Source organism: Kingella bonacorsii, from assembly GCF_016623605.1.
Classification (GTDB): Bacteria; Pseudomonadota; Gammaproteobacteria; order Burkholderiales; family Neisseriaceae; genus Kingella_B; species Kingella_B oralis.
Map to the genome: position 1 here is coordinate 55,738 of NZ_JAEHNZ010000002.1, position 57,233 is coordinate 112,970.

Sequence of the window (57,233 nt, forward strand, 5' to 3'; positions counted from 1 at the left end):
GATAACAAACACATTAGGCAGCCTGAAAACGCTTTTTCCCGTTTCAGGCTGCCTCAACAAGGTTTTCTTATGAACAACAATCGTCCGCCCTATTCTCTTTGGCTTGCGCAAGCCGCTTGGTGTGCGCTGATTGCGCTCACGCTGCTGTGGGATTGGGCGTTTGCGCCGCTGCATACGGGGCGTGCGTTGCTGCTGATTAAGCTGCTGCCCTTGCTGCTGCCATTGCGCGGGATTTTGCGCGGGCGGGTGTACACCTATCAATATTGCTCTATGCTGGTTTTGGCGTATTTTTGCGAAAGCGTGATGCGCTGGTTTGACCCCACGCCGTTAAGCCGCGCGCTGGCGGGCGTGGAAACGGTGCTTTCGGCGGCGTTTTTTGTGTGTTGCCTGTTGTATTTGAAACAGTTTAAAAAGAAAGATTAAACGCATGGATTTGTCTCAACGCGATACTTTGTTTACCCGAGAAACGCTGCCGCTTTGGCTGGGCTTGTTTCTGATTGCGGTTGCCGTGCCGTTTTCCATTATGCGCGTGGGGCCGTTGCCCAGCTTCTTTTTGGAAGCGGGCTCGCTGCTGGGCGGTTTGATTTTGGTGGCGCTGACCTTGTTTTCAGGCTGCCTGAAAACGCGCCCGCCCGCCGCATCGTATTATTTTGTGGCGCTGGCGGTTTTTTGGGCGGCGCAGGCGCGTGTTATGCAGCTTGTTTATACGGGCATGAGCGACATGGTGGCGTGGACGTTTGCGATATTGGCGTTGCTGTGCTGGGCGTGCCGTGGTTGGATGGCGCGGTTGGGCGCGGAGCGGGCGTTGTCGGTGTTGGCGGGCACGCTGCTGCTGGGCGCGGTGTTGCAAGCGATGGTGGGCTGGCTGCAATATACTGATTTGGCAGGAAAATTCCACGGCGTGTTGATGTATCGCAAAGGCATTGTGGAGGGGCAGCTTGCCCAGCGCAACCATTTTGCCCATTATTTGATGTGGGGCATGCTGGCGGCGGGTTGGCTTTGGGCGCAACGGCGTTTGGCGTGGTTTGTTGCCGTGCCGTTGATACTGTTGATTGCGGCGACTATGGGCTTAACGGGTTCGCGCACGATTTTTGGCTATGTGTTGGCGATGGCGGTGCTGCTGCCGTTGTATCGCCTGTTTTCAGGCTGCCTCAGCACGCGCACGGTGTGGGGCTTGGGCTTGGCGGCGGCATTGGTGCTGCTGGGGCAATTTGCCGTTGAGCCTGTGTTGGATTTGTTCCGCGAAGGCACAATCACCAGCGCGGCAGACCGCATCAGCAGCGGCTCGCAAATCGCCGGCTCGGGGCGTGGCTACGAATGGCAAAAAGCGTGGCAAATTTTCCTATCCGCGCCGTGGTTTGGGCATGGCTGGGGCAGCTATCCGCTGTATGGTTTTTTAACCAATGTTTACCCCACCACCTTCCGCCCGTATGAAACTGATGTGTTGTTTACCCACAGCCACAATTCCTTTCTCAACCTGCTCGCTGAAATGGGCATTGTAGGCACCGCCTTGGTTTTATTGGGCATGCTTTGGGCGATTCGCGGCTGCTTTCAACGCGCCAACGCGCCCGCGGGCGTGTTCATCCTCGCGCTGATGGGCGTTTCACTGGTGCACAGCGCGCTGGAATATCCGCTGTGGTACATCTATTTTTTAAGCATCTTCGCCCTGTTTATTGGCTTTGCGCCCGCATCGGCAAAAGCATCCGCCCAACCGCCAGTAGGCAGCCTGAAAACGGTTTACGCCGCTACCGCGTTGGCAATCGCGCTATTGAGCGCAGGCATTGTGTACACCGCAACCGTGTATCAAGACTTGCGCCAATTTTCCGCCGGCGGCGGCAACACCGCGCAACAAGCCAAAAACATCGCCGGCTTGCAACGCATCGCCCGCCACAACGCCATGCTCCGCTACTACGCCCATTTCCAGCTAATCAGCCATTTTGACCCCAGCAGCGCAACGGTGCCGCCATGGGCAGAAGAAGCCGCCGAGTCGCTGCGCTACCGCCCCTATGCCAACGCCCAACGCTACGCCTTTGCCGCCTACCGCGCAGGCAAAATTCAGGCTGCCCGCGATTGGATGATGCTGATGTATCACTATTACCCCAGCAAATTCTCCGCCTATTCCGACCCGATTATGGACAGCCCCTACTACCCACAGCTGCAAGCCGACTTCACCGCCCAATGCCGCGCTTATTACACCAGCGTAGAACAAATCCCCATTTGCGCCCAAGCTGCGCCAGCCAAGCCCGCGATTGAAGATGTGTTGAAGAATTTGCGTGCGATGCGAGGGAGCGGGGCGAGCAATATAAAAAAATAAAACAGCAAGCAATCCTTTATCCATCGCTAATAAATTTGAGATAATTTCCTTTTCTCGCAATCATTTAAGGAAGCGTCATGGCAAAAAGAACGCCTGCAACATTAGTCTATCAACTGCATATCCGCTTAATAGATTCCAAGCCCGATATTTGGCGCAGAATATTGGTGCCCGTGCATTTTGATTTACACAATTTGCATTATGTTATCCAAAACGCTTTTGAATGGAATCACGAGCACTTATTCCAATTCTGCCAAGGCGACCCTTGGGGAGAAGTCTTGTATCCCCCATCGGACGAAGATGGAAGCATGGTTGAGCCCGATGACAACGGCAAATATCCGCCCGCGCCACCATTACACAAAGTATTAAAAGTTGGCGAAAGCCTGTTTTATGTGTACGACTTTGGCGACAGCTGGGAGCATGAAATCTACTGCGAAGCCTTGATGGTTAAACCACCCAAAATTCGCCTGCCGCACTGCGTAGATGGCGCAAACCATGCTGCATTTGAAAATTGCGGCGGCGTGTATGGTTATGCTCACATCCTAACAATCCTATCCAACCGCGATAACCCCGCCTATCAAGAAGAACTAGCCGAGCTAACCGATTATTACACCAAGCGAATTTTAAAATACGACCCCACCGCCTTTGATCCGAAAAAATTAAAATTGTAGCCCCCGCCAAATTATGCAAAGAAAGGAACCCCCATGCCCCTCACCCCCGAACAAGCGCAGCAGCGCATTGACGAAATCCAAGCCCTATACCGCCGCTGGCTGCAACTCTTGCCCCAGCTTGAAGCCGCGCAGCAGCAATGGCGGCAGGCGGCGCAAATCATGACGGAGCTGGACAAGTTTTACGCCGCCGAATATATGGCATACGCGAATGCCGTGGCAGACGGGCTGCCCGTGTCGCTGCGCACCGAAGGCGAATACAGCGTGTTGAGCGAAGACACGCTGTTTGACGCGTTCGACGACCACTACCGCCTTGCATGGCAATGGCTGCGCGAAGCCACCGCCGCGCTTGACCCCGAAAACCGCGCGTAAGGCAGCCTGAAAACCATGCACGCTCCAGTAGCGCATGGAACGGCAACGGTTTATCACCACATAACGTTAAACAAGGCTCAGCCTGTGTAGAAAATAAAACAGCAAAGCGAAAGCAGCATCCCCGCACAATCCCATTTCAGGCAGCCTGAAAACTATGCGATAATCCGCCCCCGTCAAAACCCTATGCAACAAGAGAATCCAATCATGGCAGAAAAGAAATCCGACAAAAACACCGATAAACCAACCGACAAAGCCGCCGCGCTCAAAGCCGCCCTCGCCCAAATTGAAAAAAGCTTCGGCAAAGGTGCGATTATGAAAATGGACGGCAGCACGCCGCAAGAAGAGCTGCAAGTCATCTCCACAGGCTCGCTCGGGCTGGACCTCGCCCTTGGCGTAGGCGGCTTGCCGCGCGGGCGCATCGTGGAAATTTTCGGGCCGGAATCATCAGGCAAAACCACGCTTTGCCTGGAAACCATCGCCCAATGCCAAAAAATGGGCGGCGTGTGCGCGTTTATTGATGCCGAAAACGCCTTTGACCCCGTTTACGCCCGCAAACTCGGCGTAAAAGTGGAAGATTTGATGGTGTCGCAACCCGACACGGGCGAACAGGCGCTGGAAATCTGCGATATGCTGGTGCGCTCGGGCGGCGTGGACATGGTGGTGGTGGATTCTGTTGCCGCGCTGGTGCCCAAAGCCGAGATTGAAGGCGACATGGGCGACAGCCACGTCGGCTTGCAAGCCCGTTTGATGAGCCAAGCTTTGCGCAAGCTCACGGGGCACATCAAAAAAACCAACACGCTGGTGGTGTTCATCAACCAGCTGCGCATGAAAATCGGCGTGATGTTCGGCAACCCCGAAACCACCACCGGCGGCAACGCGCTGAAATTCTATTCGTCCGTGCGCATAGACATTCGCGGCACAACGCAAATCAAACCCACAGGCAAAGACGAAACACCAATCGGCAAAGAAACCAAAGTGAAAGTGGTGAAAAACAAAGTGGCGCCGCCTTTCCGCTCCGCTGCGTTTGACATCCTGTACGGCGAAGGCATCAGCTGGGAGGGCGAGTTGATTGATTTGGGCGACAAATACGGCATCATCCAAAAATCGGGCGCGTGGTACAGCTACGATGGCAACAAAATCGGGCAAGGCAAAGAAAACGTGCGCATTTGGTTGAAAGAAAACCCGGAAATCGCCAACGAAATCGCCGAGAAAATCCGCGCCGAAGGCTTGGTAAACCCCATCATCACCGAAGGCGTGTTGGATGAAACCGATGGCGAAATGCCCGAAGAAATGTCCGACGAAGCATAATCGTTCAACAGAGAATAAAGGCAGCCTGAAAACGTAGTCTGGTGCATTTTCAGGCTGCCTTTATTGCTGCCCTTGCCATTACCCCAAACTATCATTGCGATTTTTCAGCAATGTATTGAGCAGGTAAACGGATGCGTCATGGCGCAAAACAAGGGATAATGCGCGCAATTTTATTTTCAGGCTGCCTCTGCGGGTAAACCATGCAGGTAAACCAGTAAGCAACAGGCGGCGAAAGGAACAACACACGATGAAAAAATATATTTACGCGCTGTTGGCGTGTTTGAGCTTGGCGCAGTTTGCGGGCGCGGCGGTGAACGCGGATGATTTGTTGCCGCCCGAGCAGGCGTTTGTGCCCACGGTAACCGCGTCGGACAAGGGTGTGGACGTACAGTTTAAAATCGCCGATGGCTATTATATGTATCAAAGCAAAATCACCGCTGATACGCAGCCTGAAAAGCTGTTGCGCGACAAGGCAACGTTTAGCCAAGGCGAGCCAAAGGAAGACGAATTTTTCGGCAAGCAAATTGTGTATCACCACGCGGCGAATGTGAAATGGGATTACGCCAAGCCTGCGCCTGCGGCTTACAAAATCACGCTGCATTATCAGGGCTGCGCGGAAGCGGGCGTGTGCTATCCGCCTGTGGACACGGAATTAAACATCAACGGCTCAGGCGTGTATGCGCCTGAAAACATGGCGGCGGATAACGCTAAGGATATGTTTGTAAAGCCGCAGGGGGACATTCAGGCAGCCGCCGCGTCAATGCCAGCAATGGCGCAGAATGCTCCCCTTTCGTCCGCCCATGCTGACAGCCGTTTCGCCCTGTCGCGCGACACCATCGGCAGCAATTTGCTGTGGTTTTTCGTGTTCGGTTTGGGGCTGAGTTTCACGGCGTGCATGTATCCGCTGCTGCCGATTGTGTCCAGCATTATTGTGGGCGATAAATCGGGCAGCAAGCGGCGGGCGTTTGCGCTGTCGTTTGTGTATGTGCAGGGCTTGGCTTTGACTTATACGCTGGTGGGCGTGTTGGCGGGGCTAACGGGTGCGCTGCTTACGGTGTGGCTGCAACAGGCTTGGGTGGTGCTGGCAGCGGCGGGGTTGATGGTGCTGCTGGCGCTGTCGATGTTCGGCTTGTTTAACATCCAACTACCCAGCGCGTTGCAAAGTTATTTTCAAACCCAGAGCAACAAATTGTCGGGCGGCAAGGTGGCGAGCGTGTTTGTGATGGGGATGCTGTCGGCGTTGATTGTGGGCCCTTGCGTTGCGCCGCCGTTGGCGTTTGCGCTGGGCTACATCGGCAAAACAGGCGACGCGCTGTTGGGCGGGGCGGCGTTATACGCGATGGCGTTGGGCACGGGCGTGCCGCTGATGCTGATTGGCACGTTTGGCGGACATATTTTGCCGCGCGCGGGCGATTGGATGAACGGCATTAAATATGCGTTTGGCGTGATTTTGCTGGCGGTGGCGGTGTATTTGGCGACGCCGTTTTTGCCGTATGGCGTGGTGGTGGGGCTTTATACTGCGCTGCTGGTTGCGCCTGCGCTGTATTTGTTTTACTGCGCCCGTGCGTTTTCAGGCAGCCTGAAAACGGTTGCGCTGGGCTTGGGCGCGGTGTTGCTGGCGATGGGCGCGTGGTTCGGCGTGCAAAGCGCGCGCGGGCAAGCTACGCCGATGCACGAATTTTTAACCTTGCATCAGCCATCGTCCCATGCGGTGCACGGCATCAAAACCGCCAGCGTTGCCGAGCTGGAACAGGCGATTCAGGCTGCCTTTGCCGCCGACCCAAGCCAGCCTGTGCTACTGGATTTTTATGCCGATTGGTGCGTGTCGTGCAAGGAGATGGAGGCGAAAACCTTTGGTGCGGCGCAAGTGCAGGCGGCGGTGCCGATGGCGCGGCTGATGCAAATCGACGTTACCGCCAACACGCCCGAGCAGCAGGCGTTGTTGAAAAAATATGGGCTGTTTGGCCCGCCCGGTTTGTTTGTGCTCAAAGCCGATGGCAGCCACGGCGCGGGCTTGCTGGGCTTTGCGCCTGCCGATGAGTTTGTGGCTTGGTATCGGGCGCAAGCGAAGTAGGCAGCCTGAAAACGGTTATCCCCATCTGGAAAGGTGAAACGGCTTTTTGGGATGGGGATGATTTTTATTGGGATGGTTTTCAGGCTGCCTTTGTGTGCTTGATAAAGGCAGCCTGAAATGGAATAAATGCCGTTTTCAGGCTGCCTTTTCCCTACACAAAGGCAGCCTGAAAACCAATCCCCCGCTATAATCCCCACCTTTTCCACCCTCCCCACCACCATGTTCCCCAAACTTGACCGCATCTGGCAAATCCCCGCCGTCTATTGCATCCTGCTCACCGCCCTCGCCCTCGCCACCCCGCTTACCTTCGCCCCCTATTACCAATTCTGGCTGATGCCACTGCTGTTTGGCGGCTTGGTGCGCCTGATTGAGCTAAAACCCGAGTGCAGCGTACGCTCTGCTTACTGGTTCGGCTTGATTGGCTACACCGCCCAATTTTGGTGGATACACACCGCGCTGCACGGCATCGCCAAGCTGCCCGAATATTTCGCCATCCCGCTCACCCTGCTGTTGCCCGCCTTTTTGGGGCTCTACCCCGCGCTCGCCTTTTGGCTCTACCGCCATTTCAAGCTGCCGCGCCCTATTGGGCTCGGCATCGGCTTGCCTATGCTGTGGACGCTCACCGAGTTCGCGCGCGAACGCTTGCTTACAGGCTTTGGCTGGGGCGCGCTGGGCTACTCGCAAATCGCCGATAACAGCCCGCTGGCCGGCTTCGCCCCGCTGGGCGGCATCCACTTGGTTACCTTTGCCACCGCGCTGATGGGCACATGGCTGGTGTTGCTGGTGAACAGCCAAACCACCAAGCCCCGCATCGCCGCCGCCATCGGCATCGTTGCCATCCTGCTTTCAGGCAGCCTCTTGCGCACCATCGCGTTCACCCAACCCACAGGCAGCCCCACCACCGTTGCCCTCGCGCAAGGCAACATTGAACAACGGCTCAAATTCGCCCAAAACCAACTCCTCCCCACCTACCAACGCTACCTTGACCAAGTTGCCAGCACCCGCGCCCAAATCGTTATCCTGCCCGAAACCGCATTCCCTGTGTTTTTGCAAAACACCCCCAGCGAAATCATCCAAGAATTCGCCCAAACCGCCCGCCGCAACGGCAGCAGCCTTGCCGTGGGCGTGCCGCTGTTTACCTCCGATGGCGAAAACTACCTCAACGCCATCGTCAACCTCACCGACTACACCCCGCAAACGCAGCCTGAAAAGCTGCCCATCTACGCCAAAAACCACCTCGTGCCCTTTGGCGAATACAAACCGCTCAAACCGCTCACCCAGTTCCTCTACAACGCCATGAACATGCCCTTGGGCGACTTCCAACGCGGCGGCGCAGCGCAAGCCCCGTTTAGCATGGCAAACCAAAAAGTCGCGTTCAACATCTGCTACGAAGACGGCTTCGGCGACGAACTCATCGCCTCCGCCCGCCAAGCCACCCTACTCGCCAACGCCAGCAACATGGCGTGGTACGGCGATTCCAACGCCATGTGGCAACAGCTGCAACAATCGCAAACCCGCGCCCTAGAACTCGGACGCTACATGATTCGCGCCACCAACACAGGCGCAACCGCCATCGTTTCGCCGCAAGGCAGCATCGTGCAACAAGCTGTTCCCAACACCGCCACCGTGCTGGAAGGCAGCGTGCAAGGCATGACAGGCGAAACGCCGTTTATGCGGCTCGGCGGCTCGCTGCCGTTTATCGGCTTGCTGGCTGCGATAGCCGTGTGGCTGAAATGGCGGTTTAGGCAGCCTGAAAATACAAAATAAGGGTGAAATACACCAACCCCATTTTAGCTTCGCAACTCCGCTACGCTAGGCAGGCAGCCTCCCCCGCAAAGGCAGCCTGAAATCCATTAACCGCGTATAATCCGCGCCTTTCAAATTTTGAGTACACATCATGTTTAGAACCCTGCTCGGCGGCAAAATCCACCGCGCCACCGTAACCCAAGCCGACTTGAACTACGTCGGCAGCATCACCATCGACCAAGACCTGCTCGACGCGGCAGACATCTGCGTGAACGAAAAAGTGCAAATCGTGAACAACAACAACGGCGCGCGTTTTGAAACCTACACCATCGCAGGCGAGCGCGGCAGCGGCATCGTGTGCCTGAACGGCGCGGCGGCGCGGCTGGTGCAGGCGGGCGACATTGTGATTATCATGTCGTATGTGCTGCTGTCTGAACCCGAAATTGCCGCGCATCAGCCCAAAGTGGTGCTGGTGGACGGGGCGAACAAAATCCGCGAAATCATCCGTTACGAGCCTGCCAACACCGTTTTGTAACGCAAAGGCAGCCTGAAAACCCCATCCGCAAACAAAAACACGTTTAGCCGCGAAGCCAAACGTGTTTCCCGTTTTCAGGCTGCCTGTCAGCGCACGGCCAGCCGGTACACCCACACCGCGGCAGGCGGCGAATTGTGCCACACCATCGCATGGCGGAAGCTCTCAACCGACGCGTCCGCCGCCAACAACGGAATCGGGTTTTTCAGCCCGTAGGTAAACTGCACCAACACCGAGCGCAGATTTTTGTGCAACTCGCTTTGCAAAAACGCGCCGATATCCCGCGCCTCATCCTTCGCCAAACTGCGAAACGGCAGCGACGACACAATCGTTTTATTGCCCGCCTCCTGCCAATGCGGCAAATCCTGCACCCGACAACACGCCACCTCAATTTCAGGCAGCCTGCGCTGCAATTCCTGCGCAAACGACGGCAAAAATTCGCACGCCACCAAACGGTTTCTCCCCGCCAGCGATTGCGCCAGCACCCGCGTAATCGCGCCGTTGCCCGCGCCCGCCTCGATAAACAGCGCATCGCGCGCGCCATAGCGCAACGCTGCCGCCGTCATCGCCCGCCCCAGCATTTTGGAAGACGGCAAGATGCTGCCCACATTGCGCGGATTGCGGGCATAGCGTTTCAGCCAAGCCCTTGCCTCGTGGCTTTGCTGCGAAACATGGCTGAACAAACGGGAAACAAAACTGGGCTTCATAAACATCGCCGTATTCAATAAAAGATTTGAGATTATAACTAGTTATGGCGCAGCATGGCTGAACCAGCTTTCAGGCTGCCTAAAATAAAATAAATATTCCAATAGCATCCGCAAAGCAAATTGAAGACCAAACATCAAACCCTGCCGCACTTTTTGATATAGTAGGCAGCCTGAAAACCAATCCCCCCATTACCGGAAAGCCCGTTATGATTACCAAAGCCCAATACCAAGCCCAAGCCGCGCAAGGCTACAACCGCATCCCCCTCGTGCAAGAGCTGCTCGCCGATTTGGACACCCCGCTCTCGCTGTATCTCAAACTCGCCAACCGCCCGTTCAGCTATCTGCTGGAATCGGTGGTGGGCGGCGAACGCTTCGGGCGCTATTCGTTTATCGGGCTGCCCTGCCGCGACTACATCAAAGTATCGGGCAGCCGCACCGAAATCTATCAAGACCACCGGCTCGTGCAAACGCACCACGGCAACCCGCTGCACATCATCGAACAATACCACGCCCAATTCAAAACCCCCGACATCCCCGGCCTGCCCCGTTTTACCGGCGGGCTGGTGGGCTACTTCGGCTACGAAAGCATCTACCATTTCGAACACATTGCCCACCGTCTGCGGCAGCCTGAAAAACACAACCCGCTGAACACGCCCGACATACTGCTGATGCTGTCGCAAGAGCTCGCCGTGGTAGACAATTTAAGCGGCAAAATCCACCTGATTGTGTATGCCGACCCCAGCCATCCGCAAGGCTACGAAACCGCCCGCGCCAAGCTGGAAAGCCTGCGCGAAAAACTGCGCCAAAGCGTGGCCATCCCGCTCTCGCTCGGCAGCCGGCGCACCGTGCCGCAGCATCTCACCGGCGAAGAAACCTTCAAAAGCTATGTGCGCCGCGTGCGCGAATACATCCTCAACGGCGACTGCATGCAAGTCGTTCCCGCGCAAAGCATGAAACTGCCGTTTACCGACCACCCCCTGCACCTTTACCGCGCCCTGCGCACGCTCAACCCCTCGCCGTATTTGTTTTACTACGATTTTGGTGATTTCCACATCGTCGGCTCGTCGCCCGAAATTCTGGTGCGCCGCGAGCGCGACAAAGTGGTGGTGCGCCCCATCGCCGGCACACGGCTGCGCGGCGCAACACCCGAGCAAGACCTTGCCAACGAGCGGGATTTGCTCAACGACCCCAAAGAAATCGCCGAACACACCATGCTCATCGATTTGGGGCGCAACGACGTGGGGCGCATCAGCCAAATCGGCAAAGTCGCCGTAACCGACAAAATGGTGGTGGAAAAATATTCGCATGTGATGCACATCGTTTCCAACGTGGAAGGCAGCCTGAAACCCGACACCAGCAACATGGACATCCTCGCCGCTACCTTCCCCGCCGGCACGCTCTCGGGCGCGCCCAAAGTGCGCGCGCTGGAAATCATCGAAGAGCTGGAAACCACCAAGCGCAACATTTTCGGCGGCGCAGTGGGCGTATGGGGCTTTAACAACGACATGGACTTGGCGATTGCCATCCGCACCGCGATTGTGCAAAACGGCGAATTGTTCGTGAGCAGCGGCGCGGGCATCGTGGCAGACAGCGTGGAAGAAAGCGAATGGCAGGAAACGCAAAACAAGGCGCGGGCGGTGTTGCGCGCGGCGGAGATGGTGCAGGACGGGCTGGACAAATGATTTCAGGCTGCCTTGGAGCCATCCGAACCCTCCCATAGGCAGCCTGAAAACGCGCGGATGCGCCTCGCGCCAAGCAAAACCAAATAAACAGATAAAGCCCGACCGTTTTTCAGGCTGCCGATTGGCATCGTTGCTTAAAAATAAAACGGCAACGCGAAAGCATCGCGCGTTTCCCCCCCTTTTTTCAGGCTGCCTTATCCCCATAGGCAGCCTGAAAAGCGAAAACCGTGCAACTCTGCTAAAATCGCCCCCCTTTTTTTGCACACACAGCCCAATCCCAACCATGCCCCCCGTCTTTATCGCCGTACTCATCGCCCTGCAATTTTTAATCTACTGCGCCGCCCGCGCCCTGCTGTGGCAATTCCGCATCCAAGCCCCCGCCCAACGCAAAACCCTCTATGTTCTCGCCTATGCGCTGTGCAACGGCTTCACCCTCGCCGCGCTCATCCTGCGCCAAAGCCTGCTGTTCCGGCTCAACGCCGCCCTGCTGGTTGCCCTGCTCTATATCGCGCTTACCGGCCTTGCCGTGCTGGTTATCGGGCGCATTGCCCGCCGCCTCAGGCAGCCTGAAAAGCTCGGGCGCGACCTGCGCCACATCGCCCCCGCCCTGCTCATCGCCCTGTTTGCCCTATCCGTTTACAACGCCTACACCCCTGTGGTGCGCCGCGTCAGCATCCGAATCAACAAACCGCTCGCCCAGCCTATCCGCATCGGCATGGCAGCCGACACCCACCTCGGCACGCTCGTAGGCGCGCGCCAGCTGGACAAACTCGCCCAAATCATGCAGCAGGAAAAAGCAGACATCATCCTGCTGCCAGGCGACATCATGGACGACGACATCGCCGCCTACACCGCCGAAAACATGAAGCCCCACCTCGCCAAACTGCGCGCCCCGCTGGGCGTGTACGCCACGCTGGGCAACCACGACTACTTTATCAACCCCCAAGCCATCACCCGCGCCATTGAAGACGCAGGCATCCAAGTGCTGCACGACCAAGCCATCCCAATCAACCAGCAATTTTGGCTCATCGGGCGACCCGACAACCTAGACACCCACCGCCTGCCCACTGCCGACCTTGTGCGAAAAACCAACCCCGCGCAACCCGTCATCCTGATGGACCACCGCCCCGACCACATCGCCGAACACGCGCGCCTGCCGATTGATTTGCAAGTGTCGGGACACGTGCACAACGGGCAAATCTTCCCCGCCAACTTTATCGCCCAAACCATTTACCGCCCGCTATCCTACGGCTACCAAGCCATCGGCAACGGACACTTTGTCGTAACCTCGGGCTACGGCTTCTGGGGCATCCCCTTTCGCCTCGGCTCGCAAAGCGAAGTGTGGATAATTGAAGTGCGGGGCAAATGAGCCTGAGCCGCCGATGCCATAGCCGCACGCAATCAAAGCTTTCAGGCTGCCTCATGCACTCTTGATTACACCGTAACACCCCCCACCTAACGGCAGCCTGAAACCAAACGGAGCCCCGTCATGAACACCATCCGAGACTACCTGCAAACCCAAGCCCTCGCCCTCAACCCCGACAGCATCGCCATCGCCCGCGCCGCCACCCAAGCCGTCATCGCCCACGGGCAAGCCCACATCGAGCGCAGCATTTTGCAACCCAAACACCTGCCCGAAGACATCAGGCAGCCTGAAAACGAAGCCCTGCTCAAACAACTCTACATGGCGCTGGACTCCGCCCACAGCCAACACCCCGCCCAAACCACCAGCCTCTACGGCAACCACGCCCCCAGCCAAAGCCTTATCCGCCTCATCCAACACGGCGCGCCCGTTGAAGAGCGCATCCCGCTCAACGAAGAGCACTACTGGCAACACCTCGCCGCCCGCACCGCCCAATCAGGCTGGGCGCAAATCGCCCCCAGCACCGAGCAATGGCTTGCCGACGGCGAACTCACCGGCGCGCACAACCGGCGCAGCGCCAGCCAAACCAGCCTGCCCGTCAGCAGCGAAGACGGCATCGTGTACGGCGTGCTCCATCTGGAAACCCCCGCCCCGCTCAGCGACGAGCAACTCGCCCACTGGATAGGCGTCGCCCTCGGCATCCACCCCGTTCTCAGCCAACTGCTGCCCCAAGCCCCAAGCGAAGAACAATAGGCAGCCTGAAAACCCAATCGAACCAAGCCGCAAACCCCTTTTCAGGCTGCCGCAAACGCCTGATGCAGCCTGAAAACAAGTCTTAGCAAAGTTAAATCCCATCAAGAACGTTTACCACAAAGCACCTTTCCTGCTGGCGCAGCCGAGTGGAACGCGATTTTTCGGAAAAAAAGGACAAAACTGTTTGAGCAGCGAAGCGGCGAGTTTTTTGTCCGCCCGAAAAATCGTGTCAAGCGAGGGAAGTTTGGCGCAGCCAAACCTGCAACCGCAGTCGCCTTTCTTTTGCTTCCTTTTCTTTGGCGAAACAAAGAAAAGGAAGTGCCCCGTCGGCACGAGACGCATGGTTAAACCCAATCGGATGCCGACCACAAAGCAGAAAACACTTTACTTTTTCCAATGGCAGCCTGAAAACCCTTTTCAGGCTGCCCCCCCAACACACACAAGAAAGACCACAACCATGCCCCTACAACACATCACCTCCTGCCGCCTGCCCACCGAACACGGCACCTATCAAATGCACGGCTACCAAGACAGCCAAACAGGGCAAGAACACATCGCCCTCGTGATGGGCGACATCACCACCCCCGAGCCCGTTCTCTCCCGCGTCCACTCCGAATGCCTCACCGGCGACGCCCTCTTCTCGCAAAAATGCGACTGCGGCCCCCAGCTCAAAGCCGCCATGCAAGCCGTTGCCGCCGAAGGGCGCGGCGTGATTGTGTACCTGCGCCAAGAAGGGCGCGGCATCGGGCTCATCAACAAAATCCGCGCCTACGCCCTGCAAGACAAAGGCATGGACACCGTGGAAGCCAACCTCGCCCTCGGCCTGCCCGTCGACGCGCGCGACTTCACCCTCGCCAAAGAAATCTACGACCACCTCGGCATCCGCAGCATCCGCCTGCTCACTAACAACCCCGAAAAAGTCCACACCCTGCAACAAGCCGGCATCCACATCACCGAACGCCTCCCGCTACACGTCGGCATCCACCCCGAAAACCAAAACTACCTCAACACCAAAGCCCAAAAACTCAACCACATGATGAAAGACTGACATGCTCGCCCTCGCCCTCCTCTGCGCCGCCCTCACCGCCGCCACCCATTTCTACATCTTCTATCTGGAACTGCTTGCCTACGGCGCGAGCAACTTCCGCCGCGTGTTCCAAATCCCGCCCGAACACCTCCCCATCGTGCGCGCCCCCTTTAACAGCCTTGCCGTCTACAACATCGCCCTTGCCTTATCCGCCAGCCTCGGCATCCTGCTGCACGCCTTTGCCGACAGCAACTACCTTTACGGCATGGCAAACGGCTTAATCTTCGCCGCCCTCGGCACCGCCACCGCCGCAGGCGCATACCTGTGGTACAGCCAGCCTACCCGGCAACGCCCTGCGCTCATCCAAGCCGCCCCCGCCCTGCTCGGGCTGATTTGCCTTGCGCTGAGCAGATAGGCAGCCTGAAAACGCCATCGCGCGGCAAAACGGCTTGCGCCCCGTTCAACACCATTCAGCAAGGCGGATTGCCCATCCGCCTTTTTATATGCGCAACGGTTTCAGGCTGCCGCCGCCATCCAACGGCAGCCTGAAACCCGCCCGCTCAGCCCGCCAACCCAAATACGCTATAATCCCCCATCCGCAAAATCTCCACCCGTCCCATGCTCACCTACACCCCCACGCCCAAACGCCCCGTCCAACCCACCCGCGAATACCCGTGGCTGCTGCTCCTGCTCGCCTTCGCATGGCTGTGGCCGGGCGTGTTTTCGCACGATTTGTGGAAGCCCGGCGAACCCGAGCTCTACACCACCATCAGCGAAACCCCGTTCGGCGCATGGCTGCCGATGCTGTTTGGCGAGCCCAATTTTCAGGCTGCCCCGTTATACGTGCAAACCGCCCAGCTGTTCCAACGCCTGCTCACGCCGTGGGCAGCCGATGCCTATTCCGCCGCGCGCTTCGCCAGCGTGTTCTACACCAGCCTCGGGCTCTTGGGCAGCGGCATGGCGGGCTACCGCTTTTTGGGGCGGCATTATGGGCGCAGCGTGGTGCTCATTCTCATCGGCTCGGCAGGCTTGCTGCCCGTCGCCCACTTTATGGACAGCCAATCGCTGCTGTTTGCAGGCATCGGGCTGGCGATGTGGGGCTACGCCGTCGCCCACCGCCAAGCCATTCTCGCCGCCTTGCTCATCGCCCTTGCCAGCGTATTTCTGATGCAAAGCGCGGGCATCCTTATCGCCGCCACGCCCCTGCTCACAGGCTGGCTGCTCTGGCTCACCAGCGCGCAATGGCGCAGCAACCGCATTCTCATCACCCTCGTCTGCGCCACGCTCACCGCCCTGCCGCTCGCCAGCATCCACCCCGTCGCCCTCGCCGTCACCCATCCTGCCGCGTTCGCCCAATATGTTCACCAACACCTGTTCGGCGGCTACGGCGGTACACAGCATTTTCAGGCTGCCTTCCGGCTCCCCTATTACCTGCAACACATCCTGTGGTTCGCCTTTCCCGCCCTGCCGCTTGCCGTTTGGACAGCCAGCCGCCGCAAAACCCTGCCCGCCAACGCAGGCAGCTACGCCAGCTACACCCTCGCCCTGCTCACCCTGCTCATCGCCTTCAACCCGCAGCGCAACCAAGACAACCTCGCGCTCATCCTCCCGCCGCTCGCCCTGCTCGGCGCCGCCCAGCTAGACAACCTACGCCGCGGCGCAGTCGCCTTTCTTAACTGGTTTGGCGCGATGACCTTCGGCGCAGCCGCCCTATTCTTATGGATAGGCTTTATCGCTATGAACTACGGCATCCCCGCCAAACTCGCCGAACGCGCCGCCTATTTCAGCCCTTACTACACCCGCGACATTGACCCCATGCCCATCATCGTCGCCCTGCTGTTCACCCCCATGTGGCTCATCGCCATCACCCGCAAAAACATACGCGGGCGGCAAGCCGTAACCAACTGGGCGGCAGGCATCACCCTCGTATGGGCACTGCTGATGACCCTGTTTCTGCCGTGGATAGATGCCGCCAAAAGCCACCGCCCCATCGTGCAGCAAATGCAAAACAGCCTAAGCGACGACATCCTCGTTTCCCTGCACAGCCACACCAGCTGCCTCTACATCCCCCCCCACCAAACAGAAACCCGCATCGCATGGCAGCAATACAGTACCCTGCCCACCACCAGCAGCACCCGCAACTGCCGCTATATGCTCCTGCAATACAACCCCCAAGCCCAAAGGCGGCCTGAAATCCACGGCAAAACCCTGTGGACAGGACGACGACCCCGCAGCAAGCACGAACAATTCGTGTTGATTGATACACAGCCGTAAACCAGCAGCGAAACAACAAAGGCAGCCTGAAAATAGAAAATCCCCTTTTTCAGGCTGCCTCAATCCCCCCAGCAACCGCCCACACAAGGAAATCCACCATGTCCCAATACTTCCAACTCTTCAACCTCCCCGAGCAATACCCCCTAGACACCGCCGCGCTGGAACAACGCTACCGCGCCCTCGCCGCCCAATTCCACCCCGACAAACACACCACCGCCAACCCCTTCGAGCAAAAGCAAGCCCTGATGATGAGCGCCACCCTCAACCAAGCCTACGCCACGCTCAAATCCCCCATCGACCGCGCCGCCTACCTTCTGCAACAACACAACATCAACCCCGACGACCCCCACAACACCCAAATCGACCCCGAATTTCTGATGCAGCAAATGCAATGGCGCGAAACCCTCGCCCAAGCCCAAGCCGAACAAGACCGCACCGCCCTGCAAGATTTGCAAAACGAAATCACCCAAGCCCAAACCGCGCTTTACCAACAGCTGGAACACGCCTTCGCCCAGCAAGATTACCCCGCCGCCGGCGACCTCGTGCGCCAAGGGCGGTTTTTAAACAAACTGCACAGCGAAATCCAAAACGCGCCGGATTGATTGCCGCCGCAAAGGTTTTCATGTTTTCAGGCTGCCCTAAGCACAAAAGGCAACCTGAAAAAGTTTCACTTCAATCAACCAAGGCACAAGAAACCAACAGTTTGAACAGCCCGCCGACGAATTGGGGCCGGAACAATAACTGGAACAATAAAAGGCAGCCTGAAAACAAGAAATTCCGTTTTCAGGCTGCCTCTTCATGCGTTTTATGCTTTTTTTCTTCGCGCGCCAAACGCACTAAGCAGTAAAACAAATAAGCCAACGGCAACAACACCAATTCAACAAGGGCTTAGCGAGCCGCCTTCTCGCGCAGGGCAAAATAGTATGCGCGGCTATCGGCAAAGCGGATGATTTCCTTGCCGTTCACCGACAAGCTATACAACCTATTGAAGCCCCTATGGTTGGGCATATATAAGGCAACGGCTTGTTCACCTGCAAAGCGGTATACGCCCTCATCGCGGCAGGAGCTATCCCTAGGGCAGCCCATGCGCACACCGCTCAGCACAAAATAATCGCTGCGGTACACGCGCTTAGGATAAGCAGGTACCACGCCCTCGGCACGCAACATCATGGCAGGCGGCGTGTTGATGCTGTTATCGCGCACCACTTGCATTTTGTCCCAAATCAACCCTACCGCAATCAACCAAACCCCCAACACAAGCAAGGCTGCTGTCATGAGCGCAACCTGCACGCTTGGGTATTCCGCATGCCGATCGTATTCCGGTTTAAGCAACTGCCCGAGGTAAAACAAGACGATTGGCATAAGCAGCGTAATAAAAAACAACGGCTCGCCACTCACCCAATAAAACCCCAGCCAAGGCAAAGCCATGCAACACCAGCTCAGTATCAGCACACGGCGCAAGGCTTTGGGATGTGCAAGATCGTAATCGGTCATGCTGTTCTCCAAAATGGTTTTATTGAAGGTTGATTGAGGCAGCCTGAAAACGCAAATCCGATTTTCAGGCTGCCTTATTTCAGCCATACTGCTTATTCAATATCCCTGCGATATCCCGCTGCCAAACCCGCGCACGCAGGCTGCTTCTCTTCTCCAACCACGTTATATAGAGCGAAAGAACACCAAATAAACCGAAAAACAGCCCCTGATACACCCAATCATCAACCATCGGCTTAATATAAAACACCACACCAAACACGATAAAAACACCAATCGTCTCTAATTATTAAAAGAAAGGCCGTCTGAAACGTATTTGTTGTTTCAGACGGCCTCTTAGCTCAAACCTTGAGAACCGCACGCGTGCGTTCCGCACACATCCTACTTACAGGCTACGCCTGTTATACTTACTCATCAGCTATTTTGGAATACATATACTCCACGGCTTTAGGTGATAGTGGTGCTTTACACTCGGTGCAATAATCTTTATTAAATGGAGAAATTCCTCTTGAATAAGTTAAATTATTAGCATCAATCTCAAATGATTTGCCATTAAATTTTTGAAAAGAATGGCAATATGGACATATGCTGGCAATCGGAATATAAATAATACAAAAAAGTAATCCAACAACCCAATATATAGTATATATAATAAAAAAAATATCTTTCTCTAAGAAATTATTATTTATAACAATTTCTTGGAGGGTTGCCGCACCAGATATACAGGCTACGGAAATAAAAAAAATCTTAGGAATTAACATTCTTTTTTGAAATTTTTTCGCAATATACATTGCTTGTTCTTTGTCATCTAATTTTTTCATATCTTTTACTTCTTCCGTTCCAAATATCCCATTTCAACATACCACCTATTCCCAATTGAGGTTTAACAACAGATTTAACTTCCCCTCCTCTATACAATGAAGATGCTTGACCCTTAAACCAAGTTGGGTAGTAGTTAAAAAAATCTTGCCACGCATCAGCAACCCAATAAAATTTATTCAGCATGGCACTGAAAAAGCCCACCGTTATCCCGTTTTCATCGCCCGCGCGGGTAAGCCAAATCTTCGCCACATCATGCCCCACCCAATCCAGCACGCGGGAATCTACTCGCTCGGTAACGTTTTGCTTGCCCTCGCTGTCTTGCAAATACAGCTTGCCGTGGGTTGCGGATACGCTGGCAGCATTGTTAGGCAGCACTTTGCCGCGAAAAATATGGACGGCGTAATGTGTGCCGTTGATGTTGATGGTGTCGTTCATGTTTTTCCTTTTCTTGTGGGATTATTGAGGCAGCCTGAAAATCCAAATCCATTTTCAGGCTGCCGTTGCCAACAGTTTTATTTTAATGATTTTCAGGCTGCCTTTGGCGCATCAAGCAAATTCCAACCACAGCCCCACGCCCAGCAGCACCGCCAACGCCAGCAAAAGCAACGCCACCACCACCGACCCTTCCGACCATTTCCCCCGCCGCCAGTCATCTTTAAACTGCTGCGCTGCCCACATCACCAACATCACCAATTCGCCAGTCGCTAAAAGCAAACAAAGTAATTTAAACATCACAACCCCAACTCCCCCCAAATCTCATCAATCCGCCGCACCACCGCCGCATCGCGGGTAATCGGCACGCCCCATTCGCGGCTGGTTTCGCCCGGCCATTTGTTGGTGGCGTCCAAGCCCATTTTGCCGCCGAGTCCGCTCACGGGGCTGGCGAAGTCCAAATAGTCAATCGGCGTGTTTTCCATCAGTACGGTATCGCGAACGGGGTCCATGCGCGTGGTAATTGCCCAGATGACTTCTTTCCAGTCGCGCACGTTCACATCGTCGTCCACCACGATGATGAATTTGGTGTACATAAACTGGCGCAAAAACGACCAACAGCCCATCATCACGCGCTTGGCGTGGCCGGCGTATTGTTTTTTCATGCTCACGACTGCCATGCGGTAGGAGCAGCCTTCGGGCGGCAGGTAGAAATCGGTGATTTCGGGGAACTGTTTTTGCAACAGCGGCACGAACACTTCGTTTAACGCCACGCCCAAGACGGCGGGTTCGTCGGGCGGTTTGCCGGTGTAGGTGCTGTGGTAAATCGGGTTTTCGCGCATGGTGATGCGCTCGACGGTGAACACGGGGAAGTAGTCCTGCTCGTTGTAATAGCCGGTGTGGTCGCCGTAGGGGCCTTCGAGTGCGGTTTCGTCGGGATGAATCACGCCTTCGAGCACGATTTCGGCGCGAGCGGGCACTTGCAAATCGCTGCCGATGCATTTGACCAATTCGGTGCGCGAGCCGCGCAGCAAGCCGGCGAACTGATATTCGCTCAAAGTGTCGGGTACGGGCGTTACCGCGCCGAGAATGGTGGCGGGGTCGCAGCCGAGTACCACGGCAACGGGGTAGGGCGCACTGGGGTTTTCTTTGCGGAACGCCTGATAATCCAGCGCGCCGCCGCGATGGGCGAGCCAGCGCATGATGAGCTTGTTTTTGCCGAGCAGCTGCTGGCGGTAGATGCCGAGATTTTGCCGTTTTTTGTGCGGCCCGCGCGTTACGGTTAAGCCCCAGGTTACCAGCGGGGCAACGTCTTCAGGCCAGCAATGCTGAATCGGCAGGCGCGTCAAATCCACCTCGCCGCCCTCCCACACGATTTCTTGGCACGGCGCTTTTTTCACCACGTTCGGTGCCATGCTCCAAATGTCTTTTAACAGCGGCAGCTTGGAGAATGCGTCTTTGATGCCCTTGGGCGGCTCGGGTTCTTTCAAATATGCCAGCGTCTGCCCGATTTCGCGCAGCTTGGCAACGCTGTCTGCGCCCATGCCCATCGCCACGCGTTCGGGTGTACCGAACAGGTTGGCGAGCACGGGAAAATCGTAGCGGCTGCCATCGGGGCGCACGGCGTTTTCAAACAATAAGGCCGGCCCTTCGGCGCGCAGCACGCGGTCGGCGATTTCGGTCATTTCCAAATGCGGCGAAACGGGCGCGGCGATGCGTTTCAGGCTGCCTTTGGCTTCGAGCATTTGGATAAATTCGCGCAGGTCGCGGTATTTCATCATCGGTTTCCTTGTGGGTTGATGGGTTTTCAGGCTGCCTAGGGCGGCGGGTTGGGGCAGCCTAAAACGCGCTGGGTTCGTTTTCAGGCTGCCTTTGGCGCACAACAAAACCGCAGACACGCTAAGCAGCATCTGCGGCTATCTTTTGCCAAAGCAACGCCATGCTGCTTTTCAGGCTGCCTTAATAGTGAACCTATGTTTAGAACGGAATATCGTCGTCAATATCGTCCACCGGCGCGGCGGGGGCAACGGGCGCTTGGCGTTGGGTGGGCGCGGCGGGAGGCGGCGCGTCGTAAGCGGGCTGTTGCGGCTGCGGCGCGTAGTTTTGCTGCGGCGCAGGGGCGTAGCCCGCATCGTCGTGATAACCGCCGCCTTGCTGATTGCCGCCGCGCGAGCCGAGCATTTTCATTTCGTTGCCGATGATGTCGTATGCCGTGCGCTCGATGCCTTGTTTGTCGGTGTATTTACGGCTTTGGATTTTGCCTTCAATATACACTTGGCTGCCTTTTTTCAAATATTGCCCCGCCACTTCGGCAAGGCGGCGGTACAGCGTGATGTTGTGCCATTCGGTACGCTCTTGGCGTTGCCCGCTGTTGCGGTCGTTCCATGATTCGCTGGTGGCGATGGAAAAATTGCACACCGCGTCACCGTTGGGCATATAGCGCAGTTCGGGGTCGCGCCCCAAGTTGCCAATTAAAATTACTTTGTTCAATGACATTTGTTTGCTCCTGTTGATAAGATGGTTTGGATGGCGGCTTCGTCAAATCCTTGCTGCAAGGCTTTGATAAATAGGGTTTGGTTGTCGTGGCTGAACGCGATGCTTTCCACGCCCGCCGTGGTTTGAATCGCGGTTTTCAGACTGCCCAAATCGCCCTGCCATGCGGGGGGGACGGCGAACATGATGTTTTTAACGGGCTTGGGCGCGGGGGCGCAAGCGGCGAGCCACAGCCATGCGATGCCGATTGCGCCGCAAAAAATAAACACGCCGTTAAAGCCGTATTGCGCGTATAAGCGGCTGCCGATGATGCCGCCCGAAAACACACCCACCGATTGCAAGGTGTTGTACACGCCCATCGCCGTGCCTTTAAGGTCGCCGGGTGCGATTTTGGACACCAGCGAGGGCATACTGGCTTCCAAAATATTGAAGCCGATAAAGTACACCACCAAGCTCAATCCAATCAGCCATGCCGCATTCAGGCTGCCTAATAGCGCGAACTGCGCGGCGGTGGTTAAGCCAATGCCCAGCAAAAACACGGGTTTGAGCTTGTTGCGCGTTTCGCCGATGATGATGGCGGGAATCATCAGCACCAAGCCAATCACGGTGGCGGGCAGATAGATTTGCCAATGGCTGGCTTTGTCCCAGCCCAAATCTTTCAGCGCAAACGGCAGCGTGGTAAACATCGCCATCAGCCCCGCTTGCAACACAAAAATGCCAAAGTTTAACCGCAGCAGCTGCCCGTTTTTCAACACTTCGCCGATGCGGCTGGCTTGCAGTTGCGTGTCTTCATGCAAACGCGATTGCGCGACGGTGGGGTTGGGCGTGTAAAACGCAATCAGCGCGATGCTGGCAAGGCTTAGCCCGCCCATCAGCGCAAACAAGCCGTTCACACCCATCCAGCGGCTTAACATGGGCGACAGCACCAAGCTGGCAGAAAACGTGAGCCCGATGCTCAATCCAATCAGCGACATGGCACGGGTGCGCACTTCCTCGCGGGTTAAATCCGCCAGCAAAGCCGTTACCGCCGCGCTCACCGCGCCCGCGCCCTGCACCGCCCGCGCCATAATCAGCGTGTGCACATCGGTTGCCGCCGCCGCCCAAAAGCTGCCCAGCGCAAACACGCCCATGCCGAGGTAAATCACCTTTTTGCGCCCGATTTTGTCGGACAGCATGCCCAAAGGCAGCTGCAACAAGGCTTGGGTCAAACCATACATCGCCATCGCCAAGCCCACCATTTTCGGCGCGTTATCGGCGTTTGCGCCCGCCAAATCGTGCGCGTGCAGCGCCAGTACGGGCAACACGAGAAACATCCCCAGCATCCGCAAGGCATACACGCCGGCCAGCGACACGGCGGCGCGCCATTCTTGGGGCAATAGGGCAATTTTGGGAGACTTCGATGACATGGGGTTTCCGTAAGATTGGGGCAGCCTGCGTCGCAAAGCGAACCGCGGCGGGCAAAACAGTGGGCAAAAGAAGCGCGGATTATAACATTTTTGCTTTTTCAGGCTGCCTTTTTCGTTAGCCGTCGGGATGACGGGGCAGCCTGAAAACGCAGCCGCTTCGTGCCGCGCCAAACGGTTTTTTGCCATGCGGATGGGTTTTTCAGGCTGCCTCGCCCGCCGCATCCGTTATAATCGCGCCCATCTTGTTCCCCCCGCACGCCGCCATGCCCAATCCCCTGCCCCTGCCCGAAATCAAAAACATCATCTACGCGCTGGACATCGTCGGCGTCATCGCCTGCACCATCGCCGCCACCGTGCTGGCCAAACAGCTCAAATTGGATTTTTGGGGCGCGGTGCTGGTTTCGTTTCTCGGCAGCGTGGGCGGCGGCACTTTGCGCGATTTGCTGATTAACCGCCACCCCATTTTCTGGCTGCACGATTTGAATTACCTCTACACCATTTTGCTGCTAAGCATGGTGGTGCAAATGTTTTACGGCTTTTTTGCGCGGATTAACCATGTGATTCGCTGGTTTGACGCGCTGGGCTTGGCGGCGTTCACCATCATCGGCGTGGAAGCCGCACTCAGCCGCGGCATGACGGCAACCATCGCCATTTTGATGGGCGCGTTTACCGCCGTGATTGGCGGCGTGATGCGCGATATTGTGTGCCGCCAAATCCCGCTGGTGCTGCGCCAGGAAATTTACATCACCGCGTCGATTATCGGCAGCGGCTATTACCTGCTGATGCTGCAAACGGGCATGAACGCTTGGCTGCGCAGCCTGTCCACCATCGCGCTGATTTTTGCCGTTCGGATGCTGGCGGTGTATCGCGGCTGGAACCTGCCCGACATCACGCTGCCGTGGTGGCGCGAGCGCGATTAGGCAGCCTGAAAACATTGTTAGAGGCACGTTTTAGCTTCGCGGAAACCCGCTTCGCTCGTTTTCAGGCTGCCCTTCCCTTTTCCCCTCTCATCCAACCTTTTTTCAGGCTGCCCTAACCATGCTAGATTTCATCCTCCACATCGACCAACACCTCATCGCCCTTGCCGCGCAATACGGCATCTGGATTTACGCCATTTTGTTCATCATCGTGTTCTGCGAAACCGGCTTGGTGGTAACGCCGTTTTTGCCGGGCGACTCGCTGCTGTTTGCCGCCGGCGCTGTTGCCGCCGCCTCGGCTGGCGCGCTCAACGTGCACCTTATCGTTGCCGTGCTGCTTGCCGCCGCCGTTTTGGGCGACGCATCCAATTTTGAAATCGGCAAATATTTCGGCTCAAAACTCTTCGCCCGCCCCAACAGCAAAATCTTCAAGCCCGAATACCTCGCCAAAACCCACGCTTTTTACGAAAAATACGGCGGCAAAACCATCATCCTCGCCCGCTTCGTGCCCATCGTGCGCACCTTCGCCCCGTTTGTGGCGGGCATGGGCAAAATGCACTACGGGCATTTTTTGCGCTACAACATCGTGGGCGCAATCGCGTGGGTGGTGTCGCTCACCTATCTGGGCTATGCCTTCGGCAACGTGCCGTTTATCAAAAACAACTTTGGCGCGCTGGTAATCGGCATCGTGGTTTTTTCCGTCGTCCCCATGGCGATGGAATGGATGCGCGCCAAGCAAAACAAAAACAAGGCAGCCTGAAAACAAGCGAAGCGGGTTTCAGCGAAGCTAAAACGTGTCTCTAACAATGTTTTCAGGCTGCCTGCTCCGCGCAACACCGCCCGCCCACAAGGACACCCCATGCCCCAACTCTACCTCGCCTCCAACAGCCCACGCCGCCGCGAAATCCTGCAAAATCTCGGCTACACCATCCACAACATCGCCGCCGAAATCGACGAAACCCCGCGCCCCAACGAACCCGCGCACGACTATGTGCTGCGCCTTGCCGTCGCCAAAAACCGCGCCGCCCGCCAAGCCAACCCGCAAGCGCAGCAATTCCCCATTATCAGCGCCGACACCAGCGTGGTGCATCGCGGCGCCATTCTCGGCAAGCCCACCTCACCCGAACACGCCGCCGAAATGTTGCGCGGCTTATCGGGCGACACGCATCAAGTCTTAACCGCCGTATGCGTTTCCTTCGGCGCACACGAACACGCCGCCGTGCAGCAAAACACTGTGCAATTCTGCCCGCTCACCCCCGCGCAAATCGCCGCCTACATCGCCACAGGCGAGCCGCTAGACAAAGCAGGCGCATACGGCATCCAAGGCATCGGCGGCGTGTTTGTGCAGCATTTGGCGGGCAGCTTCACCGGCGTGATGGGCTTGCCCGTGTTTGAAACCATCGCCCTGTTGCAACGCTGCGGCGCGACTGTGCCACCGTTTCAGGCTGCCTCATGCGCCTAATTGCCATTTCAGGCTGCCTCAACTTCGCTTCCATCCTACCAACCAAGGAGTGCCCATGAAACTCAATCTGATTGCCCCCATCCTGCTCGCGCTCGCGCTCACCGCTTGCGATGTTCGCATGGGCAACAACACCGATTCTGCCCCAGCCGTTGTCACCAGCCAAAGCGATGTGTTGCAGCAAATCCAAATCGGCAGCACCACAGTTGAACAGTTGAAAAAACTTTATCCCGATGTCCTGCAAAGCGACAGCGGCTATTTAACCTATGGCAACCGCAGCATCACCGTTGAATCAGGCGACATCGCCGTCTATATGCGCGACATCAAAGGCAACGTGCCACAGCAAATGTTTATGTTTGATAACGACAGCAAAGTGTTGCAATCCATCTTATTCTTGCGCACCGACCTCAATTTTGACGCACTATTAGGCAGCCTGAAAACCGCAGGCTTCGCCCCCTACCCCGATTTAACCGCCGATGAATTTGCCATTTTGCAAATCGATCCCAGCCAAACCCCCGAAAGCCGCAAACAAGGCATGCAACAAGCAGGCATCCTGCTATTTAAAAAAGGCACACTGCTTGCGCTCGCCATCCCCGCCCAAGCCAACACAAGAAACAAAATCCCCGCCTTAATCATCATCAACCTCGCCTACGCCCCCGAACACCGCGCCAAATGGGAAAAACATCAATCCAGCGCATCGCCAGCGAAATAGTTTTCAGGCTGCCTCAACGCGGGCGCACTATGAGGCAGCCTGAAAACCATCCCCGCGCCTCTACGGCTTGCTTGCAAGCCGTGCTCTTGCATCCTATTGAATGGCGTGGAGCAATTAAAGCAGACTCATCATTCGCCACGGCTTCAAAACAGCTTTTCAGGCTGCCTCTGGCGTGCGCCAATCAACCAACCAACGGCTGAACCCACATCCCAAAGTTCAGTCGTTTTAGCATTTGAAAAAATATGAAAACACTCACCCGCCCTACTAGACAAACATAAACACTAAATTTATGATGCCGCCCGTTGCAAATCCTTGCAGCAATCAACCCATTTTTCCGCAAAGGACAAAATATGAACATCGCAAAAACTTTGAGCATTTTGGCTTTAACCGTTATCGCAGGCAGCGCAATCGCCGCCCCACGCGGTCCGATTAACGCGAAAACAATCACCAGCACACAAACCGTAAACTACACTTGCCAACAAGGTCGCGTTGCCGTGAAATACAACTTTAACGGCGCAGGCATTCCTGTTACTGCCGCCGCTAAATTGAACGGCGCAACCCGCGTGATGCAATACGATTTGAACAAATCCGACAACGTGGACACCATTTTCGGCGGTCGTGGCTACGGCATCAGCATGGAAATGCTCACCAGCAAAAACGCACGCAAAGCCAACATCGCCACCATCACTTCGCCCAACGATGAAATCTTGTTTAAAGATTGCGCCCCACGCTAATTTTCAGGCAGCCTGAAAATGCAAAACACGCCCGCAGAGCTTTGCGAGCGTGTTTTTTATTGCGCGATTATTTCACGATTATTTGACGATTTGCACAGGGCCGTGGTCATCGCAATGGTCGCCGTGTTGATGATGCAAACGACCGTTTACCAAGTAATCCACATGGTCGCCGTGTGGCACGGCTTCGTGTCCGCAGCCTGCACCGTGGCGGTGTTCGCCGCAAGTGTGCACGGGGTGGCAGCCGTCTGGGTTGGCATCGTTTACTTCCAAGCGGTGTTCATCATAATGCTCGGCGTGGGCGTGGTGCAGATGCCCATCGTGCAGGTAATCCACATGGTCGCCATGTTGGATGGCGGTGTGTCCGCAGTTTGCGCCGTGGGCGTGGGTGTGGTTTGCGTGTGTTTGACAATCGGTCATTTTTGTATGCTCCTGTATAGGGTTGTGGAAAATTTACTGCAGACGCATTGTAAACGTTTGGTGAAGTTAAATCAATAACTCTTTGAAATTCCATTGTTTTTATTCTGATATAGCGTAACGGATGATTAAGATTGGGCTGACGATGCGTTTCAGGCTGGAACCTTTGAAAACCTGCAATCAATGGAGCGTCGGCGGCTCGCTGACATCTTGGTAAACCAGCCATCCTCTGTTTAATCAACCATTTGGCGACGAGCCGTCGCCGTTCCATTTTTGGTTTTCAGGCTGCCTCAACCAAAACAAAGCAGGACGATTCAAACGAACCGTCCTGCCATTTTTTTGCTTGCTGTCTGTTGTAGCTGCCTTTGCCTTTTTTGTTGCGCTCTACCTTGTGGCGGAAGAGGTTGGATTTGACAAGGGCTTTTAAGGTGTTGTCTTGGATTGCGCCTTTGTTGATTTGAACTTTTCGGCTCATGGTTGGGTTTCCTTATAGGGTTGGTTAAGTGTGCGGTTGAGGCAGCCTGAAAACGGTAAAACAGGTTTTCAGGCTGCCTTTGTGGTGGTCAATATCTGAATAGAAGCGTGGCAAAGTCTCACGCCCTACATTGGATATTTACTTGCCTTTTTTGGCGGCTTTTTCATCAATCGCGGCGAAGCGGTTGGCGATGTGTTGGTGCAACAGCTCGCGTTTTTCCCAGAAGAATTTTTCAAATTTCGCCAGCGAGTAAATTTTTTGTACCATTTTTGGGAAGCCTGCGTGCAGGATGGCGGCGATTTCTTTGTTGGTTTCTTCATTGTCCATGCCTTCGCGCAAGCCGATGTTTTTGCTTTCCAGATAGGCGGTGAGCTGGTTTTTGGTGTAGGGGTTGATGTCAAATTGGTTAATCATGGTGCGTTTTCCTTGTGGGTTGGGATAAGGGGGATGATAGTTTGCAAGCAAGCGGTTTGCCAGTTTAGGGCAGCCTGAAATTGCTGTGTCGGGTTGGGCGAGATGGGTTTTCAGGCTGCCTAATCAAAGCGTTTGATGTATTTCAACTCGCCGCCCGACGAGAGCGTGCCCACGCGGGCGATGGCTTGGAACGCGCGGCTGAGTTGATACACCAGTTTAACGGTTTGGTTGGCTTGCCCCAGCCCGACTTCGTAGCCGAGGTAGAGGTCTTGCGTGAGCTGTTTGCCGAAGGTGAGCACTTGCTGGGCGGGGTTAAGTTCGCCGGTGTTGATGTTGCGGGTTTGCTGGGTGGTTAGCCCGAAGTCGTCCACAAAGCCCATTTTGTCGTTGAACTTGCCTGCCAGATAGGCGCTGACGGCGGTGGCGAGCGCGGCGTTGTCGCTGTCGCTGCCGGAGCTGGCGCGGTTGAGAATCAGCCATGAGAGCTTGTCTTTTTCGCTCATCGGTTCGTCGGCAACGAGGCTCACGCGCGGGCTTTCCAAGTTGCCGAGCACTTCCACGCCTGCGCCCACGGGGGAGGCGCGGCGTTCGGCACGGATGTTGAGGTTGGGCTTGGTGAGCGGCCCGACGAACGAGATGATGCCTTTTTTCACCACCAAGTCTTGCCCGTAAGCTTTGTATTGCCCGCGCGTGATGTGGATGCTGCCCACGGCTTGCACGTCGGCGGTGGTGTGGGAGCTGAGGTGGAGTTTGCCGCCGAGCGACACGCGCAAACCTTCGCCCACGAAGAACAGGCGGTCGTTGAGGTCAAATTCCAAATCCAGTTTGAGCGGCAGCGGGGGTGCAGGCGGGGGTTTGACTTCGCCCACGATAATCACGTCGTCATCGAGCGTGGGGGCGCTGCTTTCTTGGAAGCCGAAGCGTCCCATATCGGTTTTCAGGCTGCCGGTCAGCGTGATGCCGCTGCTGTTGTAGCTGATGTCGGTTGTGCCCGACAGGGTGAGGCGGCGGCTGGCTTGGTCTAGGATGGGGTATTGGGCGACGGTGATTTTGGCGTTCACATCGGGCGCGCTGTTCACATAGGCGGCATCGCCGGTCAGGCTGATTTTGCCGCCTTTGCGGTCGAATGTGAGCGAGTCGATGTGCCAGCGTTGTCCGTCTAAATGCGATTTCAGGCTGCCGTTGTCGAGAATGATGCCGACTTGGCGGTTGCGGTAGTACAGGTTGTCGCCGTTTACCGTGCCGCTGAGTTTGGGCGTAGCGACGGTGCCGGCGATTTGGGCGGTGGCAACGAGCGAGCCTTGGATGATGTGCCCCACGGGCATCACGCTTTTCAGGCTTTCCAAGTTGTCGTTGGTGAATTGGATTTTGCCGCTTACGGGGGCGGCGGTGATTTTGCCGCTGCCGAAGGCTTGCAGGATGTTGTAGTCGCCCGATGCTTTGCCGTAGCGGGTGTCGGCGGTGATGGTGTTGTGGATGCCGCGCCCGTCCAGCGTGGTTTTGAGCACGAAGTTTTGCAGATTAAGCGGCTGCTTGCGGGCGGTGGGCAGGATGATGTCGCCGCCTTGTTGGCGCAGGTTGAGGTAGCCGCGCGGGGTTTGGGTGTAGCTTAAATCCCAGTCGGCGGCGATGGTGAGATTGTGTTCAATCGGCGGGGTGTAGAAGTTGTGTAGCTGTTCTAGGCTGAGATTATTAGCGCGCCCTTTGGTTACTAGCCCTGCTTGTTTGCTCCATGTGAGTTGGTCTAAATTCAGGCTGCCGCCGAGGGCTTGCCAACTGGCTTTGCTTAATGCGACGTGTTCGGCGCTGGCTTCTAGCCGCATAGTGTTTTGCAGGCGCAAATTGAGCGCGCCTGCGATGTTGAGTTCGCTGATGTTGCCTTGCCATTGGGTTTGCTCGTTTAGCCCGCCGCTTGCGCTGGCGCGTAGGGTGAGCGGTTTGTTGTCTATTTTCAGGCTGCTTTGGGCTTTGAATTGGTGTTGGCGTTGCGTGCCGTTTAGGCTGGCGTTGATGTTGTCAATGGCGATGCCGCCTGCGCTGATGTGGTTGCCGTTGAGCGTGATGTTGAGCGGGGCGGTGGGGCTGGGGCTGGCTTGGAGTTTGAAATCTAGGTTTTGGATGCGCAGGGCTTCGCCTAAGGCAAAGCCGTGGGCTTGCCCGTTAAGGTTGGCATCCACTTGGGTGTAGCTGTTGGCGGTGGTTTTCAGGCTGCCTTTGGCGGTAAGCGCGCCTTGTAGCCCAAAGCCGAATAGGTTGAGATTGGGGGCGTTGATGTCTAGGGCGAGGCTGTCGCCTTGTTTGCCGTATGCGCCTTTGGTGTTGAGGTGGTTGTTGCCGAGGTGGATGGCGAGGTCGGCGCGGCTGATGTGGTTGTCTTGGTAGTCCACAACGCCGCTGCCTGATAGGTTTGCGCCCGATAGGGTGGATGGGGCGAAGTTGAGTTCGCTGTGGATTTGTTGCTTGGCGATTTCGCCTGTGGCTTGGATTTTGCCGCTGATGTTGCCTTGCGGGAAGCTGGGGTAGAGCGCGCTGGGGTTGAAGTTTTGGCTGGATGCTTGCAGGGCAAGTTTTTGGTTTTGGAAGAGTTCCAGCTTGCCTGCCAGTTTAACTTCGCCGCCGTTGTTGGCTTTGATGCTGCCGTTTTCTAGCAGCAAGGTGCGCTGGGCGTTTTTGGTGTCGGTTTGGATTTTCAGGCTGCCTGTGCTTTGGGCGCGGTCGGTGGCAAGCTGCCAGTTGATTTTGGGGGCGGCAAAGGTGCCTGTGGCGTTTAGGCTGCCGTTAAGCGTGGGGGCGAGGGCGGTGCTGAGGGCATCGCTGCTGGTGAGCTGGGCGATGGTGGCGGTGAGATTGAGGGTTTGGTCGCTGGTGCGGATGTCGCCTGCGATTTTCAGGCTGCCTTTTTGCAGCAGGTTGGCTTGGATGTGGTCTATTTTGATTGTGCCGTTGTCGTCAATATTGAAAATGCCGTTGATGAGTTTGACGGGGATGCCGTTGTTGTCGGCGGTTTTGGGCAGCTCGTTACGCAGGTTGAGCGCGCCGCGCAGCGTGGTTTTGGTGTCGTCCAAATCGGGCGTGATGCCGAGCGTGAAATACAGCGAGGCTTCGGGCAGGTTGGGCATAAAGGCTTTGGGGTTGATGCCTTGCCCGATGATGTTTACTTTGCCGATTAGGTCGTCAATGCGTTTGGCAAACGGGCGCAGTTGTGTGTTGGCGTGCAAGCCGATGCCGTTGCCTGCTAGGGCGGTGTTGATGCTGATGTTGTTCAGGCTGCCCGATAGGTTGAGCACGTTGCTGACGGCGATGCCGTCCAGTTCGCCGTCTGACACCAAATCGCCTGATAGGGCGAAGGGGGCGGCGGTGCTGGCGGCGAGTTCGCCTTGGGTGCTGGACCAATAGTTTTTCAGGCTGCCTATTTTGATGCGGTGTTCTTGGTGGTTGTAGATGTAGCTGACTTGGGCTTGGCGCAGGATTTCGGTGTGGTTTTTGCCTTGGGTGATGCTGTTGATGGTGAGGTTGTCTAACGCGATGCTGATGGGCAGGCTGATGCTGGTGGGCGCATCGGGGCGCGGGCTTTTGGGCTGCGGAGGTGTGGGTTTGGATTGGATGTGGATGTCGCCCGCGTTGATTTGGTTAATGTGCAGATGGCGTTGCCACAGCTCGCTCGGCTGCCATTGGAAATAGAGGCTGCTGATGTCTATATCGGCGCTGGGGGTGATGATGCGCAGCTCGTCGGCGTTGATGCCTTGCAACACGCTGCCTGTGAGGGTTTCGGAAGTGATGTGGATGTCGGCGAGCTTGGGCAGTTGATACACGGCAAAACGCAAGCCGCTGTTGGTGTTCAGCAGCCATGCCGCGCCGCCCGCGCTTGCACCAAGCAGAACGATAACCGCGCCCAAGGTGTATTTGAGCAGGCGGCGAGGTTTTTTGGTTTTTTTTGCGGATGGGGAAACGGCGGGGGTTGCTTGGGGTTGAGGGGATGATTGTTCGGTCATGATGTTTTGTTGTGAAGGGGGTTTTCAGGCTGCCTTGGGGGGCTGATGGTTTTCAGGCTGCCAATATTGAGTGAACAATAATGCGATGATTAGGCAGCCTGAAAAGGCTGCGGAGCTGTTTCAGGCTGCCTCATGCCTAAAACCGCGTGCCCAAGCTAATATGCCAGCGCAATTTTTTATCGCGATGCCCGTAGGCGATGTCAAACGAAAACGGGGCGGCGGGGCTGAACCAGCGCACGCCGATGCCGGTGCCGTGGTATAGGGTCATGTCTTTGAACCGGTGGGCAACGCTGCCCACATCGTGAAACGCGGCAAGGGCGAAGCTGCCTTTGATGGGGTATTGGTATTCGGCGCTGGCGACAAACATGGCGCGCTCAGGCAAGACCGCGCTGCTGGGCGGGATTTTTCTGCCGATGCTGTTGAGTTCGTAGCCGCGGATGGAGCTTGCGCCGCCCGAGCGGAACATCAATGATGAGGGCACGTTACCGTCTTCAAATTTTTGGTTGGTGTGCACATAGCCGATTTCGCCGCGCGCCACCCATGTGCCCAGTTTTTTGTCTTCGGGCGTGTAGTAATAGCCTGCGCTGCCGTGTACGCGAATCATGGGCGCGGATGAAAGCAGCGAGCCGAGTGTGGTGCCGATTTTGCCGCTTAAATAATAGCCATTGGCGGGACGCAACAGGCTTTCTAGCCGTTGGCGTTTCCATGCGGCGGTGAGCATGGTGGCGTAGCTGCGCCCAAAATTAACATTGCTATTGGGGATGCGGCTGTCTTCGGCGATGAACTCAATGCCCACGCGCGATTCAATGCCATCGCGGTCGCGCACGCGCCAGATGCCCGATGTGATGCCGCGTTTTTCCAAGTTTTGCGTGGTGCTGCGGCTGTAGGCAAGGTTGGCGGTGTTGAAATAGCCCGAGCCTTTGCGCGGCTGGCTGATGCCGATGCCCAGCTTGGTTTGATATTTGTCCATCTCCCATGCAAACGAGCCCACATAGCCGCGGTTGAAAATGTTGTAGTGTTCGTAGCCCAACTCGCCGCCCAAGCCGTATTCGGAATCAAAGCTGATGCCGGTTTCAAATTTTTGCCGTTTGGCTTCGGACACAGCAACTTTCACGGGCACGCGATCGCCCTGCAAATTATCAAAATCCGCCTGCACCGATGCGCCTGTGTAGTGGCTGTCGTTTTCCAATGCCTGTTGATAATCCAACAGCTTGTCTAAATCGTACACATCGCCTGTTTTAAACTGCGCCATGCCTGAAATCACGCTTTGCGGGTAGCGTTGGTTGCCTTTGATTTGAAATTCGCCGAAATAAATCGGCTTTTTGCTGTCCACGGTTACGGTTAAATCGGCTTTTTGCGTTTGCGGGTTCACGGCGGCTTGCGTGCCGGTGAACTGGGCGAGCGGGTATTTTTTGCGGGTTACGGCGGTGAGCACGGAGGTTTTGCTGCTGCTCCAATCTTCTTGGCGAAAGGGCGCGCCCACGGGCAGTTGCCAGTTGGAAAAGGCGTTTTTGTAGTAGCTGCCGAGCGTGTCGTCTTGCAGGATGTCGCCCAAAATGGCGACGTTTACGTTGTCAATCGTAGTGCGCTTGCCGGTGATGACTTTCACGCGGTAGCCCTCGCCTTCGGGCGTTACGCTGACTTCGCTGTTGAAATAGCCTTCGGTTTTTATCATGTTGCGCGCGTCGTTGGGCGCGTCTTCGGCGAGGTAGCCCAGTTGCTCGCGGTCCAATTCTTCTTTGCGTTGGTAGGCAATCAGCGGCAAATGCTGCGTGAGCATGACTTGGATTTCGGGGTTATCGGCTTCAATGATGATGGGGTATTTGGGGGTGAGTTCTTTTTCGTCTTCTTCGTTGGTTTGCTCGCTTTTGCTTTTGTCTTTGCGCGGGGAGATTTCGGATTTTTTTAGCGGCGGCGCAGGGGGTTGCTCTGCGCTTTCATTGCTGGCGGCAGTGGGCGCAGAAGCGGCTTCGCTGGAATTTTGCGTGGCGGCGAAAAGCGGGCTGCTGATGGATACGAGTAAACAAGAAAACAGGGCGGTGTGGCGAAAAATCATGGTGATGGGCGTTTTCAGGCTGCCTAATGGCGAGATGATGGAATACAGAAATGGGCGGCATTTTAGCATAATGCGGCGGGCGGCGTTTTCAGGCTGCCTTTGGGGGTGAGGCAGCCTGAAAACAGGTTTAACGTTTTACACGCTTTCAGAAAAATCCTGAGGCAGCCTGAAAACCATTTTAGCCCCAGCAAGCGCGTAACCTTTTTTCAGGCTGCCTCAATAATGCGGCGGCACTTCATCCGCCAAGCTATACGGCTGATTCCGCTCGTCATCGCTTTGCTGCTGGATTTTGTTGTACAGCAGCCGCAACTGTGCCTGCTGCAAATCCAGCGCATCTTGCATTTTGGCAACGGTGTCATTCAGGCTGCCTACCAGCTCATCTTGCAGCGCAAGGCGGATTTCCAGCTCAATGATGCGGTTTTCTAATTCGTTTTCATTCATCGGGTTAACTCGTTTCGTCATCCATCATCCCAATCAAAAGGCAGCCTGAAAACCATAAAACCCATTTTCAGGCTGCCTCTGTATCACAACATCAAGGCTTACAACACCACCGCCGCAATCCACCCCGCAATAAACAACGGAATGTTGTAATGAATAAACGTAGGAATCACGCTATCGCGCATGTGGTCGTGCTGACCGTCCACATTCAAACCCATGGTTGGGCCCAATGTAGAATCCGAAGCGGGCGAACCCGCATCGCCCAACGCGCCTGCCGTACCAATAATCGCCACCGTCGCCATCGGCGAAAAACCCAAGCTCACACACAGCGGCACATAAATCGCCGTGATAATCGGCAGCGTGGAAAACGAGCTGCCAATCCCCATCGTAATCAACAATCCCACCATCAGCATCGCAAACGCCGCCATCGTTTTATTGCCGGCAAACATCGTCGCGCTCGCCTGCACCAAAGGCTCAATCTGCCCCGTCGCCTTCATCACCTCGGCAAAGCCCTGCGCCGCAATCATGATAAACCCCACCATCGCCATCATCTGCATCCCGCGGTTAAACACCGAATCCGCTTCCGAGCGGCGCACAACCCCCAGCATCATAAACACCGCAAAGCCCAGCAGCGCGCCCAGCATCAGCGCATCCTTGTAAACCAACTGAATCGCAAAGCACACCAAAATCGCCACCGCCGCCACCGCGCTGCGATAAGACGACACCACAGGCTGCCCCGCCGCCTCGCTTGCCGCGTCCACATCCACCTGCTGGTTCTGATACACGCGCGGCTTGCGGTAATGCACAAACGCCAGCAGCAAGCCCGCCACCATGCCCAGCGCGGGAATCGCCATCGCCTCCATCACATGGATATGCTGCACGCTCATCCCCGCCTTCTCAATATTGCCCAGCAAAATCTTGTTCAAAAAAATCGCGCCGAAACCATAAGGCAGAAACATATAAGTCGTAACCAAGCCAAACGTCATCACACACGCCAGCAAACGGCGGTCAATGTATAACCGATTGAAAACCAACAACAAAGGCGGCACAATCATCGGAATAAACGCGATATGAATCGGCACCACATTCTGGCTCATCACCCCCATTGCCAGCAGCGCCAACAGCAAGCCCCATTTCACCCCGTTGATGCCCGAGGGAATCGTATCCTGCGTTTGGTTGGTGGAAATGCGCCGAATCATCGCCCCCGCCATCTGCTGCGGCAGCCCGGAATGCGTAATCGCCATCGCAAACGCCCCCAGCATCGCATAAGAGAGCGCAATCGTCGCCCCGTTTGCCAAACCGTCCTGAAAATGCGACATCACCCCCTTGGTAACCACATTGCCCGCCGCATCGCTCACGTCCGACAACGGCAAACCCGCCGCCAGCCCCGCCGCAAACGCCCCAATCACCAAACTCAACACCACATGAATCCGCGACACCGACAACACCAGCATCACCAAAACACCAATAATGACCGCATTCATTGCACAACAACTCCCGCCGCCCAGCAACAGGCAGCCTGAAAACAAAAAAACGCATCATACCTTAACATCCCTTAACATAACAAATCAAAAATCCCCGCCAGCCTACTCTTTACACACTTTCAGGCTACCCTGCCCCACCTTGCCAACAGAATTTCATTAAAAATCAACCCACCCCCAGCGCAAACGCAAAATTTCATTTGACGAAAAAACCCAAGCCCAGTATAGTGCGCGGCTTCCACACGGCGAATTAGCTCAGTCGGTTAGAGCAGAGGAATCATAATCCTTGTGTCCGGGGTTCGAGTCCCTGATTCGCCACCAAATCACATAAGTTGGAATCATCCATTCCAACTTATTTTAATAATCGGGGGTATAGCTCAGTTGGTAGAGCGCTTGCATGGCATGCAAGAGGTCAGCGGTTCGATCCCGCTTACCTCCACCACAAAACAGAAATCCCAGTCGCAACGACTGGGATTTTTTTGTTTGCGAGATATTGTGTTTTATTTGCCCGAGGCAGCCTGAAATCTTTATGCAGCGTCGCAACCGATGGCGCGGCAAATTAAACAAGGCTGCGCTAATCAGCAAAATGTCGGCGAGCCGCCGACGCTCCATCGCAGCACAGTAATCAACCTAAGCAAAATAAAACATCGCCTTCGCCAGAAACACAATCAGCAGCATTTGGGTAAACACCGCCGCATGGATGTATTTTGACCAGCCCACCGTCAGCGTGTGGGTTTTCATTTTGTAAACAGCGATAACAAAATGGGCGAGAATGCCGCACGCGAGCAGAATTTTCAGCGAAAGCATGGTGGCAAAGCCGCCCGAAAACGGATGGCGCAACACGGCGGCGTAGCGGTGCAGCATGGTCAGCCCCGACAAAAACACGCCGCTCACCACCCACGGCATCACGCGTACGGCGCGGTATGACAGCGCGCGCTCCACTTCGCGGCGGGCTTCGCGCGAAACGCGTTTGCTGTGCATCACGCTGAGCACCAGCGCTTCAAAAAACACGCCGCCCACAAAAGTGATGGCGCAATAAAGATGGATGATGTGGGCATAGGGATAAAGGGCAGACATAAGATTCCTTTGCGGCAGCCTGAAAACGGGGCAACAGACCTTTCAGGCTGCCTGATGACGGGTTGCATGCGTTATCGGGTTTTCAACCTTGCGCGCTGCGCTGCGGTATACCTCTTTGGCTTTGCATAAGTTCGCATGGCTAAATCAAAGATTTAGATACTCACTGATACCCAAATCAAAGATTTGGACAAAGGGGCAAGGCTGCCTTTTGTTCGTCAAGCAGCCTGAAAACCATCACACCGCTTCTTTTTCCGGCGCCGCTTTCGCCGCGTTCATTTCCAACACCACTTTCTGCGCCTCGTTATCCCAATCAATCGCCACGCTGCCGCCGTTTGCCAGCTTGCCGAATAACAATTCATCGGCAAGGGCTTGGCGGATTTCGCTTTGAATCAGGCGTTGCATCGGGCGCGCGCCCATTTGCGGGTCAAAGCCTTTGGCGGCAAGGTGTTCGCGCAACGCGCTGCCAAAGCTGGCGGAAACGTTTTTCGCGGCAAGCTGTTCGCCCAGTTGGGCAAGGAATTTATCCGCCACGCGCAGGATGATTTCGGGCGTAAGCGGCGCGAAAGGCACAACAGCATCCAAGCGATTGCGAAACTCGGGCGTAAAGGTTTTTTTGATGGCTTCCATTTCGTCGCCGCGCTCGTGTTTGCCCGTAAAGCCAAAATTGGCGCGGTTGAGATTTTGCGCGCCCGCGTTGGTGGTCATGATGATGATTACGTTGCGAAAATCGGCGCTTTTGCCCGTGTTATCGGTGAGCCTGCCCGCGTCCATCACTTGCAAGAAAACGTTGTAAATATCGGGGTGGGCTTTTTCCATTTCGTCCAGCAGCAACACGCAATGCGGATGCTTGTTGATGGCTTCGGTGAGCAAGCCGCCTTGGTCAAAGCCCACATAGCCGGGGGGCGCACCGATAAATCGGGTTACAGCAAACGGCTCGGAATATTCCGACATATCAAAGCGTTGCAGCGTGATGCCCAGCGCATTGGCAAGCTGGCGCGCCACTTCGGTTTTGCCTACGCCTGTGCTGCCTGAAAACAAAAAGCTGCCAATCGGTTTTTCAGGCTGCCCCAAGCCTGAGCGGGCGAGCTTGATGGCGGTGGTAATCAAATCAATCGCTTCGTCTTGCCCAAACACTTTGGCTTTGAGCGTGTCGGCAAGATGGCGCAACACGGTTTTATCGTCGTGCGACACGGTGGTTTCGGGAATGCGGGCGATTTTGGCGATGATGCGTTCAATCTCGTTTTTGCCGATTTCCTCTTGGCGGTTTTCAGGCTGCGCGATGCGTTGGGCTGCGCCTGCTTCGTCAATAATATCAATCGCTTTATCGGGCAAGAATCGCTCGTTGATGTATTTTGCCGACAGCTCTGCGGCAGCCTGAAAAGCATCGTCGGTGTAATGCACGTTGTGGTGCGCTTCAAACATCGGCTTTAAGCCCTGCAAAATTTGCACCGTTTCGGACACACTCGGCTCGCTGATGTCAATTTTTTGGAAACGGCGGTTTAAGGCGTGGTCTTTGGCGAAAATGGTGCGGTATTCGTCATACGTTGTCGCGCCGATGCAGCGCAGCTGCCCTTTTGCCAACGCAGGTTTGAGCAAGTTTGACGCATCCATCACGCTGCCTTGCGTGCTGCCCGCGCCTATCATGGTGTGGATTTCATCAATAAACAACAGCGCATTGGGCACCGCCGCCAGCGCTTTTAACACCGCTTTCACCCGTGCTTCAAAATCGCCGCGATATTTCGCCCCTGCCAGCAGCGCGCCCATATCCAGCGAATACACTTGCGCCTTCGCCAACACTTCGGGCACTTGGTTCCGCTCAATCAAATACGCCAAGCCTTCCGCCAGCGCGGTTTTGCCCACGCCCGCCTCGCCCACCAGCAAGGGATTGTTTTTGCGGCGGCGGCACAACACTTGCAACATCCGTTCCATTTCCGCCTCGCGCCCGATGAGTGGGTCAATGCGCTCGGCCTGCACTTCAGCGTTCAGGTGGACGGTGTAGGCTTCCAGCGGATTATCGGCAAGATTGTTGTCGTCATCATCCTGCGAACGTGATGGCGCACCCGCATTCAGGCTGCCTGAACAATGCGAGAAATAGCGCAGCAAATCAATGCGTTTAACCGAATGCAGTTGCAAGAAATACGCCGCAGGGCTGTCGTCTTCATCCAGCAGCGCAATCAACACATCTTCGGGCAACACCTTATCCTGCGACGAATGCTGCACATGAATCATCGCCCGCTGAATCACGCGCTGAAAGCCCACCGTGGGCTGCGGCTCGTGCGTGGCTTGGTCGGCGGGGTAAACAGGCGTGTTTTCATCAATGCTTTCTTGCAGTTGCACCACCAACAGCGCGGTTTCCACGCCGCAATGCTGCAACGCCGCGTTCACATCGGTTGAGCCTTGCACAATCGCCAACAGCAAATGCTCCAAGCCCACCAATTCATGCCGCGCATTTTTGGCGTGAGTGTATAAATCTTGCAAAATCAGTTCAAGTTCTTTTGAAATCATAGAGATACTTCCTCAATCGTACACATCAGCGGATGCCCTGCCTCATCGGCAAGCTGCATCACTTGCTGCTGCTTGGTTTCGGCAATATCGCGCGTATAAACGCCGCACAAGCCTTTGCCATTATGGTGCACTTCAAACATGATGCTCACAGCGCGGCTTTCAGGCAGCCTGAAAACATCTTGCAGCACATCCACCACAAAATCCATCGGCGTGTAATGGTCGTTTAACAGAAAAACGCCGTATTTTTTCGGCGGCGCAAGTCGGGTTTTTTGCGATTGGTGTGTGGTTTGCGATAGGCTCATAGGAATTTTCTGTTGTATTTTTTGTTATTTTAATGAAAAAGTTTGCCTTTGCCTAAACAAAACTTGACGATATCCGTTAAAGTGAGTAAAACGTCAAACAGCATTTGGTGTGCGTTCAGAACCGTTCTCTGCAAAGAATTGCTTTTAAACTTGCTCCAACTGCTTTTTGTTTAATATTTTTAGTAAGAGAGTAGCATTTTATGGCAACTGGTACAGTTAAATGGTTTAACGACGCTAAAGGCTTTGGTTTCATCACTCCTGACGAAGGCGGCGAAGATTTGTTCGCACACTTCTCGGCAATCAACATGGAAGGCTTTAAAACATTGAAAGAAGGTCAAAAAGTTTCTTTTGATGTAACCACCGGCCCCAAAGGCAAACAAGCCGCCAATATCCAAGGCGCGTAATCGCGTTTGACCAGATTAACCAAATCGCACAAAGCGGATAACTCGGATTGGGTTGTCTGCTTTTTTGTTTGGGTGCCGGTTTCAGGCTGCCTATGCGTTTGCACAACGGGGTTAGGCAGCCTGAAAACGTGCTTTGCCGATTTAAGCTATAATTCTATTTTTCAACGGTATTTTGATTCGCATGACTGTTAAACGTTTTTTGATTGTGCCGGCGGTTTTTCTGCTGCTGGCAATCGGGTATGCCGCTTTGCTGTTTGCGCCGAAAAATAACGGCATGCCTTACCGCTTGGTGGTGGAAAAGGGGCAAGGCATAGCGGCGGTGGGGCGCAAATTGGCGGCGGAAGATAAGATTTACAGCCGCTATGTGTTGGTGTCGGCGGCATACGCGCTGGGCGTGCACGACAAGCTCACCAGCGGCAGCTACCGTTTTGCCGGGCGGGTGTCCAGTTGGCAAATTTTGCAGCATCTGCGCCAAAACAATCCCGATTTGGTTTCGGTGCAGATTGTGGAAGGGATGCGGTTTAGCCAGATGCGCCGCATCGTTAATCAAACGGCGAATATCCGGCACGACACGCGCGCGTTAAGCGATGAGACGTTGCTGCGGAAAATCGACCCCGATGCTGTGTCTGCCAACCCCGAGGGCTTGTTTTTCCCCGACAGCTACGAGATTGCGGCGGACAGCAGCGACATTCAGATTTTTCAGGCTGCCTACAAGGCGATGCAGCGCGAGTTGAACAAGGCTTGGGAGGACAAACAGGCGGGTTTGCCGTATCAAAAGCCGTATGATTTGTTGATTATGGCGAGCTTGGTGGAAAAGGAAACGGCGCATGAAGACGACAGGAGCGATGTGGCGGCGGTGTTCCGCAACCGCTTAGCGAAGGGCATGCGTTTGCAAACCGACCCCGCGGTGATTTACGGCATGGGCGCGGCGTATCAGGGCAAAATTCGCAAGGCGGATTTGCAGCGCGACACGCCGTATAACACCTACACGCGCACCGGTTTGCCGCCCACGCCGATTGCGCTGCCCGGCCGCGCGGCGTTGCAAGCGGCGGCCAACCCTGCCGATAGCGATTATCTGTATTTCGTTTCGCGCATGGACGACACGGGGCGCAGCCAGTTTAGCCGCACGCTGGATGAGCATAACACGGCGGTGCGCAAGTATATTTTGAAGAAGAAATAAGCGTTTCAGGCTGCCCTATTGCCAGCGGCAGCCTGAAAGGTTTGTGCTAAAATCGCGCGTTTTTCACACACCACTTTAAGGATTAAATATGTTGTTTCCAGAACAAGTTAAAGAGCTGATTGCCCAAGTTACCCCTTGCGAATTGATTGAAGTGGAAGGCGATGGGCATCATTTTTTTGCCAAGATTGTATCGGCTTCGTTTGAAGGCAAAGCGCGGTTGGCGCGCCATCGTTTGATTAAAGATGGCTTGGCAGAAAAGCTGGCGAGCAATGAATTGCACGCGCTGTCTATCACCGTTGCGGCAACGCCTGCCGAATGGGCGGCAAAGCAAGCATAAAACCAAACTAATCAAGGCAGCCTGAAAACAAGTTCAGATGCACGTTTTAGCTTCGCTGAAACTTGCTTCGCTCGTTTTCAGGCTGCCTTTTTGTTGATTGGTTTAACGCGCTGGCTCGTTATTGTTTGCGCGCAAATCAATCAATTCTGTGCCTGCCAGCCAGTCGTACAAAAATTGTTTACGTGGATTAAACAAGGCAAACCCCCACGGCAATATCCACCAAAACAGCGCGGCGATGGTGGCGTTTTTGCCATGCCAACCCAAATGCTGCAAGGCGGCGTATGCCAGCAAGGGGATAAACACCAGCAGCACGCACGCCCACGCAAAGCGCAGAAACAACTGCCGTTTGCTGGGGCGGCTGCCCGCAAGGTTAATCAGCCCGATTTGCCACACGCGCATCGGCAGCGTTTGCCCTTCGCGCTGCCAGTTCAGGCGGAAGTATTGCCACCACGCCAGCACAAACACGAGGCTGGTGAGCAGCGGGATGGCGGGCGCGAGCGTGGGCACGCTGCGTGTGATGGCGGTGTTGATGATGCCCGCCGCGATGCCTGCGAGTATGGTTACCGAGCCAATCAGCAGGCTTTCATACAGCAAGGCGGCGAAGCGGCGTTTGAGCGGGGCGATGGGGCGCATGGGGTGTCCTGTGTGTGGGGTTGAGGCAGCCTGAAAATGGGTTGAGCGAGGATGAAGCATGGATGATTACACCCTACCCTTTTTCAGGCTGCCTTGTGTGGTTAGGCAGCCTGAAACCTTTGCAAAATCTGCAACCGATGGAGCGCTGGCGGCTCGCCGACATATTTTCAATCAATAAAATCATGTTGAATCACATTTGGCGACGAGCCGTCGCTACTCCATTTTAGGTTTCAGGCTGCCTTATGGGGTTGGATTAGGCAGCCTGAAACTGATTTTCGGCGCAAGCAAAATGCTGTTGCACGGCGGCAAGGGCGGCGGCTTGATAACCGCTGGCAAACGGGTCTAACACGGTGTCGGCGGGAATTTTGCGCAGCCAAGTGAGCTGGCGTTTGGCGAGCTGGCGCGTGGCGGCTTGCCCTTGTTCAACAAATTGGGCGAAGCGGGTTGCGCCATCCAAATGCTGCCACGCTTGGCGGTAGCCCACGCAGCGCATGGATGGCATATCGGGGTGCAGCGCGGGGTAGCGTTGCCGCAGTTGGCGCACTTCGTCTAAAAAACCGTGTTCTATCATTTGGTTAAAGCGTTGGTTGATTTGCGCGTGCAGCAGGCTGCGGTCGCTGGGAATCAGCGCGAGCGTGTGCAGATTGAGCGGCGCGGCGGCGGTGGCATGGGCGGCAAGATGTTGGCTCATGGGCTTGCCTGTGAGCTGGTAGATTTCTAGGGCGCGTTCAATGCGCTGGCTGTCGTTGGGTTTCAGGCGGGCGGCGGTTTCGGGGTCTAGCCGTTGCAATTCGTTGTATAAAAAGGCTAATCCCTGCGTGGCTTTGGTCGCTTGCAGTTGGGCGCGGAGGGCGGGGCTGGCTTCGGGCAGCGCGTTTAAGCCTTGCGTGAGCGCGTGGTAATACATCATGGTGCCGCCCACAATCAGCGGTAGGCGTTGGCGGGCGTGGATTTCGCCCACCAAGCGCGTGCAGTCGCGTACAAAATCCGCCGCGCTGTAGGCTTCAACGGGGCTGATGATGTCAATCAAATGATGCGGCACGGCGGCGAGCTCGGCTTCGATGGGCTTGGCGGTGCCGATGTTCATGTCGCGGTACACAAGTGCGCTGTCTAGGCTGATGATTTCGCAGGGAAAGTGTTGCGCGATGGCAAGCGCAAGGGCGGTTTTGCCGCTGGCGGTTGCGCCGAGGATGGCGAAGGCTTTGGGCTGGGGCATGGCGGTTGGGGTAAACAAAAGTGGGCGGATTATACGGGCTTTCAGGCTGCCTTTGGGGAATGGATGGGCAGCCTGAAAACAGCGCACGCAGCATGGCGCAGCAATCTCATCTGCGGCGTGTTGCGTTGCGCCGCCCCGCTCGTGCTAACAATTTTTGCTTACACATCAGCAGCCTGAAACAATGTAATACCGTAACACAAAATCCGTGTATAATCGCGGGCGTTTTTTTCTTAACCCCTGTTTACACAATATTCACAAGGAGAAATATCATGCGCCAACGCGCAATTAAATCAACCGTTTTGGCTGTTGCTTTAACATTTTCAGGCTGCCTTTGGGCAGAAGCGTTGCCTGTGGTAACCAGTTTTAGCGTGTTGGGCGATGTTGCCCAGCAAATTGGCGGCGAGCGGGTAACCGTAACCAGCTTGGTGGGCGCAGACCAAGACGCGCACGCCTATCAGCTCACCGGCGGCGATGTGAAAAAAATTGCGGCGGCAAAATTGGTGCTGCTCAACGGCTTGGGCTTGGAAAGTGGCGAAGTGCTGCGCGCGGTGAAACAAAGCCGCGTGCCGTATGCGGAAGCCACGCAAGGCATCACGCCGCTCAAAGCGGAGGAGGAACACGCGCATCATCACGACCACGACCATGATGACCACGACCACGCAGGGCATCATCATCACGACCACGGCGAGTTTGACCCCCATGTGTGGAACGACCCTGTGTTGATGCAAAAATACGCCGAAAACGTTACCAAAGCCTTGATTAAAGCCGACCCCGCAGGCGCAAATTATTACCAAGCGCGGTTTAAAGGCTATTCGGCGGAATTGGTGAAACTGGACGGCTATGCGCGCGAGCAGTTCAACGCCATCCCGCGCGACAAACGCAAAGTGCTCACAGGGCATGACGCGTTTAACTACATGGCAAAACGCTACGGCATCACCTTTCTTGCGCCGCAAGGCGTGAGCACCGAGGGCGAGGCTTCGGCAAAAACCGTTGCCGCGATTATTCGCCAGATTAAACAGCAGGGCGTGAAAGCGGTGTTCACCGAAAACATTAAAGACGGGCGCATGGTGCAACGCATCGCGCAGGAAACAGGGGCGAAAGTGGGCGGCGTGCTGTATTCCGATGCGCTTTCCAAAGGCGCGCCTGCGAAAACCTATGCCGATATGTTCCGCTACAACGTGAAAACCATGGCAGGGGCGATGAAATAGTTTGCCCAGCGTGCCAACCCGTTTTTCAGGCTGCCTTGTATGATGAATCTGCAAACAAAGAGAACGGTTTAATCCCGCCGTCTGACGGTTAAACCGATAGAGAGAATAAAGGCAGCCTGAAAAAACCAAACCTGTATCACCCATGGGGATACAGGTTTTTTTATCGGCTTAGTCTGTTTTCAGGCTGCCGCAAACTGCAATATCTCGGGCAAAAAGCATTCCAGCAAATCCAGCCGATTGCCGTGGTAATCAAACGTGGAACGCCGCGCCAGCAAAAAAGGCTCGGCGCTGGCAAACTGCAAGGGGCTGCGCGTGAGCGGCAGGCAGCCTGAAAACAGCATCTGCCCCAGCGGCGTGGTGCCGCAATCGAGCCATTTGCGCCACGGCGAATCCGGCGCGCACACGCTTTGCGCCTGCACCACCGCCACGCCGTCCAGCAGCAGCGTAACGCGGCGGGCGAACTGCGGTTGCGGCAGCCTGAAAATGCCTTCGCCGCCCTGCGTTTCGCCCAGCGCGTCCAGCCGCACGGCAAAATCGCCCCGTTGCGACAGCGCTGCGGTGAGCGATTGCGCCGTTGCCAAGCGGCTGTCAACAGGGCTGTCGGGTAAATCGGTGTGCCACATTATCATGCGCGTTACTCGGCTGCGGGCGCGGCGGTATTATCAGGCGCAGGCAGCCTTAAAAAGGTGTCGCGGTAATATTTCAGCTCGTCTATGCTTTCCAAAATATCGTCCAACGCCTTGTGCGAACCCTTTTTCACCACGCCTTTATACACGGCGGGATGCCAGCGCCGCGCCAATTCTTTCAGCGTGGACACATCCAAATTGCGATAGTGGAAAAACGCTTCCAAGCGCGGCATGTATTTCACCATAAAGCGGCGGTCTTGGTGGATGGTGTTGCCACACATCGGCGAGGCTTTGGCAGGCAGCCATTCGCTCATAAAATCCAACAGCTTTTGCTCCACCTCCGCTTCGCTATATGGCGAAGCTTTCACCCGCGCGGTTAAACCCGTGCGAGCGTGCGTGGTGGTGCACCATTCGTCCATGTTGTCCATAATTTCATCGCTTTGATGGATGGCAAACACTTCCGATTGCGCCAACACGTTCAAATCCTTATCCGTGATAATCATCGCCACTTCGATGATTTTGTCTGTTTCGGGGTTCAGCCCCGTCATTTCCATATCCAGCCAGCAAAGATTGTTTTGGTCTTTCATGGTTGATTCTTTCCGCTACAAAAAACGCGCTATTATACGCCATTACGTTTTCAGGCTGCCTATCATGCCCCACCGCCTATCCCATTGGTTCAAAGAATGGTTCAACCCCTATAAACGCTATCAACACCAACGCGCCATGCACGCCATCCGCCTTGCGCTTGCCGTCGTGTCCACCATTCTCATCGCCTATCTGGGCAACATCGAACACGGCGAATGGATTGCCATGACCGTGTTCGTGCTGCTGGGCAGCGTGCCCTACCAAGGCGCAATCAACAGCAAAGCGTATGAACGCATCATCGGCACGCTACTGGGCATGGCCATCGGCATCGCGCTGATTTGGCTGAACCACCACCTGCTGCACAACAGCCCGCTCTACTTCATCGCCATCGCCGTTATCAGCGCCGTCAGCGGCTGGCACACACTCGGCAACTACGGCTATGCTGCCATGCTCGCGGGGCTCACCATGGCGATGCTGCTGGGCAACGTGAGCGACAACTGGCTGCACGCCGGCATCATCCGCGCCGTCAACGTGATAATTGGCGTGTTCATCGTGCTTGTCGCCTCCGCGCTCATCCCCATCAAATCCATGCTCACATGGCGGTTCCTGCTGTCCGACAACCTCGCCACCTGCGCCCACCAATTCTCGCTGATTACCGTCCACAAAGCCCTGCCGCAAGAAACCCAAAACGCCCTGTGGCTGGAACAACGCAGCCTGAACGCACGGCTGGTAAAATCGCGCAGCCTGCTCGCTCCCACCGCCCACGAAAGCAAAATCAACCTCGCCCTGCTCGACAGCATCCAGCAAAGCCAGCGCAACATCGTCAGCAGCATCAACCTGATGCTCGCCACCGTGCCCAAGCTGCCCAAAGCGCGGCTCAGCATCGAAGACGAACAGCTGCTCAGCCGCCACTTCGCCACCCTGCAACACGACCTGCACCGCGCCTCCAAGCTGCTCAAAGGCGAATGGCGGCACCCCATCGCCATCTGTTTCCCCGAAGAAGCGCAAGTCCGCACCATCGCCGCCAAGCTGCCGTTTGAAACCCAAGGCTTCGTGTGGACCAGCCTCAATATCCGCAGCGAACTCGCCAACCTGCTCGCCCTGCTGCAATCGCAGCGCGACAAATGGCTCACAGCGGCGGAGAAAGCGAAATTGGGGGTGGAGTCATAACCCAATGCGTTTTCAGGCTACCATTAGCAGTTTACAAAATTTTAAACTACTTTAAAATCCGCAACTTTCCCTCCCCCGAAAGCCCCAAAAAATGTCCGCCCAAACCGAACTCATCGCCAAACTCGGCGAAATCTTCCAAACCGACCGCGCCGATTTAGACTTCGGCATTTACAAAATCCTCGGCAGCCGCGCCAAAGAGATCAACGGCTATTTAAGCCAAACCCTGCCCGCGCAGATCAAATCCGCATTACAAAACAACGAAGAACACGAAAACCGCGTGTACAACCACCTGCTCGCCTTTTTCTCCCGCTATTACGACGCAGGCGACTTTATCAGCCAGCGGCGCTACGGCGGCAAAGACCGCTACGCCATCCCCTACAACGGCGAAGAAGTGATGCTCCACTGGGCAAACAAAGACCAGTATTACACCAAATCCGGCGAAAACTTCAGCAACTACCGCTTTACCCTTTCAGACGGCAAAAGCGTGCAATTCAAATTGGTACAAGCCGACACCGCCAAAGACAACCAAAAAGACAACGAGCAAGCCCGCTTGTTTGTGCTGGCCTCGCCCAAAGCCCTAGCCGCCGCAGCGGCGCGCGAGCAAGCCTACGAAGACGACGAACCCGTAGGGTGTGTGGCTGAAAGACACGCACCATCACCCATTACCGTTTCAGACGACCTTCTCACCCTCTCGTTTGAATACAAACCCATGCCCAAAGGCGCGAAACAGGCGGAACACACCCAAGCCGCGATAGAAGCCGTCGCCGCCCACCCCGCCGTGCAGCAAAGCTGGGCAGAGCTGTTTGAACGCGCCCCCACCGACAAACAGCCCAACCGCACCGTATTAGAAAAACACCTCGCCCGCTACACCGCCAAAAACAGCGCCGACTACTTTATCCACAAAGACCTCGGCGGCTTCCTGCGCCGCGAGCTGGATTTTTACATCAAAAACGAAATGCTCAATTTAGACGATGCCGAGCAAAGCGAAGCCGCCCTTTCAGGCAGCCTGAAACTCATCCGCATCTTCCGCGCCGTGGCACACGACATCACCGCCTTTCTCGCCCAACTGGAAAACTTCCAAAAGAAACTGTGGCTGAAAAAGAAATTTGTGGTCGGCTGCCATTGGCTGATTACCCTCGGGCAGATTCCGCAAAACTTCCACGCCGAAATCCTTGCCAACCCGCGCCAGCTTGAAGCGTGGAAAAACTTGTTTGTCTTCAAAGAGTTACCCCCCCCCCCCGCGATTTAATTTCATTCGTTGAATCAAACCCTTATCTCGTGGTGGACACCTCCCTGTTCGCCCCCGAATTTCAAACGCGGCTCGTTTCCGCCCTTTCAGACGACCATCCGCTCGACGATTTCACCGACGGCACCATTATCCACGCCGACAATTTCCAAGCACTCAATCTGTTGCAGGCACGCTATCGCGGACAAGTGAAATGTATTTATATTGACCCGCCGTATAACACAGGCGATGACGGGTTTATTTATAAAGACAATTACCAGCATTCGTCTTGGCTTACTTTAATGAATGACCGTGTTAAATCAGCATATCCATTAATGTCCCAAAATGCAGCTTTCTTCTGTCAAATAAGCGATTTAGAAAATACCAATCTCAATAAACTAATGCTCTCGGTTTTTGGAGAAGATAATCATAGAGAAACCATCTCTGTTGTTACATCAACTAAAAGCGGAGTCAATGCAATTAATGTTAAGCGTGGAGAACGTTTATTTAAGATTAAAGAATATGTCCACTTCTACTCAAAACACCCAAGTTTTAGATTTAATCCGTTTTATACCCCCGACAAATACAATCCAAACTATTGTTGGGAAATTTATCAGCATCAAAACGGGGAGTGGCATGTTTCTAATTTAAAGAAAGATAAAAAACTAACTGATGAAGAACTAGAAAAATATGCACTAAAAAATTCACAACATATTTATTCCATTGAAAAAAATAATAATAAGGCTGGTGAAAGCATGAAAGCCATGCTAGAAAAAAGCAAAACCAGTGGAAAAGTAGAAGTTTTTACAGACCAGTTCGGAGTAACAAAACTAATTTACGATGGAGGCGTTTGTGTTGAATTGCATGAACGTGTGATTCAGGAAAATAAGAAAAATTATTTTGGCGTATTAGGTTCTGATATTTGGGACGACATTGGTCAAGCCAGCAAATCAGAAGGTGGTGTAGATTTCAAAAACGGTAAAAAGCCCGAAAAACTGTTGAAACGAATTATTGAAATGTCAACGCAACCTAATGATGTGGTTTTGGATTATTTTTCTGGAAGTGGTACAACCATTTGCGTAGCACAAAAACTTGGTCGCAAGTGGATCGGTATAGAACAAGGCGAATATTTTAACGATACTTTATTAATTCGCGTTCAAAAAACTTTGTTTGGCGAGCAATCTGGTATTTCTAAAACTGTTGATTATAAGGGCGGTGGCTGCGTAAAAGTATTGAAGCTGGAAAGCTACGAAGACACGCTCAACAATCTGCTGCTGCGCCGCCCCGCCGACCTGTTCGCGCCAAGGCAGCCTGAAAACATGGCGCGCGATTATCTGCTGCACTATATGCTGGACGTGGAAAGCCGTGGCTCGCTGCTCAATACCGATGCGTTCAGACGGCCTTTTAGCTACCAAATGGACATCGCCGCCGATTCCGCTGGCGCAAGCGTGCGCACGCCTGTTGATTTGGTGGAAACATTTAACTATCTCTTGGGCTTAACCGTGGAAGCGGTGGACGACAAACGTTTTTCCGAGGACTATGTGATGATTGAAGGCAGCCTGAAAAACGAGCGCGTGCTGCTGGTGTGGCGCGATTGCGAAAAATGGGATTACGACACGCTGCCCAAGCTGCTGGCGAAAAAACAAATCGCGGCAGGCGACAGCGAATACGCGGAAATCTACATCAACGGCGACCACACCCTGCCCACCGTGTTCCAAGACAACGATGCCGACGGCGGCGCCATCCGCAGCCTGAAAATCCGCAGCATTGAAGAAGCGTTTTTGCGGCTGATGTTTGAGGGGGCGTAATCATGGCAAAAACCACTTTTCACGACCATTTAATCTTAAACCGCTATCTGCTGCGCCTGTTTGGCGTGAAAACGCTGCCCGAGCTGCGGCAGAAATTGAATTTGGACAGCGAAGCCTTAATCGGTTTGGCGGAAGACGGGCAGAGCAAGTTTTTACACCAGCTTTTAAGCCCGCTGATTCGCAGCGAAATCGGCGAAGACGATTTGCGCCGCTACGATTTGAATATTGTGCGCCATTGGCAGCAGATTACCGAGCGGCGCAACCGCGACAGCGGGCATGTTTTGGAAATGAAGTATTTTCAGTATTTGTCGCTGCTGTTTGCGGAAATTTATTTAGACCGGTATTTCAACCACAAAGCGGCGTTGCAAACCGCGCTGCAAAACGAGTTTGCCGCTTATGAAAAAGAGTTTGACAAAGCCTCCGCCGTATCTGCGCCGCACGCGCTCGATGATTTGCGCAAGCTGGCGTTTTGGAACGCCACAGGCAGCGGCAAAACGCTGTTAATGCATGTGAATATTTTGCAGTATCGGCATTATCACGGCGGCAGGCTCGACAATATTATTTTGATTACGCCCAATGAGGGTTTGAGCCGCCAGCATTGGGAGGATTTGGAATTGTCGGGCATCAATGCGACTTTGTTTGACAAAAACAGCCGTACCGAAGAACTGGATACGCCTGTTCAGATTATTGAAATCACCAAGCTGGGCGATAAAGACGGCGAGAAAGTCGTTGCAGCAGAAAGTTTCGGCGGCGATAACTTGGTATTGGTAGATGAGGGGCATCGCGGAACGTCAAACGGCACGTTTGACAGCGCGTGGCTGAAACGGCGTAATCAGCTTATCGGGCGCGGCTTTTCGTTTGAATATTCGGCAACCTTCGGGCAGGCGGTGGGCAGCTTCGGCAGCAAGGCAAAAAACGAAGTGTTTGACACCTATGCACGCGCGGTGTTGTTTGATTATTCGTATAAATTTTTCTACGCCGACGGCTACGGCAAGGAAAGCCTGATTTTGAACCTGCCCAAAGAGCCGGCGGAATATGCGTCGCAAAAATATTTTACGGCGTGCATGCTTTCGTTTTACCAGCAGCTTTATCTGTATGAAACGGGCAAAGGCCGTCTGAAAGAATGGAATATTGAAAAGCCGTTGTGGGTGTTTGTGGGCAATACGGTGAACAAATCCAGCGGCAAGGAAACCCAAGACGAAAAAATCGAAAAATCCGACATCGCCCAAATCGTGCACTATCTGGCGCATTTTTTAAACCACCGTGCCGAGGCGGAGGGCTGGCTGGCGGAATTTATTGCCAACCGCGCGCAAATGCTGGACACGAAAGACCGCGATATTTTCGACCACCGCTTCACGCCGCTGGCAGAGAGGTTTTCAGACGGCGTTGCCGCGCTTTACGCCGATATGGTGAAACGGCTGTTCAACAGCGATGTGCCGCAGCGTTTGAAACTCACGCATCTGAAAAAATCCGACGGCGAGCTGTCACTCTCCGTGGGCAAAGAGCCGTTCGGCGTGATTAATATCGGCGATGCGGCGGCGTTTTTCAAAACGGCGCAGGCGCAAAACGATGCGGATTTTGATACGGCAAGCGACGATTTCGGCAGCGGCCTGTTTGGCGGCATCAATGTTGCAGGCAGCCCGATAAACCTGTTAATCGGTTCGCGCAAATTTGCCGAGGGCTGGTCGAGCTGGCGCGTTTCCACGATGGGTCTGCTCAATTTGGGCAAAAAAGAAGGCAGCCAGATTATTCAGATGTTCGGGCGCGGCGTGCGCCTCAAAGGGCGGGATTTTTCTCTCAAGCGCAGCCTTGCAAACGAACGGCACGATATTTTCAGCCTGCATTTGGACAAGCTGGAAACGCTCAATGTGTTCGGCATCAAAGCCGACTATATGGACAAATTCAAAGCATATCTGCAAGACGAAGGCGTGCAGGCCGGGCAGAATATGCTGACGCTGGATTTTTCCGTGCAAAAAAACCTGCCCGCCGTGAAGCTGAAAACGCTTGCGTTGAAAGACGGCTACAAAGGCAATCAAGTCAAAAGTTTCAAGCGCACCATGCAGCCTGAACTGTATGAAGTGCCAGGGCAGTTTGCGGGTAAAATCAAGGAAATCAAAACGGTACTTGACCGCTATCCGCGCGTGCAGGCTTTGGTAAGCAAACAAGGCGGCATCCGCGCCGATAAGTTTGTCCGCGACGAGTGCACCATCAGCCCGCATCTTCTGCCGTGGTTTGACTGGGACAAAATCTACCGCGAACTTGCCCGATACAAGCACCGCGAGGGCTGGTACAACCTGCGGCTGGACAAAGGCCGTCTGAAAGCATTTGTGGAAGAGAATACGGGCTGGTACACGCTGTATATCCCGAAATCGGAAATGGCGGCAAACAGCTTTGACGCGGTAGCCAAACAACAGGATTTGCTGCTGGATTTGCTCAAAGGCTACACCAAACGGTTTTACGAAACGCTCAAAGGCGCATACGAGGGGCAGTATTACGAAATGCGCGAAGTGCAGGAAACAGACGGCTCGTTTTTTGACAGCTATCGGTTTCAGTTTGCCGACAACGAAATGGGCAGATTCTACGAAGGCCGTCTGAAAGAGCTGCAAGAGCTGTTTGCCAAAGGCAGCCTGAAAGCCGCGCTGAATATTCCACATATCCAAGCGATTTGTTTTGACCCGCATTTGTATGCGCCGCTGATGGTGTTGCGCTGCAGTCATGATGAGGAACATTTCCCCGTGAAAATGCAGCCTTTGGTGTTGCAGGAAGAAAGCGAGCAGCGTTTTATTGAAGATTTGCAGGCAGCGGCGCAAGAGGGCAGCCTGAAAACGTGGACAGACGGCAAAGATTTGTATCTGCTGCGTAATGCGGCAAACAAAAGCAAAGGCTTGGGCTTTGCGCTGGCAGGCAATTTCTATCCCGACTTTCTGCTGTGGCTGGTCTGCCCCGAAAGCGGCAGGCAATGGCTGTCGTTTATCGACCCCAAAGGCATCCGCCAAATGGATTTCCATGATCCGAAATTCGGTTTGCACAATGAAGTGAAGCAATTGGAAGGCAGCCTGAAAGACGGCACATTGAGCCTGTCGGCGTTTATATTGTCGGTAACGGGTTACGGCGATTTGATTAACGCCCCGCCGCGCGGGAAGCTGGCAGAGAAAAATATTCTGTTTATGGATGACAAAGGCTACCTGAAAACCATGTTTGACAAAATTCTCGCGTAAAACCCCAAAGGCAGCCTGAAAACCACCCGTAGGGTGTGGCTTGCCACGCACCATTGGACTTTGCCGGATGGTGCGTGAACAAGTTCACACACCCTACGACATCCGCCGCCCGCAGAGTGCAGCGCAAGACACGTACCAAACCAACCTGCCCTATTTGCAAAAATCTTGGAAAAAACCGCATGAACACCACGCCCCACCAAGCCAAATACTTCGCCCACGCGCTATCCTGCATGAGCCGCAACAACGACGCGGGCGATTTGACCAATGCGCTGATGAGTGCGCAAGTGGATTTGAATCCGCACCAAATCGAAGCCGCCCTCTTTGCCCTGAAAAATCCGCTGCATGAGGGCGTGATGCTTGCCGATGAAGTAGGCTTGGGCAAAACGGTGGAAGCAGGTTTGGCGCTTTGCCAGCTTTGGGCGGAAAGAAAACGGCGGCTGCTCGTGGTATGCCCGTCGTCCCTGCGCAAACAATGGCAGGAAGAATTGCGCGAAAAATTTGCCCTGCCCTCATACATTGCCGAAAGAAGGCCGTCTGAAGACCTTTCAGACGGCGTGTGGATTGTGTCTTATCAGTTTGCCGCCAAGTTTGCCGACACCTTGCAGCTAAAAGGCTGGGACTGCGTGGTTTTGGACGAAGCGCACAAGCTGCGTAACACCCACAAGGAAAACAACAAAACTGGCAAAGCACTTTTGCGGGCGTTTGCCGGCTGCAAAAAACTCTTGCTCACCGCCACGCCGCTGCAAAATTCGCTGATGGAGCTGTATGGCTTGTCGCAGTTTCTCGACCCGTATCTGTTCGGCAGCCAAAAGCAGTTTCAGCGCGATTTTGTGCGCCAAAACAATACCGCCGATTTGCAGGAGCGGCTGGTGGGCTTTGTCTGCCGCACTTTGCGCCGCGATGTGGAAGAATACGTTTCCTACACGCGCCGCCATGCCATTACCCAAAAGTTTGAGCCTACCGACGAAGAGCAGGCGTTTTACCAAAACATTTCCGCCTTTTTGCAGCGCGAAGAAAGCTACGCCCTGCCGCGCCGCCAGCGTCATCTGATTGCGCTGATTTTGCGTAAGCTTTTAGCGTCAAGCCCTTATGCCGTATTGGATACGCTGCAAAAAATCCGCAAGCGGCTGCTGGTGTTGCAAAACCATGCCGCCGAAGCCGCCGCGCCGCTTGAATTGTTTGACCGCGAAGACTGGCAAAGCCATGCTGAAGATTGGGAAGAAGACGAAGAAGAATCCGTAGGGTGTGTGGAGCAAGACACGCACCACAGTGAAGCCGAAACCGTCAATGCCGTACAGCTTGCCGAAGAAATCACGCAAATTGACGCGTTTGTCCGGCAAGCAGAACAGCTTTGTCTCGGCACCGACAGCAAAGCCCAAGCCCTGCTCGAAGCACTCAAAACCGGTTTTGCCGAAATGGCCAAACTCGGCGCGGCGCAAAAAGCCATCATCTTTACCGAATCCACGCGCACCCAAGAGCATCTTGCCCGCTTTCTTGCCGGCCACGGCTACGCGGGGCAAACCGTCTTGTTCAACGGCAGCAACAGCGATGCCGCCGCCAATGATGCTTATCAACAATGGCTGCACAACCCCGACAACCAAAGCCGCATCACCGGCGCGGTTTCCGCCGACAAACGCGCCGCACTCATCGACCGTTTCAAATACGACGCGCAGATTATGATTGCCACTGAAGCCGCCGCCGAAGGCGTAAACCTGCAATTTTGCTCGCTGTTGGTGAATTATGATTTGCCGTGGAATCCCCAGCGCGTGGAGCAGCGTATCGGCCGCTGTCACCGCTACGGGCAAAAGTTTGACGTGGTGGTGATGAATTTTTTAAACAAGCGCAACGAAGCCGACCGCCGCATTTTGGAGCTGCTCACCGAAAAATTCCAACTGTTTGACGGCCTGTTCGGCGCATCCAACGATATTTTGGGACGCGTGGAAAATGCCGACCTTGATTTTGAAAAACGCGTCGCCCGTATTTTCGACACCTGCCGCAGCCCGGAAGAAATCGAAACCGCGTTTAACCATTTGCAAAAAGAATTGGAAGCCGCCATCAACGAGCGCATGGAGCAAACGGCGCAGAAACTGCAAAAATTTTTCGACCAAGACGTGCGCGAACGCCTGAAAATGCGCCATGCCCAAACCAAAGAACAGCTCAGCCAAGCCGAAATCTGGTTTTGGCGGCTGGTGCAATATGTTTTAAAAGAACGCGGCGAGATAAGCGGTACAGGCCGTCTGAACCTTACCCGACCGCCGCTGCCCGACATTAAACAAGGCCGGTACAGCTTAAAAACCGACGGAAAAAGCCTGCCGCTGCGCCCCAACACCGCCCTTGGTGAATGGTGCATCAGCCACGCCAAAGCGCAAAGTGCCGATGTTGCCGAAATTGTGTTTGATTACAGCAGCCACAGTGACAAAATCAGCGATATGCAGGCGCGCCACGGACAAAGCGGCTGGCTGCGCTTAGACAAACTCACCGCCAAAAGCGAAGCCGCCGCCACCGAAACGCTGGTTTTTACCGCCTTTACCGACAGCGGCGATACGCTCGATGATGATTTTTGCCGCCACCTGCTCTCGCTTTCAGGCAGCCTGAAAGCCAAAGCTACCCCGCCCGCTCGCCTGAAAACGCTTGCCCAAAACCATCTTGCTCAAGCCCAAGTGCAGCAAAAAGGCATCGCCGACCGCCAAATTCAAGAGGCCAGCATCCGACTGATGCGCTGGGAAGAAGACCAAACCGCCGCGCTGGAAAAAGAAATCGCCGATGCCAAAACGGCAGAAAAACAGGAAAAACGCCGCGCTGCTGCCTTAACCGACAGCGCGGAAATCTTGGCATCGCAACAGCTTCAAGAAAAACTGCACCGCCAAGTGCGCAAACTGCGCCGCACGCTGGAAGAACGCGAAGAAGCCATCGCCCAAGAGCGGCAACGGCTGACCGATAATATCAAAGCCAAAATGAAGCAGCAGAGTTCAAACGAATGTCTGCTGGCAATCCGTTGGCAGATTGTTTGAAGCCATTGTAAAAGCAGCCTGAAAACGCTTTTTCCCGTTTTCAGGCTGCCTATTCATGCAAGCATCACGCGATGCTTACTTATCTTTCACTTCGGTAAAGTCCGCATCCACCACATCATCATCTTTCTTATCCGATGATGCTGCGCTTTCTGCGCTGCCTTTTTCCGCTTCCGCC

General features: G+C 55.1%; 53 protein-coding genes and 2 tRNA genes (1 of these 55 running past the window's edge). 32 read left to right on the plus strand and 23 right to left on the minus strand.

Annotated elements, in window-relative coordinates:
* Positions 1-69 precede the first annotated feature (69 nt).
* From JDW22_RS05075 to panD, 8 genes are all read left to right on the plus strand, one after another.
* Positions 70-423, plus strand: a complete 354-nt coding sequence (locus tag JDW22_RS05075) for a DUF2069 domain-containing protein (RefSeq protein ID WP_040558054.1) — start codon at positions 70-72, stop codon at positions 421-423.
* Between the two features lie 4 nt (positions 424-427).
* On the plus strand, positions 428-2,314 hold the full coding sequence (locus JDW22_RS05080) for a PglL family O-oligosaccharyltransferase (RefSeq protein ID WP_003793504.1): 1,887 nt from the start codon (positions 428-430) through the stop codon (positions 2,312-2,314).
* A 77-nt stretch (positions 2,315-2,391) separates the two neighbouring features.
* Positions 2,392-2,982 carry a plasmid pRiA4b ORF-3 family protein gene (locus JDW22_RS05085; RefSeq protein ID WP_003793502.1) on the plus strand — a complete coding sequence of 197 codons (591 nt, stop codon included), beginning with the start codon at positions 2,392-2,394 and terminating at the stop codon, positions 2,980-2,982.
* Positions 2,983-3,015: 33 nt separating this feature from the next.
* Positions 3,016-3,351, plus strand: coding sequence for a DUF4298 domain-containing protein (locus tag JDW22_RS05090; RefSeq protein ID WP_200522108.1), 336 nt, complete (start codon positions 3,016-3,018; stop codon positions 3,349-3,351).
* 204 nt (positions 3,352-3,555) lie between these two features.
* A complete protein-coding gene (gene recA / locus JDW22_RS05095; protein ID WP_200522110.1) occupies positions 3,556-4,659 on the plus strand; it encodes a recombinase RecA in 1,104 nt (367 codons plus the stop codon).
* 247 nt (positions 4,660-4,906) lie between these two features.
* Positions 4,907-6,733 (plus strand): protein-disulfide reductase DsbD, encoded by a 1,827-nt coding sequence (gene dsbD / locus JDW22_RS05100; RefSeq protein WP_200522121.1) that lies wholly within the window; start codon positions 4,907-4,909, stop codon positions 6,731-6,733.
* A gap of 219 nt (positions 6,734-6,952) precedes the next feature.
* Positions 6,953-8,500 carry an apolipoprotein N-acyltransferase gene (lnt, locus tag JDW22_RS05105; protein WP_200522718.1) on the plus strand — a complete coding sequence of 516 codons (1,548 nt, stop codon included), beginning with the start codon at positions 6,953-6,955 and terminating at the stop codon, positions 8,498-8,500.
* 130 nt (positions 8,501-8,630) lie between these two features.
* Complete coding sequence (gene panD, locus JDW22_RS05110; RefSeq protein WP_003793490.1) at positions 8,631-9,014, plus strand: aspartate 1-decarboxylase; 384 nt, start codon at positions 8,631-8,633, stop codon at positions 9,012-9,014.
* A gap of 86 nt (positions 9,015-9,100) precedes the next feature.
* Here the strand turns inward: panD and JDW22_RS05115 are convergent, their stop codons facing one another.
* The gene (locus JDW22_RS05115; protein WP_050755532.1) at positions 9,101-9,718 is read right to left on the minus strand and encodes a class I SAM-dependent methyltransferase; all 618 of its coding nucleotides are present in this window, start codon (positions 9,716-9,718) and stop codon (positions 9,101-9,103) included.
* 206 nt (positions 9,719-9,924) lie between these two features.
* On the opposite strand from JDW22_RS05115, the gene trpE reads away from it, so the two are divergent.
* The 7 genes from trpE (at position 9,925) to hscB (ending at position 17,419) form a co-directional block, all read left to right on the plus strand.
* On the plus strand, positions 9,925-11,400 hold the full coding sequence (trpE, locus tag JDW22_RS05120; protein WP_200522123.1) for an anthranilate synthase component I: 1,476 nt from the start codon (positions 9,925-9,927) through the stop codon (positions 11,398-11,400).
* Positions 11,401-11,683: 283 nt separating this feature from the next.
* Positions 11,684-12,769: a metallophosphoesterase gene (locus JDW22_RS05125; protein WP_200522125.1), complete on the plus strand. Its 1,086-nt coding sequence runs from the start codon at positions 11,684-11,686 to the stop codon at positions 12,767-12,769.
* Positions 12,770-12,889: 120 nt separating this feature from the next.
* The gene (locus JDW22_RS05130) at positions 12,890-13,516 is read left to right on the plus strand and encodes a hypothetical protein (RefSeq protein ID WP_200522127.1); all 627 of its coding nucleotides are present in this window, start codon (positions 12,890-12,892) and stop codon (positions 13,514-13,516) included.
* A 457-nt stretch (positions 13,517-13,973) separates the two neighbouring features.
* The gene (gene ribA, locus JDW22_RS05135) at positions 13,974-14,564 is read left to right on the plus strand and encodes a GTP cyclohydrolase II (RefSeq protein WP_200522719.1); all 591 of its coding nucleotides are present in this window, start codon (positions 13,974-13,976) and stop codon (positions 14,562-14,564) included.
* Between the two features lies 1 nt (position 14,565).
* Positions 14,566-14,958, plus strand: coding sequence for a DUF1304 family protein (locus tag JDW22_RS05140; RefSeq protein ID WP_200522129.1), 393 nt, complete (start codon positions 14,566-14,568; stop codon positions 14,956-14,958).
* A gap of 203 nt (positions 14,959-15,161) precedes the next feature.
* Positions 15,162-16,817: a glycosyltransferase family 39 protein gene (locus tag JDW22_RS05145; RefSeq protein ID WP_200522131.1), complete on the plus strand. Its 1,656-nt coding sequence runs from the start codon at positions 15,162-15,164 to the stop codon at positions 16,815-16,817.
* A gap of 98 nt (positions 16,818-16,915) precedes the next feature.
* On the plus strand, positions 16,916-17,419 hold the full coding sequence (gene hscB, locus JDW22_RS05150; protein WP_200522133.1) for a Fe-S protein assembly co-chaperone HscB: 504 nt from the start codon (positions 16,916-16,918) through the stop codon (positions 17,417-17,419).
* A 286-nt stretch (positions 17,420-17,705) separates the two neighbouring features.
* Here the strand turns inward: hscB and JDW22_RS05155 are convergent, their stop codons facing one another.
* From JDW22_RS05155 to JDW22_RS05185, 7 genes are all read right to left on the minus strand, one after another.
* Positions 17,706-18,398, minus strand: a complete 693-nt coding sequence (locus tag JDW22_RS05155; protein WP_200522135.1) for a hypothetical protein — start codon at positions 18,396-18,398, stop codon at positions 17,706-17,708.
* Positions 18,399-18,715: 317 nt separating this feature from the next.
* Positions 18,716-19,129 (minus strand): hypothetical protein, encoded by a 414-nt coding sequence (locus JDW22_RS05160; protein ID WP_182077722.1) that lies wholly within the window; start codon positions 19,127-19,129, stop codon positions 18,716-18,718.
* Positions 19,113-19,565 carry a hypothetical protein gene (locus JDW22_RS05165; RefSeq protein WP_200522137.1) on the minus strand — a complete coding sequence of 151 codons (453 nt, stop codon included), beginning with the start codon at positions 19,563-19,565 and terminating at the stop codon, positions 19,113-19,115. The genes JDW22_RS05160 and JDW22_RS05165 overlap by 17 nt, the downstream gene beginning before the upstream one ends.
* A 111-nt stretch (positions 19,566-19,676) precedes the next feature.
* A complete protein-coding gene (locus tag JDW22_RS05170; RefSeq protein WP_200522140.1) occupies positions 19,677-19,862 on the minus strand; it encodes a hypothetical protein in 186 nt (61 codons plus the stop codon).
* Entirely contained in the window at positions 19,862-21,340 is a 1,479-nt protein-coding gene (gene ubiD, locus JDW22_RS05175; RefSeq protein ID WP_200522720.1) for a 4-hydroxy-3-polyprenylbenzoate decarboxylase, read from the minus strand. The genes JDW22_RS05170 and ubiD overlap by 1 nt, the downstream gene beginning before the upstream one ends.
* Before the next feature lie 199 nt (positions 21,341-21,539).
* A complete protein-coding gene (locus JDW22_RS05180) occupies positions 21,540-22,058 on the minus strand; it encodes a single-stranded DNA-binding protein (RefSeq protein ID WP_200522142.1) in 519 nt (172 codons plus the stop codon).
* Positions 22,049-23,461, minus strand: a complete 1,413-nt coding sequence (locus JDW22_RS05185; protein ID WP_200522144.1) for an MFS transporter — start codon at positions 23,459-23,461, stop codon at positions 22,049-22,051. The genes JDW22_RS05180 and JDW22_RS05185 overlap by 10 nt, the downstream gene beginning before the upstream one ends.
* Positions 23,462-23,640: 179 nt before the next feature.
* Here JDW22_RS05185 and JDW22_RS05190 point away from each other — a divergent pair, with 179 nt between their 5' ends.
* From JDW22_RS05190 to JDW22_RS05215, 6 genes are all read left to right on the plus strand, one after another.
* Positions 23,641-24,381, plus strand: a complete 741-nt coding sequence (locus JDW22_RS05190) for a trimeric intracellular cation channel family protein (protein WP_235964921.1) — start codon at positions 23,641-23,643, stop codon at positions 24,379-24,381.
* Between the two features lie 118 nt (positions 24,382-24,499).
* Complete coding sequence (locus JDW22_RS05195) at positions 24,500-25,138, plus strand: DedA family protein (protein WP_200522146.1); 639 nt, start codon at positions 24,500-24,502, stop codon at positions 25,136-25,138.
* Between the two features lie 99 nt (positions 25,139-25,237).
* Complete coding sequence (locus JDW22_RS05200; protein WP_200522148.1) at positions 25,238-25,840, plus strand: Maf family protein; 603 nt, start codon at positions 25,238-25,240, stop codon at positions 25,838-25,840.
* A 55-nt stretch (positions 25,841-25,895) separates the two neighbouring features.
* Positions 25,896-26,549, plus strand: coding sequence for a hypothetical protein (locus JDW22_RS05205; RefSeq protein ID WP_003793436.1), 654 nt, complete (start codon positions 25,896-25,898; stop codon positions 26,547-26,549).
* The gene (locus JDW22_RS05210; RefSeq protein ID WP_200522150.1) at positions 26,510-26,749 is read left to right on the plus strand and encodes a hypothetical protein; all 240 of its coding nucleotides are present in this window, start codon (positions 26,510-26,512) and stop codon (positions 26,747-26,749) included. The genes JDW22_RS05205 and JDW22_RS05210 overlap by 40 nt, the downstream gene beginning before the upstream one ends.
* Positions 26,750-26,899: 150 nt before the next feature.
* Entirely contained in the window at positions 26,900-27,283 is a 384-nt protein-coding gene (locus JDW22_RS05215; protein WP_200522152.1) for an ACP-like domain-containing protein, read from the plus strand.
* Positions 27,284-27,361: 78 nt separating this feature from the next.
* On the opposite strand, the gene JDW22_RS05220 is transcribed toward JDW22_RS05215, so the two are convergent.
* The 7 genes from JDW22_RS05220 to JDW22_RS05250 all read right to left on the minus strand — a co-directional run bounded on the left by JDW22_RS05220 (position 27,362) and on the right by JDW22_RS05250 (position 36,556).
* Positions 27,362-27,700, minus strand: coding sequence for a hypothetical protein (locus tag JDW22_RS05220; protein ID WP_040558044.1), 339 nt, complete (start codon positions 27,698-27,700; stop codon positions 27,362-27,364).
* 277 nt (positions 27,701-27,977) lie between these two features.
* On the minus strand, positions 27,978-28,172 hold the full coding sequence (gene arfA / locus JDW22_RS05225; RefSeq protein WP_200522154.1) for a ribosome alternative rescue factor ArfA: 195 nt from the start codon (positions 28,170-28,172) through the stop codon (positions 27,978-27,980).
* Positions 28,173-28,310: 138 nt separating this feature from the next.
* Positions 28,311-28,586 carry a hypothetical protein gene (locus JDW22_RS05230; protein ID WP_200522155.1) on the minus strand — a complete coding sequence of 92 codons (276 nt, stop codon included), beginning with the start codon at positions 28,584-28,586 and terminating at the stop codon, positions 28,311-28,313.
* Positions 28,587-28,705: 119 nt separating this feature from the next.
* Positions 28,706-32,578: a translocation/assembly module TamB domain-containing protein gene (locus tag JDW22_RS05235; protein ID WP_200522156.1), complete on the minus strand. Its 3,873-nt coding sequence runs from the start codon at positions 32,576-32,578 to the stop codon at positions 28,706-28,708.
* 136 nt (positions 32,579-32,714) lie between these two features.
* On the minus strand, positions 32,715-34,634 hold the full coding sequence (locus JDW22_RS05240) for an autotransporter assembly complex protein TamA (RefSeq protein WP_200522722.1): 1,920 nt from the start codon (positions 34,632-34,634) through the stop codon (positions 32,715-32,717).
* A gap of 216 nt (positions 34,635-34,850) precedes the next feature.
* Positions 34,851-35,075: a SlyX family protein gene (locus tag JDW22_RS05245; RefSeq protein ID WP_200522158.1), complete on the minus strand. Its 225-nt coding sequence runs from the start codon at positions 35,073-35,075 to the stop codon at positions 34,851-34,853.
* Between the two features lie 98 nt (positions 35,076-35,173).
* Positions 35,174-36,556, minus strand: coding sequence for a Na+/H+ antiporter family protein (locus JDW22_RS05250; RefSeq protein WP_003793413.1), 1,383 nt, complete (start codon positions 36,554-36,556; stop codon positions 35,174-35,176).
* A 241-nt stretch (positions 36,557-36,797) separates the two neighbouring features.
* Between JDW22_RS05250 and JDW22_RS05255 the strand changes: the two genes are divergently transcribed.
* Positions 36,798-36,874: transfer RNA gene (locus JDW22_RS05255), tRNA-Met, on the plus strand.
* A 45-nt stretch (positions 36,875-36,919) separates the two neighbouring features.
* Positions 36,920-36,995, plus strand: a tRNA-Ala gene (locus JDW22_RS05260).
* A gap of 188 nt (positions 36,996-37,183) precedes the next feature.
* Here JDW22_RS05260 and JDW22_RS05265 read toward each other — a convergent pair.
* From JDW22_RS05265 to clpS, 3 genes are all read right to left on the minus strand, one after another.
* A complete protein-coding gene (locus tag JDW22_RS05265) occupies positions 37,184-37,630 on the minus strand; it encodes a CopD family copper resistance protein (protein ID WP_003793408.1) in 447 nt (148 codons plus the stop codon).
* 234 nt (positions 37,631-37,864) lie between these two features.
* Positions 37,865-40,135 carry an ATP-dependent Clp protease ATP-binding subunit ClpA gene (gene clpA / locus JDW22_RS05270; RefSeq protein ID WP_200522160.1) on the minus strand — a complete coding sequence of 757 codons (2,271 nt, stop codon included), beginning with the start codon at positions 40,133-40,135 and terminating at the stop codon, positions 37,865-37,867.
* Entirely contained in the window at positions 40,132-40,437 is a 306-nt protein-coding gene (clpS, locus tag JDW22_RS05275) for an ATP-dependent Clp protease adapter ClpS (RefSeq protein WP_200522162.1), read from the minus strand. The genes clpA and clpS overlap by 4 nt, the downstream gene beginning before the upstream one ends.
* Before the next feature lie 200 nt (positions 40,438-40,637).
* On the opposite strand from clpS, the gene JDW22_RS05280 reads away from it, so the two are divergent.
* The 3 genes from JDW22_RS05280 (at position 40,638) to JDW22_RS05290 (ending at position 42,358) form a co-directional block, all read left to right on the plus strand.
* Positions 40,638-40,841, plus strand: a complete 204-nt coding sequence (locus JDW22_RS05280) for a cold-shock protein (protein ID WP_003793400.1) — start codon at positions 40,638-40,640, stop codon at positions 40,839-40,841.
* 181 nt (positions 40,842-41,022) lie between these two features.
* Complete coding sequence (gene mltG / locus JDW22_RS05285; RefSeq protein WP_200522163.1) at positions 41,023-42,021, plus strand: endolytic transglycosylase MltG; 999 nt, start codon at positions 41,023-41,025, stop codon at positions 42,019-42,021.
* A gap of 88 nt (positions 42,022-42,109) precedes the next feature.
* Positions 42,110-42,358: a BolA family protein gene (locus tag JDW22_RS05290; protein WP_200522164.1), complete on the plus strand. Its 249-nt coding sequence runs from the start codon at positions 42,110-42,112 to the stop codon at positions 42,356-42,358.
* A gap of 102 nt (positions 42,359-42,460) precedes the next feature.
* Here the strand turns inward: JDW22_RS05290 and JDW22_RS05295 are convergent, their stop codons facing one another.
* Both JDW22_RS05295 and miaA read right to left on the minus strand, forming a co-directional pair.
* Entirely contained in the window at positions 42,461-42,991 is a 531-nt protein-coding gene (locus tag JDW22_RS05295) for an RDD family protein (RefSeq protein WP_200522723.1), read from the minus strand.
* Between the two features lie 253 nt (positions 42,992-43,244).
* The gene (gene miaA / locus JDW22_RS05300; RefSeq protein WP_200522724.1) at positions 43,245-44,207 is read right to left on the minus strand and encodes a tRNA (adenosine(37)-N6)-dimethylallyltransferase MiaA; all 963 of its coding nucleotides are present in this window, start codon (positions 44,205-44,207) and stop codon (positions 43,245-43,247) included.
* 269 nt (positions 44,208-44,476) lie between these two features.
* Here miaA and JDW22_RS05305 point away from each other — a divergent pair, with 269 nt between their 5' ends.
* Positions 44,477-45,415 carry a metal ABC transporter solute-binding protein, Zn/Mn family gene (locus JDW22_RS05305; RefSeq protein WP_003793386.1) on the plus strand — a complete coding sequence of 313 codons (939 nt, stop codon included), beginning with the start codon at positions 44,477-44,479 and terminating at the stop codon, positions 45,413-45,415.
* A 179-nt stretch (positions 45,416-45,594) separates the two neighbouring features.
* Here the strand turns inward: JDW22_RS05305 and JDW22_RS05310 are convergent, their stop codons facing one another.
* On the minus strand, positions 45,595-46,038 hold the full coding sequence (locus JDW22_RS05310; protein WP_050755531.1) for a chorismate--pyruvate lyase family protein: 444 nt from the start codon (positions 46,036-46,038) through the stop codon (positions 45,595-45,597).
* A gap of 11 nt (positions 46,039-46,049) precedes the next feature.
* The gene (gene orn / locus JDW22_RS05315) at positions 46,050-46,628 is read right to left on the minus strand and encodes an oligoribonuclease (RefSeq protein WP_200522165.1); all 579 of its coding nucleotides are present in this window, start codon (positions 46,626-46,628) and stop codon (positions 46,050-46,052) included.
* A 64-nt stretch (positions 46,629-46,692) separates the two neighbouring features.
* Here orn and JDW22_RS05320 point away from each other — a divergent pair, with 64 nt between their 5' ends.
* From JDW22_RS05320 to JDW22_RS05340, 5 genes are all read left to right on the plus strand, one after another.
* Complete coding sequence (locus JDW22_RS05320) at positions 46,693-47,796, plus strand: FUSC family protein (protein WP_200522167.1); 1,104 nt, start codon at positions 46,693-46,695, stop codon at positions 47,794-47,796.
* A 91-nt stretch (positions 47,797-47,887) separates the two neighbouring features.
* Positions 47,888-49,045, plus strand: coding sequence for a restriction endonuclease subunit M (locus JDW22_RS05325; protein WP_200522169.1), 1,158 nt, complete (start codon positions 47,888-47,890; stop codon positions 49,043-49,045).
* Positions 48,994-50,829 (plus strand): site-specific DNA-methyltransferase, encoded by a 1,836-nt coding sequence (locus JDW22_RS05330; protein WP_200522170.1) that lies wholly within the window; start codon positions 48,994-48,996, stop codon positions 50,827-50,829. Before JDW22_RS05325 ends, JDW22_RS05330 begins: the two co-directional genes overlap by 52 nt.
* Positions 50,830-50,831: 2 nt before the next feature.
* Positions 50,832-54,047 (plus strand): DEAD/DEAH box helicase family protein, encoded by a 3,216-nt coding sequence (locus JDW22_RS05335; protein WP_207748818.1) that lies wholly within the window; start codon positions 50,832-50,834, stop codon positions 54,045-54,047.
* Between the two features lie 179 nt (positions 54,048-54,226).
* Positions 54,227-57,058: an SNF2-related protein gene (locus tag JDW22_RS05340; protein WP_200522171.1), complete on the plus strand. Its 2,832-nt coding sequence runs from the start codon at positions 54,227-54,229 to the stop codon at positions 57,056-57,058.
* 75 nt (positions 57,059-57,133) lie between these two features.
* Here the strand turns inward: JDW22_RS05340 and dnaK are convergent, their stop codons facing one another.
* Positions 57,134-57,233, minus strand: the 3' end of a protein-coding gene (dnaK, locus tag JDW22_RS05345) for a molecular chaperone DnaK (RefSeq protein WP_200522175.1). Its footprint extends 1,823 nt past the window's final position; the window shows 100 of its 1,923 coding nt (coding positions 1,824-1,923); the start codon falls outside the window, past its right edge; its stop codon occupies positions 57,134-57,136.

Excerpts from the sequence above, each read along its gene's own strand:
- JDW22_RS05075 (WP_040558054.1), top strand. The coding sequence starts at position 70 with ATGAACAACAATCGTCCGCCCTATTCTCTTTGGCTTGCGCAAGCCGCT.
- JDW22_RS05080 (WP_003793504.1), top strand. The coding sequence starts at position 428 with ATGGATTTGTCTCAACGCGATACTTTGTTTACCCGAGAAACGCTGCCG.
- JDW22_RS05085 (WP_003793502.1), top strand. The coding sequence starts at position 2,392 with ATGGCAAAAAGAACGCCTGCAACATTAGTCTATCAACTGCATATCCGC.
- JDW22_RS05090 (WP_200522108.1), top strand. The coding sequence starts at position 3,016 with ATGCCCCTCACCCCCGAACAAGCGCAGCAGCGCATTGACGAAATCCAA.
- recA (WP_200522110.1), top strand. The coding sequence starts at position 3,556 with ATGGCAGAAAAGAAATCCGACAAAAACACCGATAAACCAACCGACAAA.
- dsbD (WP_200522121.1), top strand. The coding sequence starts at position 4,907 with ATGAAAAAATATATTTACGCGCTGTTGGCGTGTTTGAGCTTGGCGCAG.
- lnt (WP_200522718.1), top strand. The coding sequence starts at position 6,953 with ATGTTCCCCAAACTTGACCGCATCTGGCAAATCCCCGCCGTCTATTGC.
- panD (WP_003793490.1), top strand. The coding sequence starts at position 8,631 with ATGTTTAGAACCCTGCTCGGCGGCAAAATCCACCGCGCCACCGTAACC.
- JDW22_RS05115 (WP_050755532.1), bottom strand. The coding sequence starts at position 9,718 with ATGAAGCCCAGTTTTGTTTCCCGTTTGTTCAGCCATGTTTCGCAGCAA.
- trpE (WP_200522123.1), top strand. The coding sequence starts at position 9,925 with ATGATTACCAAAGCCCAATACCAAGCCCAAGCCGCGCAAGGCTACAAC.
- JDW22_RS05125 (WP_200522125.1), top strand. The coding sequence starts at position 11,684 with ATGCCCCCCGTCTTTATCGCCGTACTCATCGCCCTGCAATTTTTAATC.
- JDW22_RS05130 (WP_200522127.1), top strand. The coding sequence starts at position 12,890 with ATGAACACCATCCGAGACTACCTGCAAACCCAAGCCCTCGCCCTCAAC.
- ribA (WP_200522719.1), top strand. The coding sequence starts at position 13,974 with ATGCCCCTACAACACATCACCTCCTGCCGCCTGCCCACCGAACACGGC.
- JDW22_RS05140 (WP_200522129.1), top strand. The coding sequence starts at position 14,566 with ATGCTCGCCCTCGCCCTCCTCTGCGCCGCCCTCACCGCCGCCACCCAT.
- JDW22_RS05145 (WP_200522131.1), top strand. The coding sequence starts at position 15,162 with ATGCTCACCTACACCCCCACGCCCAAACGCCCCGTCCAACCCACCCGC.
- hscB (WP_200522133.1), top strand. The coding sequence starts at position 16,916 with ATGTCCCAATACTTCCAACTCTTCAACCTCCCCGAGCAATACCCCCTA.
- JDW22_RS05155 (WP_200522135.1), bottom strand. The coding sequence starts at position 18,398 with ATGGCTGAAATAAGGCAGCCTGAAAATCGGATTTGCGTTTTCAGGCTG.
- JDW22_RS05160 (WP_182077722.1), bottom strand. The coding sequence starts at position 19,129 with ATGAAAAAATTAGATGACAAAGAACAAGCAATGTATATTGCGAAAAAA.
- JDW22_RS05165 (WP_200522137.1), bottom strand. The coding sequence starts at position 19,565 with ATGAACGACACCATCAACATCAACGGCACACATTACGCCGTCCATATT.
- JDW22_RS05170 (WP_200522140.1), bottom strand. The coding sequence starts at position 19,862 with ATGTTTAAATTACTTTGTTTGCTTTTAGCGACTGGCGAATTGGTGATG.
- ubiD (WP_200522720.1), bottom strand. The coding sequence starts at position 21,340 with ATGAAATACCGCGACCTGCGCGAATTTATCCAAATGCTCGAAGCCAAA.
- JDW22_RS05180 (WP_200522142.1), bottom strand. The coding sequence starts at position 22,058 with ATGTCATTGAACAAAGTAATTTTAATTGGCAACTTGGGGCGCGACCCC.
- JDW22_RS05185 (WP_200522144.1), bottom strand. The coding sequence starts at position 23,461 with ATGTCATCGAAGTCTCCCAAAATTGCCCTATTGCCCCAAGAATGGCGC.
- JDW22_RS05195 (WP_200522146.1), top strand. The coding sequence starts at position 24,500 with ATGCTAGATTTCATCCTCCACATCGACCAACACCTCATCGCCCTTGCC.
- JDW22_RS05200 (WP_200522148.1), top strand. The coding sequence starts at position 25,238 with ATGCCCCAACTCTACCTCGCCTCCAACAGCCCACGCCGCCGCGAAATC.
- JDW22_RS05205 (WP_003793436.1), top strand. The coding sequence starts at position 25,896 with ATGAAACTCAATCTGATTGCCCCCATCCTGCTCGCGCTCGCGCTCACC.
- JDW22_RS05210 (WP_200522150.1), top strand. The coding sequence starts at position 26,510 with ATGGGAAAAACATCAATCCAGCGCATCGCCAGCGAAATAGTTTTCAGG.
- JDW22_RS05215 (WP_200522152.1), top strand. The coding sequence starts at position 26,900 with ATGAACATCGCAAAAACTTTGAGCATTTTGGCTTTAACCGTTATCGCA.
- JDW22_RS05220 (WP_040558044.1), bottom strand. The coding sequence starts at position 27,700 with ATGACCGATTGTCAAACACACGCAAACCACACCCACGCCCACGGCGCA.
- arfA (WP_200522154.1), bottom strand. The coding sequence starts at position 28,172 with ATGAGCCGAAAAGTTCAAATCAACAAAGGCGCAATCCAAGACAACACC.
- JDW22_RS05230 (WP_200522155.1), bottom strand. The coding sequence starts at position 28,586 with ATGATTAACCAATTTGACATCAACCCCTACACCAAAAACCAGCTCACC.
- JDW22_RS05235 (WP_200522156.1), bottom strand. The coding sequence starts at position 32,578 with ATGACCGAACAATCATCCCCTCAACCCCAAGCAACCCCCGCCGTTTCC.
- JDW22_RS05240 (WP_200522722.1), bottom strand. The coding sequence starts at position 34,634 with ATGATTTTTCGCCACACCGCCCTGTTTTCTTGTTTACTCGTATCCATC.
- JDW22_RS05245 (WP_200522158.1), bottom strand. The coding sequence starts at position 35,075 with ATGAATGAAAACGAATTAGAAAACCGCATCATTGAGCTGGAAATCCGC.
- JDW22_RS05250 (WP_003793413.1), bottom strand. The coding sequence starts at position 36,556 with ATGAATGCGGTCATTATTGGTGTTTTGGTGATGCTGGTGTTGTCGGTG.
- JDW22_RS05265 (WP_003793408.1), bottom strand. The coding sequence starts at position 37,630 with ATGTCTGCCCTTTATCCCTATGCCCACATCATCCATCTTTATTGCGCC.
- clpA (WP_200522160.1), bottom strand. The coding sequence starts at position 40,135 with ATGATTTCAAAAGAACTTGAACTGATTTTGCAAGATTTATACACTCAC.
- clpS (WP_200522162.1), bottom strand. The coding sequence starts at position 40,437 with ATGAGCCTATCGCAAACCACACACCAATCGCAAAAAACCCGACTTGCG.
- JDW22_RS05280 (WP_003793400.1), top strand. The coding sequence starts at position 40,638 with ATGGCAACTGGTACAGTTAAATGGTTTAACGACGCTAAAGGCTTTGGT.
- mltG (WP_200522163.1), top strand. The coding sequence starts at position 41,023 with ATGACTGTTAAACGTTTTTTGATTGTGCCGGCGGTTTTTCTGCTGCTG.
- JDW22_RS05290 (WP_200522164.1), top strand. The coding sequence starts at position 42,110 with ATGTTGTTTCCAGAACAAGTTAAAGAGCTGATTGCCCAAGTTACCCCT.
- JDW22_RS05295 (WP_200522723.1), bottom strand. The coding sequence starts at position 42,991 with ATGCGCCCCATCGCCCCGCTCAAACGCCGCTTCGCCGCCTTGCTGTAT.
- miaA (WP_200522724.1), bottom strand. The coding sequence starts at position 44,207 with ATGCCCCAGCCCAAAGCCTTCGCCATCCTCGGCGCAACCGCCAGCGGC.
- JDW22_RS05305 (WP_003793386.1), top strand. The coding sequence starts at position 44,477 with ATGCGCCAACGCGCAATTAAATCAACCGTTTTGGCTGTTGCTTTAACA.
- JDW22_RS05310 (WP_050755531.1), bottom strand. The coding sequence starts at position 46,038 with ATGTGGCACACCGATTTACCCGACAGCCCTGTTGACAGCCGCTTGGCA.
- orn (WP_200522165.1), bottom strand. The coding sequence starts at position 46,628 with ATGAAAGACCAAAACAATCTTTGCTGGCTGGATATGGAAATGACGGGG.
- JDW22_RS05320 (WP_200522167.1), top strand. The coding sequence starts at position 46,693 with ATGCCCCACCGCCTATCCCATTGGTTCAAAGAATGGTTCAACCCCTAT.
- JDW22_RS05325 (WP_200522169.1), top strand. The coding sequence starts at position 47,888 with ATGTCCGCCCAAACCGAACTCATCGCCAAACTCGGCGAAATCTTCCAA.
- JDW22_RS05335 (WP_207748818.1), top strand. The coding sequence starts at position 50,832 with ATGGCAAAAACCACTTTTCACGACCATTTAATCTTAAACCGCTATCTG.
- JDW22_RS05340 (WP_200522171.1), top strand. The coding sequence starts at position 54,227 with ATGAACACCACGCCCCACCAAGCCAAATACTTCGCCCACGCGCTATCC.